We start from the raw sequence: 57,671 nt of genomic DNA on the forward strand, positions 1-57,671 counted from the left end.
CTTGTGGTGAGATGGTGAGTTTTAAAAAAACCTAAAAATACTTGACGCGATCAATAAAATAACCCAATATTGATAATTTTAAACAATTTTATGGTATAATATTTTAAATTAATTTTTCTGTATATTTTTATGCCTTATCACCACATAGGGAGGTGAAGCTATTGCGGAGGGCTGTGTTTTCCGTTCTCGTACATAACGAGTACGGTGTTGTTACGAGAATCTCCGGGCTTTTCACGAGGAGGGGTTTTAACATAACGAGTTTCACGGGCGAAGAAACGGAAAACCCTAAGATATCGAGGATTACCATAGTAGCTGAAGGCGATGAAAGGGAGCTTGAACAGATAAAAAGCCAGGTGGAAAAATTGGTGGATGTTATAAAAGTGGTGGAGCTTGATGTTAAGGCTTCTGTGCAGAGGGAACTTGCCCTTGTAAAAGTAAAAACCGATGATAGGAACAGGGCAGAAATATTTCAAATTGCAGAATCTTTTAGGGGTAAGATTGTAGACATTGAACCCGAATCGGTGATTATCGAAATAACCGGAGACCTTGAAAAAATAAAGGCGTTTTTGAACATGATGAAGCACTACACCATAATTGAAAGCGTAAGGACAGGCATTATAGCCCTTCAAAGGGGTAAAAAGGGCATCTTGGATGAAGAAGATGGAATTGAAAAGGCAAAGGAGGCTTTGTATGATTAGCGACAGGGTAAAAAAAGGATTTCAAAGGGCACCTCATCGCTCACTTTTTTATGCCATGGGATTTACAAAGGAAGAATTGGAAAGGCCCATCATAGGTGTGGTAAATTCAAAAAGCGAAATAATTCCGGGCCATGTTCACCTTGACAGGATAGCCCAAGCGGTAAAAACGGGTATATCTATGGCAGGAGGCACTCCCGTGGAGGTGCCTGCAATAGGCATCTGCGATGGGATTGCGATGAACCACATAGGTATGAAGTATCCCCTCGCAAGCAGGGAGCTTATAGCGGATTCCATAGAGGCATTGGCTATAGCCCATGCTTTTGATGGGCTTGTCCTTATCCCAAACTGCGACAAAATCGTTCCGGGTATGCTGATGGCTGCGGCGCGCCTCAATATACCATGCCTTGTGGTAAGCGGGGGCCCTATGTATGCAGGAAGGTATAAGGATAAAAAAATAGACCTTTCCACGTGTTTTGAAAGCGTGGGGAAATACAGTCAAGGGAGTATGACCGACGAAGAACTTGAGGAAATAGAAAAAAGTGCATGCCCCGGATGCGGCTCCTGTGCAGGGCTTTTTACTGCAAACTCTATGAACTGCATGGTGGAAGCTTTGGGCATGGGACTTCCGGGGAATGGGACGATCCCTGCTTACGAAGGAGCAAGAATAGCCCTTGCTAAAAAAGCGGGAATGGCTATTATGGAGCTTATAGAAAAAGACATAAAACCGAGGGACATAATGACCAAAAAAGCCTTTGAAAATGCTATTGCTGTAGATATGGCCCTTGCAGGGTCGTCTAATACGGTTCTTCATCTTTTGGCAATTGCCCATGAGGCAAAGGTTGATATTGATTTAAAGTTGTTTGACGAAATAAGCGCAAAAACTCCCAACCTTTGTAAGATAAGCCCGAGCGGGGAACACCGCATGGAAGACCTTCACAAAGCAGGTGGGATACCAGCTGTGATGAAGGAGCTTTCCAAGAAAGGGCTGATAAACTTAAATGAAATAACTGCTACCGGAAAGACAGTAGGGGAAAACATTGAAAATGCCGAAATTCTTGATAAAAGCGTCATAAAACCTGTAGAAAACCCTTATAGAGAAACCGGAGGTCTTGCGGTGCTTTTTGGAAACCTTGCTCCCGAGGGTGCGGTGGTAAAGGAAGCGGCGGTGGCACCTGAGATGCTTTACCATGAAGGGCCTGCAAAGGTGTTTGATTCGGAAGAAGATGCTGTCGACGCCATTTTAAATGGAAGGATTAAAAAAGGCGATGTAGTTGTTATAAGATACGAAGGCCCTAAGGGGGGCCCGGGTATGCGGGAGATGCTTTCCCCCACCTCGGCTATTGCTGGAATGGGGCTTGATAAGGATGTGGCTCTCATCACCGATGGAAGATTTTCCGGCGCTACTCGGGGAGCATCCATAGGTCATGTTTCCCCCGAAGCTATGGAAGGAGGCCCCATCGCCCTGATTAAAGACGGCGATATAATTAGGATTGATATAAAAGGAAGAAGGTTGGATGTTTTGTTGACCGATGAAGAAATTGAAGAAAGGAAAAAGTCTTGGGTCTGCCCGCCTCCTAAGGCAAAGGAAGGTTACTTGGCTCGCTACAGCAGGTTGGTAACCTCTGCTTCAAGGGGAGCGGTTTTAATATAAAATACAAAAAAAATAATGTAAAAAGCTTGTTAAGCTGCGAAATTCCAAAAATCGCAGCTTTTTATTTATATTTTTGACAAAGATTTTATAAAATGTTGTTTAACTTTATAAAAAAATTGTCGATAAATTTTACAAAAAATTTATTAACAGGTGTGGAAAGTATGTGGATAAATTATACACAATGGGGAAAACCCCCTTTAGTCTGCACCAATTCTTAGGGACAAGGGATGTAAATTATCAACACCTGTGGATAACTCTGTGGATAATTTGGATAATTTTTTTAAAAAAAGGTTTTTACTGGATTTTTGTCGAATAAAACCATAATATCGCAATAAGAAGGATATGCACGGGGGTTGAAAGAAATGGTATTTAAATTTGCAAAGAAGCTTTTGTATAAATTTTTAAGCGTAATACTCCTTTTTTCAATTATATTTACTTGCTTTACTGTAAAAACGATATTTGCAGCAGTACCGGTTATCAAAAGCATATCCCCAAGCTCAGGAAGTGCTGCAGGTGGGGAGACTGTTAATATTTATGGGGAAAATTTTACATCGGCAAATAATATTAAAGTGCTTTTCGGAAGTGCCGAGGCTAAGGTCATTTCTGTAAACACAGAAGGCACTTTGATAACAGTCGAAACTCCGTCTTATCCCCAGTTAGGGAAGGTAAGCGTTACCGTAAAAAACTCGGATACGGAAATTGCAATATCCGACCCTGCAAGCGGCGGAGGATTTGAATACCTCCAAAGCAAGCCCCAGATAGACTCTGTTTCCCCATTGACCGGCACCGCAGGGACGGAAATAACCATCACCGGCAAGGAGTTTATGAAGGATATAGATTCCCAAAGAAAGCTAATTGTTCAAATAGGTGGCTATGTGGCATCAAAGATAACCTATGTCAGCTCAACGGTAATAAAGGCTGTTGTTCCTGCCATGTTTATCGGTTACAAGGATATCCGGGTGGAAAATCCTGATGGCGGAACTGCTATTTATTACCCGGCGGAAGACAGCAAAAAGTTTTACTACCAGAAAAGCACCCCGACCGTAACCAGCATAACCCCAGCAAAAGGCCCCATTAATACCGCAACGGAGATAACCATAAAGGGTACAAACTTTGTTGCGGGCTATTATCCGGGCACTCAAACCCCTATAACAACCGTTACTGTAGGCGGTGTTTCTGCAACCGACGTGCAGGTGATAAACGAGACCACAATTATAGCAAAGACCCCACCCCTTTCAACCCTCGGGCCACAGCATGTGATTGTAACCGTTGACGGCGTGAGTGCTATAAAGGAAAACGGATTTACATATATATCAAAACCTGAAATAAGTGCTGTTAACCCCAATAAAGGAAGTGTCTTAGGGGGGACACAGATAAGCATTACCGGTTCAGGATTTATGAACGGAGCAACGGTAAAGTTTGGGTCAAATGCTGCAAAAAATGTGGTTGTTCAGAGTTCTACCTTAATTACTGCTACACTGCCAGAAAGTACAGCTTCAGGGCTGGTATCTGTTACAGTTACAAATCCGGATGGCGGAAGTTATACAAAGGATAATGCTTTTGAATACACAAGGACTACTCCTGTTATTGATAAAGTATCAAATACCATGGATTTTACCGGACCTGCAGAAGGCAGCGTGCTCGGCAATGAGTGGATTTATATAAAGGGTAAGGGTTTTGGGGATGACGGTTATCCCGATGAGGTAAAGGTGTATTTCGGTTCAAAGACTGCTTTGGAAGTCCGTCTGACTAAAACGTCTGAAGGAGATTATATAGCTGCTTTAACACCCCAAAGCAGTGTAGAAGGCACTATAACATTGAAGGTTGTGAATAAGGATGGAGGAACCGCTACTTCCTCTTTTACATATACGAGGAGTAAGCCTGTGATAACGGATATTTTCCCCACATCCTCTACAACCACAAAGCAGGAAGATGTAACTATTACCGGTTACGACTTCATGGATGGGGCAAAGGTTTACTTCGGAAGCTATGAGGCAAAAAATGTTGTTGTTTCAACTGATAAAAAGAGCATTAAAGCAACTATTCCCGAAAGTCCATCACCGGGGCTTGTGGATGTAAAGGTGGTAAACCCCGATCAGGGCACGGCGGTTTCCTCTCAGAAGTTTGAGTATGTGAAGAGCAATCCTGAGGTGACCTCTGTTGTCTACGATAAGGATGTGGGGCAGTACGTATATGCACCTATTAACGCGGATATTGAGTCCCTTATGAATATAAAGGTTAATGTTGGGACCACAAAAGGAGGCAACAATGTCAGGATAGAAGGCAAGGACTTTTCAAGCAATGCTACGGTTACCGTAGGAGGAAAAGCGGCTTTAAACGTAAAGGTAACCAAAGAATCGCCTGAAAGGCACATAATAACCTTTGAAACCCCTCTTGGAGATGTAGGGGTAAAAGATGTTGTTGTGCAAAATCCTGACGGTTCAAAGGTGACTGTGCCCTTCAAATACGTTATATCTCCTACAATAACCGGCATCACCCCTTCAACGGGCACCACGGAAGGGGGAGACATAGTAGAGATTTCCGGCACCAACTTTGCAGGTAAGGCTGAGGATATTAAGGTATTCTTCGGAGGGGCTGAAGCACAGATTCAAAGTGCTTCATCAACTAAGATAGTGGTGAAAACCCCAAGGAATCAGGAAGGCGCAAAAAATGTCACGGTGATAAACCTTACCGACTACGGCATTGACATAAAAAAGGACGGTTTTACTTATGTTTTGCCTCCGAGCAATCCGCAAATAGAAAGCATAAGCCCTTTAAGCGGACCGACGACCGGAGGTACCGAAATAACCGTTGTGGGCTATGACATAAGAAGCGGTGCCAAGCTTTACATCGGAGGGAATGAAGCTACGGTTACTTCAATAGAAGTAAAAGAGGAAATGTTAGAAGGCGGCGTTGTTTATAAAACCACGCTGAAGGCTGTTACACCGCCCGGTACCGCAGGGGAAAAAGAGGTCAAAGTGATAAACTCCGATGGGAAATATGCTCTTTCGCCGAAGCCCTTTACTTACAAAATACCCGAAAAGGCATTATCCATTACCAGCATAACGCCCAATAAAGGCTCGGTGCTCGGCGGCACCTCGGTAACCGTAAAAGGTGCAAATTTTGTAAAAAGAGAATTGGTAGAAGGCACAATTTACCGAAAGACTAAACTCACCATAGGCGGCAATGAAGCATACAACGTAGATGTGAAGGACGACCTCATAACCATTACCGCGCAAACCCCGGGTGGCTCCTTGGGGGCCCAGGATGTTATCGTAAAGGTGGTAAAGGTGGATGAATCCAAAAATCCTGAAGAGGAATTGGAAATAGAAAGCTCCGCGGTTTTAAAGGGAGGCTTTACCTATGAACTCCCGAAAAGTCAGCCCAAGATTACAAAAGTAGTAGCCTACAACCCGAGAACGGGGCAGGAAGAGCCTGCGGTGGGCCCGGTAGGCGGAGGAACCATTGTAAGGATATACGGCGAAGAGTTTATTGCCGAATCGGGCGGAAAGAGGTTGGAGGTATATTTCGGCAAGAACAAAGCCAATATTGTTGAGGTCGTAAGTTCAGGGCTCATTCAGGCGATAACCCCTTCGAGCACGCAGGTAGGAGCGGTTGATGTAAAGGTGGTAAATCCCGACGGCGGGGAAGCGGTAGCTTACGGAGGATTCATATATAAAGGCAACAACATAATAGTGACGGGTATTACCCCGAACAGCGCAAGTGTCCTTGGAGGAGTTAATGCAATAGTCTTCGGCGCAAATTTCATAGAGGGCACTCAGGTGACCATAGGCGGAGAAGCAGCGCTGAATGTAGTTGTTGAAAGCCCGACGAAGATTTCGTTGACAGTACCGCCAAATACGCCGGGTCTAAAGGATGTGGTTGTATACAACAGCTTCGGAAGCGCAAGCTTACAAAAAGCTTTCCTCTATTATGTGGAGCAGACAAAACCCATTATTGATAAAGTTGAACCCAATATCGGAAAATCAACGGGGGGCGACCTCATTAAAATTTACGGTCAGGACTTTATGGCAGGCCCCAACACAAAGGTTTTCATAGGTGAAAATCAAGCACAGCAGGTAAATGTGAAGAGCACTACCGAAATAGAGGTAATCACTCCTCCCGGAACGCCAGGATGGAGGAGCATAACGATTATAAACAGCGATGGGGGCACATATACACTTTTAAGCTGCTTTAAGTATATAAGCACACCCGTAATAGACTCTGTTACCCCTTCAAAAGGGCCCGTTGAAGGGGGAATGTACTTAGAAATCAAGGGCAAAAACTTTATGCCGGGACTTAGTGCAAGGTTTGTGGGCGGTTTTGTCTATGAGGGGCAAAATTATATAGACCTTCAAAACATACAGGTGATAAGCGAAAGCCTTATAAAAGCCTTTACCCCGCCTTCACCGGGAGGATATAAGGGCTTTGTGGACATTGAAATTATAAACCCTGATGCGGAAGGGACTTTTGGAAGGGCCAAAAAGGAAGGGGCATACCTTTATAAGGACACCTATACAAAGCCCGAAATTTACTATATTACACCCAATAAAGGACCCGTCGACGGCGGTACCGAGGTAACCATAACCGGCAAGGATTTTGCAAAGGATGCCGCTGTGGTTTTTGGAGATAGCTTCTCACCAAGTGTAGTATATAGAAACTCTACGACCTTGATAGCAAAAACACCGCCGGGTAAGGAAGGTACCGTTGATGTGCAGGTGATAAATTTAAGCGACGGCGGCTTTGCCAAAAAGGAAAAGGGCTTTACCTATACCGTGCCTCGAAGCTCACCCAAGATAACTTCGGTAGTCCCCAACAAGGGAAGCTCTGAAGGAGGCACTCCGGTTACAATTTACGGAAGTGACTTCAGGGAAGGTATAATAGTCCTGATAGACGGCAAGGAAATTCCAAATGACAAAGTAAACCTGATAAGTCCCACTGAGCTCAGGATAAAGACACCTGTAGCCGATACATACGGCAAAAAGGCGGTAACCGTTGTAAACCAGGACGGTGGGATGTTCACATTAAAGGATGGCTTTGAATACGTTCCTCCTGCTACACTGCCGGTTATTACAAATGTTACCCCCACTCAGAGCACCGTATTCGGCGGTGCCCTTGTCAGGGTATTTGGCAAAAACTTTGTCCCGGGGGCAAAGATATACTTTGGCGGTGTAGAAGCGCAGGAGGTTGCGGTGGACGAAACGGGAGAGCTTGCCACATGCGTAACCCCTGCATATAAGACGGGAAGTGCCGATGTTTTAATAAACGGGAAATATCCGGTTGAGGTTATTTTGGTAAATCCCGATGGAGGCCTTGCTTTATACCAAGAAAATTTCTACTTCGTTGTTCCCGAATCAAGGCCCAAAATACTGGAGATTAATCCAAGCAAAGGCCCCAAAACGGGAGGAAACCTTATTACCATAGAAGGCGTGGATTTTAGGAAGGATGCCAAGGTGTTTATAGGCACTAAGGAAGCTAAGGTAGAAAAAATTGAAGACGACCAGGGCAGGCTTTCCACCGATGAAGGCTTTGTATCTGGGGTTAAGATAACTGTAGAGGTGCCGACGGGTGATACAGGCAAAGTGGATGTAAGGGTCTTAAACCCCGATGGAGGGCTTGCTCTCCTTTCAAAGGGATATGAATACCTTAATATTTCTGGGGAAATAACTCTTGAATTCATAAACCCCAGCGAGGGTGCGGTATCAGGAGGGACTCCCTTTGTAATAAAGGGTAAGGGCTTCGTAAACCCGGTCAGTGTCTACTTCGGAGGGGAGCTTGCGAAAAACGCTTCTGCAGTTGACCCCAACACCATAAAGGGTTACACTCCACCCAATACGCCGGGTAAAAAGGATGTTGTTGTATTAAACGGCAACGGGCTTTCCGGTGCTTTAAAGGACGGTTTTGAATATAAGGTTCCTTCCAAATACCCTAAAATTACAGGGATTGATCCCAACAAGGGCCCCTCTTACGGGGGAATTGAAGTAAATATATACGGTGAAAACTTTTTGAGCAATGCCAAGGTATATATTGGCGAAAACGAGGCACAGGTCACTCTTGTAGAGCCCAACCATATAAGGATTATACTTCCACCGGGAGATTTAGGTGTAAAGGATGTAATAGTCATAAACCCCGATACGGGAATTGATATTTTGGAAGAGGGCTTTTCCTATGTGGATTTTCCCAAGATTGAAAAAATCGAACCCAATGAAGGGCCTGTTGAGGGAGGAACGGAGATTACCATTACAGGTAAAAACTTCAAATCGGGGCTTGTGGTGCTTATAGGAGAAAAAACCGCTCTAAATGTAAATGTAGCAAGCGATACCAAAATCACAGCGAAGACCCCGCCCCATACAGCAGGATATAAGGATGTGAAGGTCATAAACCCCGATGGTGCGGAGGCAACACTAAAAGACGGATTCTACTACAAACCTCCGAGGACAAAACCTGAAACACCGATGAACTTTATTGCAGTAGGTTACGATAAATCTACGGTAAAACTTTCATGGGACCCTTCGTTAAACGCAAATTATTACGAAATCTACGGTGCTGAGAGTTCAAATTCCCAATACAAATACATCGGCAAAACTGCGGATACGGTATTTTTCGTCACAGGGCTTTCACCGGATACCAAATACTACTTCAAGGTAAGGGCTGCAAACGAACTTGGGGTATCGGATTTTTCCTATGCCGATTACGCCTACACGTTAAAAGGGGAACTGGAAAATCTGCTCGAGTTACCCTATGATTTTTCGGAAGATAAGGGCAGGGCTGAAGTAACGGTCTTTGTAAAGACTGAAAAATACTTAAAGGATAAAGACTATAAAGTTGTTGTAAAATCCAATGGGGCGTTAAACTACAAATCCTGCAATGCCATTTTGCCCGTAAATGTTCTTTCAAAGGTAGGTTCGGTAACCCTTGTTTTTGACGAAGTAGCTATTAGGCTGAATTCAAATTCTATATATTCTTATAAACTTGCTAATTTAAGTGAAAAGGAAAAGGAGGACACAAGCCTTTTGGTAAAAATTACAAGGCCCGAAGGTAAGGAAAGGGATGCTGCGGTTAAGAATCTGCCAAAAGGCGCTGTCATGCTTTCGGATGTAATAAATTTAGATTTTGAATACAAAGTGACGAAGTACTACTTAAAGCCCGATTATATAAACGCCTACCTTTATATAGATTACGACTACAACACCTTTTATCAAAAAGGGCTGAAAAGTGCGGAGTTAATGCGCTACGATGATAAAAGTAGAGCGTGGTCAAAGGTTTCTCAGGTGGAGGGCTACTACTTTACAACGGGAGGCCTAATCACCAACAGAGGGTATTTCACTGTTGTGGGAAAATAAAGGTAAAGAGTTAAAAAAGTGGGAGGAAAGGGGAGAAAGAATAAAATGGTTTTTAAAGATATAAAATGTCTCTCCGCTAAAGATTATCACTCTACTAAAAATAACATCAGCACCAAAATCAAAAGAAGTATTTTGACGATTTTATTAATATTAGTATCAATAGTTGATCTATTTTCAATAACCCCCCTCCTTCCTTCCACGCTCGTATACGCTTCCGAAAACGAATATTCTGCTGTCTCCTATGCAGGGGTATTCCAAAAAATTTCCGATTTTCAGGATGTAAAAAACCACTGGGCTGAAGTCCCGATAAAAAAGATGTATGCTCTTCTTTTAATGACGGGAGGCGGGAATAGGTTTTACCCCGAAAGGACTATTACAAGAGAGGAGGCCCTTTCGGTTTTAACAAGGCTTTTTTATGATAAAAAATCAAGTAAACAAAGTTTTACTTCTAACACAACTTCAGAGGTAAAAGCTTCAAACTGGGCAAAGGATAATATTTTAAAAGCAAAAGAATTGGGGATTATAAGCGATGAAGAATTAAGCTCAACGGATTTTACAAGACCTTCATCAAGGGAGGAGGTCTTTACCTATGCTGCAAAGGCTTTAAAATTTCCCGAAGAACAAAATTATAGTGAACCCCTTTCAGTTTTCGAGGACGCACGGGAAATAGACTACCAAAAGGCAGGATATATAGCCTCACTTTATGAAAAGGGCTATGTTTTTGGAATAAAGGGAAGGATTTATCCTAAAAAGGGTATGACGAGGGCGGAATTTGCCGCCTTTCTGGACAGGTTTATCAATGGCCCCTCTTCCCCTTACGATTTAAAGGAGGGGAAGGTTACAGGGTCTGATAATAATTACATATACCTGAGGCTTGATACCGGTGAGAATATAAAAATTAATGTTCAAAAAGGCAAAGGGGATTTTCCAGTCTTAAAAGCTAAAAATCTTTACCTTTCAAAATCTTTAAAAACAAATGATCATGTAAAACTTTTCGTTAAAGATAATAGCGTTTTGTTTGCCGAGGTTCTCGGCTCCGGTGAAAGGACAATTACAGGGAGCATAGAAGGCTACATTCCTGAGGAAAGGATTATAAAATTCAAAAACGGCGATGGGAACATTAAAAATTACTATTTGGTAAATGGGGCACAAGTGTATTACGGTAGTGATAAGGTAAACGAGGATGAAATTCAACCCGGCCTTGAGGCTAAAATCACCGCTTTTGGAGAAAAGGCTTATGGTGTCTTTATAATAAAAAACCGAGGGCAAGAGCTAAAAGAAAGTATTATTAAGGGTACGGTTCTTTCCCTAAACGATAACGGCGAGGTTTTAAAGGTAAGTGCTGTTTCCTTTGAAGATGAAGAGAAAACCTATGAAGAATTTTACATCTACCCAGACACCGTGATAAAAAAATCCGGGCAATATATAGGATTGGACGGCCTCAGCCCAGGGGACGAATTTGAAGCAAGGGTGGTTTTAACGGGGCAGAACAAAAAAGCACTTAGCGTTGATGTAATTAACAAAGGAAGAATAAAGGCCATATTTAAAGGTAAAATAGCAAAATCCGATTTTACCAATGGTATTGTGCTACAGGATGTGAAAGAATTTTACTTTGGGAGGTTTTACCCTAAAAGCAATCTTTTAAAAATTAAGATTGATGATGACACAAAGGTTTACGAAAAAGGCGAAGAGATTCCAAAGGATAATATTGTAAACCTTTACGGCAGGGAAGTGTACGCGGCGGTGGAAGGTGATGAGGGTAGTTTCAAAGCCTTAAAAGTGGTGGTAAAAAGCGGCGATGAGTACTTAGAAAACGGCTTTTTTACCCCAAAATGGTCGTTAAATATCCTATCCTTTAGGAATTCTCAAGGCATATTTGACGATTATACCATAGCTTCCTATAAGGACGGAGAAGTTTTTCCAGAGGTGCTTGAAGAAGGAAGGGAAGCCTTTGCGGTTTTTAATAAAGAGGGCGAAACGGTAAGAATTCCCATTGTTTATCAACCTGTTTTTTACGGAAAGGATTTTAAAATAATAAAGGGTAAAATTTACGAAATAGGCGAGGATAAAATAGGAATAAAATACCAAAGAGAGTTTGAGAAAAACGCTTGGAGTGGTGAAGATTCATCTTTGACTTACCACAACTTAGGGGATTCCCTTTTGGCTATTGATTTTACAAATACTTCTCCTAAGGTTTTGACTAAAGAGGACTTTGTAAAGGACCGCTTTTACAAAAACTACTACTACAGATGGGCATATGTTCTGAAAAAGAAAGATTCCACAGTTGGCATTGTAATAACCGATGAGCTAAAGGATGATGTGGTAAGCATAGGCAGGATTTCCTCTATATCAAAACCCGGAGAGACGGTAAGCATCGAAAGGATGATGGATTTTAGCCCCTTTAATATGAAGTGGAACTATGATGCTTCTTCTCTGGACTTGGATGTTAGGGGAGCATTGATAGTAAAGGATGAGAGCCTGTACGACTCCTACTACCTAAATCAAGGCGATAGGGTCTATTTTATAAGGGACAACAACAAAGGTTTAATTATCTTTAAATTTTAGTTATAAAAAAATTGGAAGGGATATTTAGATGAAAAAATCGGGATTTTTTAAAATAAAAACCGCAGTATGTAAAATATTATTAGTGAGTTTAATTTTTATTTTCCCTAAAATTTCCTTTGCCCTTCCAGGCTATGAAGGGGGCATAAAAAACGAAGTAGAATATATTGAGCCCCTTTTTATTACGGGTGAGCCGGTTTTGCTGAAGGGTAAGGTGACCGTTTCCGAGGGCAGGGTAAAGGATGGCAAAAGGCAGGACAGGATAAGCTATAATCTATACAACGAGGATAAAACCATTTTACTAACAAGGAGCCTTACCTTTGATGTAACGATTAGGGAAATAAAGGAAAAGAAGCAGGTAATAGAGGATGCCGAGATAAGCCGTTTCAGCGAGAATATCACTGTAAAGCGCGGCAAAACGCAGGACAGGTTCAGTTTAATTTCCTACTCTTTCTCTTCTTCGCAGGTTACGGATATAGCACCGGCGGTGGACTATTCTTCTCTTAATTTTGGGGGGAGGAAGGTTTACTCAATAAACAGGGATGAGGGTGAAGTGGTAATAGAGTTTTCCGCAAAGGGTGTGGGGTATTCCAATGCTTTCGGGTCGGTAGAAATAAGAAAGGGGAGTTATATAATAAATTATAAAAGGAAGGAAAACCAAAAACTTAATATTCCTGCCTTTTTATGGGATGCAAAAATCGATTCGGAGATCTACTGGGAAGTTGTGCGGGATTTAACTTATATAAAAAACGACCCCAAACTCATAAGCTTTGAAGGAGGATATTTGGAGGAGCAAAAGGAAAGTGCAAAAATAAAGTACTACTACGACCTTCCAAGAATAAAAGATGGTGTTCCAGACTCCGCAGGGAGAAATACGGGGACGATAGAAAAACTCTTGGAAACAACCCCAAAAAGTAAACGCACAGAAATCGTAAAGGTATATGATTTAAACAACCACTGGGCGAGGGAAGATGCGGAAAAACTAATATCCTTGGGAATAATTGAACAGAAGGGGAATTATTTTTATCCGGACAGTTTTGATAGAAGGGGAAGTTTTGCTAAAGCTTTGGGTAAACTCATAGATTCTTCAGCGAGGATAGCAAAAATAAAAGAAACCAGTGGGAGAGGGCTTTTAAAAAATTCCAATGAAGGTTCCAATAACTCTATATTTGATGATGTTAGTGAAAAGGACAGCGGTTTTGAATATATAGAAAGCCTTTACGAATTCGGGGTTATGGAGGGAACAGCGTATAAGCTCTTTTCACCTGATAAGACGCTTACAAGGGCGGAAGCAGTGACATCCATAGTTAGGGCACTTGGGCTTATGGATGCAATCAGCGAATATCCATCAAGCACGGGATTTGCAGATGATGGAAATATACCCCTTTGGGCAAAAAAAGCGGTTTTTATAGCAAGAGACATAGGAATCGTTAAAGGCGACAGGGCAGGGTGCTTCAGGCCCTACGACCCTCTTACCAAAGCCGAATCGGCAGCCCTTTTAACAAGACTTGTAAAATATTTAAAGGATGACATTAAAAAAGATTTTGTAAAAAGGAGTTTAAGTTATTAGAGGCCTCTTTTAAGGCCTCTTTTTTATTTTGTTTGCATAAAAAACCTTTACAGGCAAAAAACTATAAAAAAGCTAAAAAGGGGAAAAAGTATGGAAGTAAAAGATTTTTTGTCTATAACTCATATTATTGTCTTTATTTTATCGGGATTATTTCTTTTATTTATTGATCGCCCTTATTTGAAAAAAAAGGGCTATACCAAAGATGAGAAAATCTGCAGGGTTGTAGGTTTTTTCTACGTTTTTGGCATACCCGCAATATACCTGTTGCTTTCTATGTTTTTTAAATAAAAAATATAACCGCAAAGGAGGGGACTTATTGAAAGGGCTTTTTAAAAACCTCTTCAAAGGAAAAAAGACAGAAATATACTTTGAAAAAGATATATCCCCTGACAAATCAAGGAAAATAAAAAAGGATATTAACGAAAATATAAAGATTTTAAACGAGGAGTATTTTATTGACTGTGATGATGTTATAGTAAGGGAATTTCAAGTAGTCGATGCTTCAGGGAAAAAGCACAAACTTGCGGTGGTATGGATAGATGGCCTTGTAGATAAGAATCTGATTCAGGAGCATGTGATAAAGGCTCTTATGATATTTGCAAGAAATAGAGCGATATTTCATACAGCAGAGAATTTTTTGGAACAGGTAAAAGAAAGCCTTATAACCGTTGCGGATTTAAAGGAATCAGACAATTTCGGCGAAGCGGTGCTCGCAGTATTAAGCGGAGATACCGTGCTTTTGATTGATAAAGCGGAAAAAACTTTGATTATAAGCTCCCGGGGATGGGAAAAAAGGGGTATTCAGGAGCCTTCTACAGAAGCGGTCATACACGGCCCTAAGGACGGTTTTACGGAGACCTTCAGAGTAAATGTAGCTCAGGTAAGGAGGAGGATTAAAGACCCGAATCTTAAAGTAAAGACAATTAGGCTGGGCAGGCATACGAGGACCGATGTGGCTATTTTATTCATTCAGGGGATTGCAAATCCCAAGATTGTAGAAGAATTTTTAAAAAGGCTTGATAAGGTGGATGTGGAAGGCATATTGGATGCAGGGTATCTCGAGCAGTACATCGAGGATTCGTGGGTCTCTCCTTTTCCGCTGTTCAGAAGGACTGAAAGGCCTGATGTGGCAACTGCTGCCCTTTTGGAAGGGTGTGTGGTTTTAATTACTGACAATACCCCTTATGCCCTTATAGCACCTGTTACCTTCTGGAGCCTTTTTCATTCAGCTGAGGATTATTATGAGAGGTGGCAAATAGCTGCACTTATAAGGTATTTGCGTTTCATAGCTATTTTCACCGCAACTTCGGCTCCTGCCTTTTACGTAGCCTTCGTTTCCTATCATCCCGGGCTTTTGCCCACAGACCTTGCTTTGTCCATTGGGGCAACAAGGGAAGGTGTACCTTTTTCCGCCACTATTGAAGCCTTAATCATGATGATTGCCTTGGAGCTTTTAAGGGAAGCGGGGGTGAGGCTGCCCGGGCCCATTGGTCAGACCATCGGTATAGTAGGAGGCCTTATAATAGGAGAAGCAGCGGTGAGGGCAGGTATAGTAAGCCCAATTATGGTTATAATAATTGCGGTGAACGCCATTTCATCCTTTGCTATACCAAGCTACAGCGTTGCGATAGGTTTTAGACTTTTAACCTTTATTTTCCTTATACTTTCATCCATAGCGGGACTTTATGGGATAACTATTGGCTATATATGGCTTACCTTATACCTCAGCACACTAAAAAGCTTCGGAGCTAATTACTTGGACCCCTTCGTGAATTTAGACCCCGAAAAAATGGAGGACCTCATGGTGAGATTCCCTTTAAGGTACATGACCAAGAGGCCGGACTTTACCCATCCCCTTGATGAGACCACATTGAATAAAGACCTGATTTCAAAGATTCCAAGCGGTGATGAAGATGTTGATGGATAACGAAAAGATATCTACGAGGCAAGCGATAGTATTTTTAATTAGCGTTGCCGTAGGTGTGGGGATATTAAGCCTCCCAAGGCAGGTGGATGAAAAAGCAGGGCAGGACGGATGGATTTCTATTATCATAGGCGGAATATTCACTTTGATAGGAAGTATCATTGTGGCAGCGGTGGTTTCACGACAAAAAAAAGATGTAGTAAAAATAACCGAAGATCTTATGGGAAAATTTGCATCAATAGTAGTTGGTATGTTTTACATAGTGTACTTCATAGTGATGGCAGCGGTTGTAAATCAAACTTTTGCAGAGGTTTCGAATCTTTATCTTCTGGAAAATACACCCAAGGAGTTTACCATTATCACAATGTTATTATTAGTTTTTTATGCATGCAGGATAGGAATAGAACCCACCGTAAGAGCTATTATGATACTCTTTCCCTTTGCCACTTTTTTATTTATTTTTATAATCTTCACCTGTCTTTCAAGAGCAAAAATTGATGAAATACTGCCTTTTTTTTCAACACCTGTGAATAAAATTTTTACTGCCTCCTTTGAGAGCCTTTTCAGTTTGGAAGGCTTTGAATTACTTTTAGTACTTGGGCCTTATCTTAGAAGGCCAGAAAAGGCAAAGAAAATAGTGATTATTTACACTGAAATTGTTACCTTCTTTTATGTATTTATAACTCTAGTCACTTTTATGGTCCTCGGCAAAAACGAAACCAAACTCTTCAAATGGCCTGTATTCATGATGATAAAGGGTATTACAGCACCTGGAGAGATTTTTGAGAGAATGGATGCAATAGCTATCTCCATATGGGTTATAGAAATATTCACAACAGTCGTAGCCTATTATTTTGCTGCAATACAAATATTAAAATCCTTATTAGGACTTAAAGAGCAAAGGTATATAGGAGGTATTCTTTTCCCTCTTTTTTACTTTATTACAAATATGCCCAAAAATTTCACTGAAAACCAGATAATAGCTGGTTTTGCAAATTACCTTATTTACCCTGCAGCCTTTATTATCCCGCTTTTGGTTTATATAATTAGTATTTTCAAAAAGACGGGTGAGGAGTCATGAAAAAGTTTATTAGGGTTTCAATAATTATTACCCTCTTATTTTTTTTATCGGGATGCTGGGATATGGTGGATATAGACAAGAGAATATTTATAGGAAATGTGGGGATAGACAAAAAAGAAGATAAGTACCTTTTTACTTTTACCTATCCCATCGTTAGAAAGCTCGTTGGCGGAGAAGGGGGAGGAGGTGGTGGCGGACAGGGAAAAAACATCTATGTAATAAAAACTGAGGCACGGTCTTTGACAGAGGCTATAAGCTTAATAGCTCACAGGACGAGCAGGAGAATAAATTTTGACCACTCAAGGAATATTATCATAGGGGAGGAATTGGCAAGGGATGGAATAAAAGAAATAATAGACAGTTTAGAAAGAAATCCGCAGACAAACAGGAGGAGCTATTTGATAATTGCTAAGGATAGGGCAGAGAAAATATTAAGCAAAGAGAATGACCAAGAGATTTTGCTCGCTTATTATATTGAATACCTTTTTAAATCAAAACAGAATCCTGGTGATTATGTTGATAGAGATTTTTCAGAGGTTATGGAGCAAATACATTCATTAAAAGGTGATGCTTTAATGCCTGTTATAACAGTAGCAGGAAAGGATCTTGATGCAAACGGCGGGGCGGTTATAAAGGACTATAGGCTAATAGGTTATTTAAATACGGAAGAAGTGAGGGGGATAAACATACTACTGGGAAAAGCTATGCAAACGATTACCGCCTTTGATATTGATGGCACTAAATTAGCTGTTTGTGAAATAAAAAGTGCAAGATCAACGCCGGTACTTTTGAAAGCCCAAGAAGTACCTGTTATAAGGTATGACATAGAAGTAGCTGCTTCACTTCGGGAGATTCATTCCGATAAAATAGGCAAAAGGGGGTTAAAAGAGCTTCAGGAAGGCTTTGCAAAAGAGATAAAAAAACAGATAGAAGCGGGTTTAAATAGAGTCCAAAAGGATTACAAAGTGGATGTCATTGGAGTGGGGGAATATTTATATAAAAGAAAACCAAAAATATGGGAAAAATATGAGAAGGATTGGGAGGAAATATTCCCTGATGTAGAGATAATAGTAAATCCAAAGGTAAAATTTATAAACCTCGGCCCTGTAATATGATTAGGGCTTTTATTTTTGGGGAATAATTCTATTTGAAGGGAAAATATAAGGGGAGAGGTATAAAATGAAAAGGATTAAAAGGGTTTGCCTTTGCCTTGCTGTAATACTTTTGGCAAGCTTTTTGGCGATTGTGTTTGCTGGTTTTGCGGTTAAAAACGATGAGGAATACGTGCACAAAGGTGTAATTAGGCTTCACGTAGTGGCAAACAGCGACCTCAACGAAGATCAGGAATTGAAGTTAAAGGTAAGGGATGCAGTTTTGGAAAACCTTACTCCTGCATTGAAAAATGTAAAAAATCAGGAGGAAGGGAGAGATTACATAATTACCCATCTTAAAGAGATTGAAGGTATTGCAGAAAAGGAAGTAATAAAATACGGAAAAGATTACGATGTAAAGGCGTATTACGGTGTTTTTCCCTTTCCTCCCAAAAAATACGGGCTTTTGTATTTCCCTGCTGGAAATTACGAGGCTTTGAGGATAGTCATAGGTAAGGGAGAAGGCCAAAACTGGTGGTGCGTGCTTTTCCCACCCCTTTGCTTTGTGGATATAGCTAAAAAGGACATTTTAGATAAAGATGAAATTTTGACTGAAGGCAAAAAAATGGAGATCACCTTTAAATTAAAATCCAAAGAAGTGCTGGAAATGGCTTTAAAGCGCCTAAAAGAAGGGGCGAAGCTTGCCTTTAAAAAATAAATTTAAGTTTTATATACTTAGCCATAAAAAAGTCTATTATTTATTATTAATGGTGATTAATCTACTCTATTAATGGTTATAGGCTATACGCTTTACTATATTCCTTTTTAGAGCTTTTTATTCTTTTTTTCGCCCATATTTCACAAAAAATTAACATTTTGTTTGGAAATTGTTTATTGAAATTTAAAAAAATATATGCTTTAATATGTTTGTTTAAATAACCAGAGGGAGTGTGAATCATGAGATGAACATTGAAAAACAGCAAGAAACCCCTCTTTTTTCGGCCCTGAAAAAGTATGTGGAGGACGGCACCATATCCTTTCACGTCCCAGGGCACAAAGGGGGAAGGGGAATACCGGAATTTAGAAGTTTTGTAGGAGAGAACATCCTGGCCATTGATGTAACCGCAGGACTCTTAGATCTCGACAACATATGCAGCCCCCGTGGAGTGATTAAAGAAGCGGAAGAACTTGCTGCCGATGCTTTTGGAGCTGATCATGCCCACTTTCTCGTGAACGGGACCACTTCCGGAATACAGGCAATGATTCTTGCTGTGGCAAATCCAGGGGACGAAATAATAATACCGAGGAACGCTCACAGGTCAGTGACCGGGGGGCTTATCCTAAGCGGTGCAAGGCCAGTTTATATACAACCAGTAATTGATGATTACATGGGTATAGCCATGGGAATAACACCTGAAAGCGTGCGCAGGGCTTTGGTCGAACACCCCAACGCAAAGGCGGTCTTTGTAATCAATCCCACCTACTACGGTGTAGCGTCCAACTTAAAGGAAATTGTGGAAATTGCCCATTCATTTGGGAAACCCGTCATAGTGGATGAGGCTCACGGTGCTCATTTTGGGTTTCACCCAGAACTTCCCCTTTCAGCGATGGAAGCTGGAGCGGACATGAGTGCAGCGAGCGTCCACAAGCTTGTAGGGTCAATGACCCAAAGCTCTATACTTCTTGTTAAAAGTAAGTTGATTGACGACAGACGCGTCAAAGCAGCCATGAACTTGACCCAGACCACAAGCCCTTCTTATCCTCTGATGGCCTCCCTTGATGTGGCAAGAAAACAGATAGCACTCCACGGGAGGGAGTTGCTCTCTAAGGTAATAAGGCTTTCTGAAGAGGCAAGGAAGAGATTGAACGAAGTAGAAGGCCTTTACGTAATGGGAAGGGACAAGGAAGGCACTGAAGGGTGCTTCAGATACGACCCCACAAAGATTGCAGTCAATATAAGGGAACTTGGGCTTTCCGGATTTGAGGTAGAAAAAATCTTAAAATACGAATACCGCATTCAGGTTGAGCTTTCAGATCTTTACAACGTGCTTGCTGTAAGCGCCATTGGCGATTCCGAAGAAAGCATGGAGGTATTTGTCAAGGCGATGACCGAGATTGCCAAAAAATACGCGAGGAAAAATGTTATAAAGATATCCGCTTCCCTGCCCGAAAGCGGCGAACTGGTGGTATCACCAAGATACGCCTTCTATGCTGAGAAAAAAGCTGTAAAGCTGGAAGACGCCGAAGGGGAAATATCCACCGAAATGCTTATGGCCTATCCGCCGGGAATCCCCATAATCTGCCCCGGCGAAAGGATAACAAGGGACATAATAGACTATGCCAAATCCCTTCAGGCCGAAGGATGCCACCTTCAAGGAACTGAAGACCCTGAAGCTATGTTTATTAAAGTCATTGCAAACAAAGAAGCGCTGGAAATGGAATACCGGCAATTAATAAATTATTAAAAATGAGAAATACTAAAAACGTGCGCAAAAAATTTAAAAGGAGGGGGCTTTATGTCCCGAAGAAGGCGCGGCGTCATGTCCGAAGCCCTCAAGTACGAGCTTGCAAAGGAACTTGGGGTATACGACATAGTCGCGAAAGAGGGTTGGGGTGCTGTTCCTTCCAGAGATTGCGGCAACCTTGTAAGGCTTGCGATCGAAAGAGCGGAACGTGCAATGATCGAAGATTACAATAAACTCCACCCCGAGGGCTAAAGCTTCCTTGAGCGCACAAAACCAGGGTTTTACACCCTGGTTTTTATATTACCCAAAGATTTGTTAAATTTTAACCTTTCTCCTTTTTGAAGAATAATCTAAATATAAGACTTTTTTTTAATAATTTTTTTGAAAGGGGCCTTATCATGAGACTTCCTGAAGTTGTCTTGGGAGAAAGGCAGTTAAAAATAACAAGGCCTTTTATGAGCGGCACCGATGTGAGGCATCTTCAGCAGGCACTAAAGGATTTAGGGTTTTACAGCGATAGAATTGACGGTATTTACGGAATTAATACAGACAGAGCTTTTAGGAGATTTAAAAAATACCTGAAAGAAGAGGATAACGAAAAAGCGATTGAAACCCTGAAAAATTACGAAAAATACGGCATAGGTTTTTGGCGCACCTTTCACGGCGATTTTTCCAATACGGGATATTTCCCTTTTAAAATTCGCGACCAATTGAACACGGTTTTTTTAAAAAACATTAAAGGTATAAATTCCATGGCGGTGTATAAAAAACTTTTATTTGTTTCGGGAGATGATTTTGTAATATGCCTTGATGCTAAAAACGATGAAGTTTTATGGTATAATAACGAAATAAACCCTCGATTTCCTATAACTGCTAACTCTGATTACATTATTATTCCTGATGAGGGCATAATTTTATTAGAGCCCTTCAGCGGTAGGATGGTTGAAAGAATAGATTTGAAAAATCCCGTTTACGGTAGTGCGGTCTATTATTTAGGTAAAATCTTTTTTGCGGAGGGAAAAGGAAGTATAATAGGGTATAAACCCGGTAAAGGCATAGTATGGGAATTTAATACCGATGGGGCCTACTCCACACCTCCCGCTTTATATGGAGAAAATTTATTTTTTGCTTCCTATGACAGAAACGTTTACTGCTTGGATTTAAAGGGAGAGGTTATATGGAAGACAAAAATTTACGATTATATAATAGAGCCCCTTTTTGTCTTTGAAACTTTTGCCTTTGCGCTGGGAGAAGAAAAATTGTATGCCTTTGATAGCTTCACCGGCCAAGTTTTGTGGATTAAAGTATTACCAGAAAGAGATTTTATAACCAATTGCCTTGCGGGGAATATCCTTTACATTGTAACGACTGCGGGAAATCTTTTCATTTTAAACAAGCAAAAAGGGGATTTTGAGGGGATAATTACCCTAAAAGAAAAACCCAATAAACTGTTTTTTGGAAACGGCGAAAAATTGTTTATCGGAAGCCAAAACGGATTATTAGTTTATGCAGTCTCGGAAAGCGGTGTTTTTTTGAAGGAAGAGTATTTAAAAGGTCATAATATTAAGGCTGTCGCCTTTTCGGGTAAAACCCTTTTTGCAGCAACAGAAAAAGGACTTTTTGCTTTAAGTTGAAGGAGGGATTTTCTTGAGCAGTAAACCCATTGGAGTTTTCGACTCGGGAGTTGGGGGACTTACCGTATCAAAAGAAATCATGGAGCTCTTGCCCCATGAGGCCATTGTGTATTTGGGGGATACCGCAAGGGTGCCCTACGGTTCAAAATCACCGGAGACCATAACCCGCTACGCTTTTGAAGGCTTAAAATTTCTTTTGTCAATGAACGTAAAGCTTGTTGTTATTGCCTGCAACACGGTAAGCGCCACATGCTTAAAAGAGCTGCAAAACAATTCAAACGTTCCCGTAATAGGGGTAATAGAGCCGGGAGCAAGGGCTGCGGTGAGGACTACAACCTCTAAAAAAGTTGGAGTTATCGGTACCGAAAGGACTGTAAAAAGCAAGGTTTACGAGAGTGCTATAAAAGAAATTGACAGTGAAATCATGATTTTGTCAAAAGCCTGCCCCTTGTTTGTCCCTCTTATTGAAGAAGGGTGGCTTGACAAGGAGGCCACATATCTTACTATAGCTGAATACCTTATGCCCTTAAAAAAGGAAGGAATAGATACCCTCGTGCTTGGCTGCACCCATTACCCCCTCCTAAAACCTTCCATTGCTCGGGTTCTCGGTGAAGAAATAAAATTGGTGGACTGTGCAAAGGAAACCGCGAGGATAGTAAGAGAAACCCTCGAATCAATGGGACTTTTGAACCAAGGGGATTTGCCTTACGAAGAAAAACATAAATACTACGTCACCGACAATCCAGAAAAATTTAAAGAAATAGGGGAAAGGTTTTTAAATAAGAAGATAGAACATATAGAAAAAGTTAGGCTATAAAAGGAGCGGTTTTTATGAAGAAAAAAATTGCCTTTTTAGCTACCGGTGGTACCATTGCCTGTGTTAAGACTTCCGAAGGTTTGAGGCCGGCCTTTACGCAGAAGGAAATGCTCGAACTTTTACCTGAGCTTTCGGAAATAGCGGAAATTGAGGGAAGAATGATAATGAACATCGATAGCTCCAATATGCAGCCTGAAGACTGGACTATCATAGCAAAAGAAGTGGAAAAAGCCTTAAAAAATTGCGACGGTGTAGTTATCTCCCACGGAACAGATACCATGGCCTATACATCCTCCGCCTTAACTTACATACTTACCTTTCTTAAAAAGCCTGTAATTCTTACTGGAGCGCAGGTTCCCATAGGAGAAGAATGGAGCGACGGCAAAAAAAACCTAAAGGATGCCTTTTTGACAGCTGTAGCCGGCGAACCCGGGGTTTTTGTAGTGTTTGACGGCAAAATTATATTTGGAGACAGGGCAGAGAAACTGAAGTCCAAAAGCTTTGATGCCTTTTACAGCGTAAATAGCCCTTTTGCAGGGGAAGTGGTTGACGGCAAAGTAACTTTTGCTAAGGAAGTATTAAAAGCTGAAAGGGATAGGATACAAAATATATGGCAAAAGATTGCCATAAAAGAAGGTTATACAAAAAGAGAGATTCAGGGAGCTCCATGCATTGTTTACGATAAAATTAATGCGAAGGTAATGCTTTTTAAATTATACCCCGGGTTTGAACCCGATATGCTTCTTTATGCAAAGGGGAAAGGCTATAAAGCAGTCCTCATTGAAAGCTTTGGAGCTGGAGGGGTTACCTTCAGGGAGCCGAGGAATTTGATACCTGCAATAAAAGAACTTATCGATTCCGGTATAAAAGTGGCGGTGACAACACAGGTAGTCTATGAAGGCGTTGATTTAAGCCTTTACGAAGTAGGAAGAAAAGCCCTTGAGGTAGGAGCTATCTCCTGCGATAAAGATACAAGGGAAGCAGCACTTATTAAACTTATGCTGTCTTTATACGATTAAAAAAATTAAAGGGTAAAGTCCAGCCTTAAGGTTTTAATTTGAGGCTGGATTTATTTTTAACACAAATTACCCCAGGGTCATATTATAAAATATGAAAAAACTATGGGCAATATTAAGGGGGAAAGTTTTATGAACACCTCCTGGTTAAAAGTTGTAGGGGATGTTTTGACCAGCGAAGCAGTTATGGAACCTGTAATTGCAGCTGTTTTGGGCTACGGTATAAGCGTCTACAACAAAAACAGGCGATTCAGGATAATAATGGAAATAACTGCCGATGTGGTGGACTATATAGAGGAGCACTACAAGGAGTGGGGAATTAAAGGCAACCAGAAAATGGAAAAATTCTTGGAGATATTTTCAAGGGAGTTCAAAAAGCACTTTGGAAGAAGGCCCACGAAGGAAGAGCTGGAAACTGCAAAAATTCGGGCGGAGGCTTTGGTGTACAGGGCGAGAATGAATTATGATATAATTAAAAAAAGTATGATAAAAAAATAGTTTTGTTGCATAAAATTGGGCAAAAATATATAATATTAATGTATTTTAGGTATTTTTTTGATTGGAGGAAAAATAGTGTGGACATCAAGCAGAAGATAAAGGCGGATATAAAAAGTCTCATAATATCGGCACTGAATGAGGCAAAAAAGGAAAATGTCTTAAATTTTGATGAAATAGCGCCCTTTGCCGTTGAAGTGCCCAAGGAAAAAGCTCACGGGGATTTTGCGGCAAATATAGCAATGGTAATGGCAAAAAAAGCCAAGCAGAGCCCCGTCAAAATTGCAGGAGTAATAAAAGAATACATTGAAAAATCCCTTTCTTTTTATAGCAGCGTCCCTATAGAAAAAATAGAAGTGGCAGGACCGGGGTTTTTGAACTTTTATTTAAAAAAGGATTGGGCCCACGAAGCCTTATACTACATCCTAAAAGAGGGCGAAAATTACGGCAAGCAGGATATAGGAAATGGCAAAAAGGTTCAGGTAGAATTCGTGAGCGCAAACCCTACAGGCCCCATGCATATGGGCAATGCCCGCGGTGCAGCCCTCGGCGACGCTTTGGCCGAACTTTTGAAAACTGTAGGATACGATGTCACAAGGGAGTTTTATATAAACGATGCCGGGAATCAAATTGAAAACTTTGCCCTTTCCTTGGAAGCGAGGTACCTGCAGCTTTTGGGTTACGATGCGCAGATCCCCGAAGGAGGCTACCACGGAGAAGATGTTATAGAACACATGAAGGAGTTCATTGAAAAAGAAGGGGATAAATACTTGAATGTAGAGCCCGAAGAAAGAAGAAGGGTCTTTGTGGAATACGCCCTCGAAAAAAACATCCGCCGTATGAAACAGGATTTAGAAAATTTCGGCGTGGTTTTTGACATCTGGTTTTCGGAGCGCTCCCTGCACGAGAGTAATAAGGTGATGGATACTATAAAAATGCTCCAAGAACGTGGATATACCTATGAAAAGGACGGAGCTTTGTGGTTTGCTGCCACCAAATTCGGCGTGCCCAAGGATGAGGTGCTAATACGCCAGAACGGTATCCCCACCTATTTCGCAGCGGACATTGCCTATCATAAGGACAAGTTTGACAGGGGCTTTGAATGGGTTATCGATATATGGGGTGCCGACCACCACGGGCACGTGCCAAGGGTTAAAGCTGGGCTTGCCGCCCTCGGATACGACCCGGAAAAGCTTACCATTATCATAATGCAACTTGTAAGGCTTTTCAGGAACGGCGAAATTGCCCGCATGTCCAAAAGGACAGGCAGGGCTGTAACCTTAGCAGATCTGATAGACGAAGTTGGAAAGGATGCAGCAAGGTTTTTCTTCAATTTGAGAAGTGCGGACACCCATTTGGATTTTGACCTTGATTTAGCTGTAAAGCAGTCGGAGGAAAATCCCGTATTTTACGTGCAGTACGCCCATGCGAGGATTTCGAGCATATTAAGAACTGCAAAGGAGCAGGGCATAGAATTTGACGTTGAAAACTTCTCGGAAGCGAGAATAAAACAGCTGGTGGGACTTTTGAAAGAAGAGCCCGAGATTGAGCTTATCAAAAAGCTTGCCGAGTTTCCTGAAGAAATACGTATAGCAGCGGAAAACCTTTCTCCCTATAGGATCGCAAATTTCACCTTGGAGCTTGCATCGCTTTTCCACTCTTTTTACAACAGCTGCAGGGTGCTCACAGACGATAAGGATTTGACTAAAGCAAGGCTTATACTTATATTTTCAACCAAAAGGGTTTTGAAGAATGCCTTCAAGATACTCGGCATTTCGGCACCCGAAAGGATGTAAAATACCCTCATTAAGGGGTTGATAGATTGAAGGAGATTGATATAATAAAAGCCCAGTTAGAGCTTCTCCTTTCTCATGTAGAAGAGGGCATACACATCGTAGATGATGCGGGCATTACGGTATACTACAACGATGCGGTCGCCAAAATTGAGGGATTGACCAGGGAAGAGGTAGTGGGGAGGCATATTTTAGAAATATTTCCCTCCTTAGACGAAGAGGAGAGCACCCTCCTGAAGGTTTTAAGAACGGGGGAGCCCATATACGATAAGGAGCAGACCTTCACCAATTATAAAGGGAAGAGAATCACCACAATAAACACCACACTGCCCATAAAGGTTGACGGCAAAATAATAGGTGCTATGGAAATATCCAAGGATATAACCTCTGTAAAAGACCTCTCCGAGAGGATAAACGACCTTCAGGCAATTCTTTACGGCAGGAAAAAACCGGGAGAAAAGAAGACGGGAGCGGTTTTCACCTTTGATGATATAATCGGCGAAAGCAGGGAAATAAAGGAGCTAAAGGCGCTGGCCCGAAAGGCTGCGAGAAGCTCCATCCCCGTTTTAGTCTGGGGAGAGACGGGGACGGGGAAGGAGCTCTTTGTACAGGCCATTCACAATGAAAGTCCGAGGAAAAATAAACCCTTTATCCCCCAAAATTGTGCCGCCCTGCCGGGCACGCTTCTTGAAGGTATACTCTTCGGCACCATAAAGGGAGGATTTACAGGGGCTGAAGACAGGCCAGGACTTTTCGAACTTGCAGACGGTGGCACTCTTTTCTTGGATGAGATAAATTCAATGCCCCTTGAACTTCAGGCAAAGCTTTTGAGGGTGCTGCAGGAAGGTACGGTGAGGAGGATAGGCGATACAAAAGTAAGGTATGTGGATACGAGAGTCATAACGGCGTGCAGCGAGGACCCGGTGGAGGCTGTGGAAAAAAAGAAGCTTCGTGAAGACCTTTTTTACCGAATAAATGTGGTTTCTTTAAAAATCCCTCCTTTAAGGGAAAGGAAGGAAGACATACCCATACTTGTGGATTATTTTATTAAAAAATATAACCCAAATACCGAAACCGATATAAAAGTATCGCAGGCGGTTATGGATATATTTTACGAATACCCCTGGCCGGGCAATGTTAGGGAATTGGAACACGCTATAGAAGGTGCCCTTGTTATAATGGAAGGGGACACCATACTTCCTGTGCATCTTCCCGTTCAAATAAAAAGTTATTTTTCACCGGCAAAGGGGAATATAATATATCAGGAGAGCATGAATCTTCAGGAAGCTTTGGAAAGGGTAGAAATGGATTTAATAAAAAAGGCTATAGAGAAAACCAGCGGTAATATTTCAAGAGCAGCAAGGATGCTTGGCATACCCCGACAGACCCTTCAGTACAAATTGAGAAAAATCAATGAAAGCAAAAAAATAAAAAGGTTAAAAGAGGAAAAGGAGATAGAGAACTCAAGTTAAAATGTTAAATACAAGGAGGAATTTTAAGTTTTTTCAAGAATATATAAGAATATATGGCTTTTAGACAGTTCCCCTGTGCGGTTAACCGGTAAAGAGGAAAGAAAGGGAGGTTTTTAACTGTGAAAATAAGATGGTTCGGTCATGCCTGCTTTATGCTGGAGTCCGTTGTCGGCACCAAGATAGTCACCGACCCATTTGATGGAAGTGTAGGATATAAGATACCTAAGGTTGAAGCCGATGTGGTTACGGTAAGCCACGACCACTACGACCACAATTATGTGGAGGCGGTTCACGGGGACCCGACTATTATAAAGGCTCCGGGAGAATACATCACCTGTGGTGTTAGCATAAAAGGAATTTCCGCCTTCCACGATGAGGTAAAAGGGGCGAAAAGGGGACAGAACATAATCTTCGTCTACGAAATAGATGGAGTGAGGGTATGCCACGTGGGAGATTTAGGGCATCTTCTTTCAAAGGCTCAGGTTGAGGAAATAGGTAGGGTAGATGTGCTTTTAATCCCTGTAGGAGGGACCTTTACCCTCGATGCTGAAGGAGCAGCTGCCGTGAGGGAACAGCTTTCACCCAAGATTACCATCCCCATGCACTTTAAGACCCCTGCAGTTAGCATGCCCATAGACCCTGTAGACAAATTCCTTGATAAAGTCGGGGGAGGAGAATTTTTAGATTCCAACACCTTAGAGGTCACTCAAGACGACCTAAAGGGCGACGTAAAAAGGGTAATAGTTTTAAAATACGAGTAAAAAGCAGCATTTTCGCTGCTTTTTTTATTAATTATTGACAACCCCCCTTTTATTTATCTAAAATAGAGTGTATGGATTTTTTTATGTACGGAAAATCTTCAAGGGGGACTTGTAATGCACACCAAGTTTATATTCATAACCGGTGGAGTCGTTTCCTCGCTTGGCAAAGGAATAACCGCAGCCTCATTGGGAAGGCTTTTGAAGGCAAGGGGACTTTCCGTTTTCATGCAGAAGTTTGACCCGTATATAAACGTGGATCCGGGCACCATGAGCCCCTATCAGCACGGCGAGGTATTCGTCACCGAAGACGGCGCGGAAACCGATCTTGACCTCGGGCATTACGAAAGGTTTATCGACGTAAACCTTACAAGGGACAGCAACGTTACTACTGGCCAGATTTACTGGTCAGTACTTTTAAAGGAAAGAAGGGGAGACTATTTAGGGGGCACCGTTCAGGTTATTCCCCATATAACCAATGAAATAAAGGACAGGATTTTGAGGATTGCTCGCACGGAAAACCCTGATGTGGTGATCACCGAGATAGGCGGAACGGTCGGCGACATTGAGAGCCTGCCTTTTTTGGAAGCCATAAGGCAGCTTCGGGCTGACATTGGGAGGGACAATGTCCTTTACATCCACGTAACCCTCGTGCCTTACCTTGCTAAAGCGGGGGAATTAAAAACAAAACCCACCCAGCACAGCGTAAAGGAACTCCGGAGCATAGGTATACAGCCTGATATTATCGTGTGCAGGGCGGAAAAGCCCCTTTCCCGGGAGCTGAAGGAGAAAATTGCCCTTTTTTGCAGCGTAGAGCCCGAAGCGGTTATCCAAAACTACGATGCGGAAACCATATACGAGGTGCCGCTCATACTCCAAAAAGAGGGGCTCGACGAGGTTGTAGCCAAAAAGCTCGGCTTTGACGGCATGAAAGCAGACCTTACAGAATGGGAGGAAATAGTAAAAAAGATAAAGAACCCTTTAAACAGGGTAAACATCGCCCTTGTAGGCAAATACGTAGAGCTTCATGATGCATACCTCAGCATAGTTGAGGCATTAAACCACGGCGGTATAGCCAACGACACCCGGGTTTTTATAAAATGGATTCATTCGGAAGACTTAGAAAAAGAGGGAGTAAACTTAAATGAAGTCTTTGAAGGCATAAACGGCATACTAATTCCCGGCGGATTCGGGGACAGGGGCATTGAAGGGAAGATAAGAGCCATACAGTATGCAAGGGAAAACAAGATACCTCTTTTCGGCATTTGCCTCGGCATGCAGTGCTCCGTAATAGAATTTGCAAGGAACGTTTGCAACCTAAAAGGAGCCCACAGCACCGAGTTTAGGCCGGACACGCCCTACCCCGTAATAGACCTCATGCCCGAACAAAAGGGCATCGAGAAAAAAGGCGGTACAATGCGCCTCGGGCATTACCCCTGCAAGATAAAAGAAGGCACTAAGACTCATGAGGCGTATAAGGAAGCTATCATAGAGGAGCGCCATAGGCACCGCTACGAATTTAACAACGACTTCAAAGAAATTTTGGAAAAGAACGGGCTTATCATCTCGGGTATTTCCCCCGACGGAAGGCTCGTTGAAATAATCGAATTAAAAGACCACCCGTGGTTTATAGGGACCCAATTTCACCCTGAATTCAAATCAAGACCCAACAGGCCCCATCCCCTTTTCAGGGAATTCATAAAAGCCTCCCTCGAATACAGGAAGAAAAGAATAGAAGGATAAAAACCGGAGTTTCGCTCCGGTTTTTTTATGCCTTTTCTTTCAACTGTCTTGCCTCAGGAAAGAGAATGTAATAGAATTAAAACAAATAACAAAATTATCAGCAAAAACATAAAATTATTAAGGAAAAGCGTAAAATTTAAAAAAAATTAATTAAAAGGGGGTTTTTTATGCTAAAAAAACTTTCCATCGAAGAACTTTGCGATACCTGCGATGCATCCCTTTTTGAATTTGAAACCACCGATGAACTTGAACCCATATCCGATATAATAGGGCAGCAAAGGGCCGTAAGGGCGATGGAATTCGGCCTTAAAATAGAAAAAAAGGGCTACAACATCTTTGTAAGCGGGCCCACCGGCACCGGAAAGACCACCTATGCAAGGCTTGCCGTTTCAAAGGTAGCAAAAGAAAAGAGCGCACCCGATGATATACTTTACGTCTACAACTTCTCAAAACCCGAAAAACCCATTGCCCTTTTTTTAAAGGCGGGAATGGGCTACGAATTTACAAAGGATATGGAAAAACTTGTAAACGAGGTTAAAAGGGAGATAAACAAGGTATTTGACGATGAAGCCTTTGAGGTGCAAAGGCAGGAAATAATAGATATATACCAAAAAAAGTCCGCCGAGATCTTTGAAAAACTTGAAGAACAGGCAAAAGCCGAAGGATTTATAATCCAAAGAAGCCCGCAGGGGTTTATAACCGTTCCACTAAAAGAAGGAAAGCCCATGAGCCAGGAGGAATTCGACGCCCTTTCCGATGAAGAAAGAAAGGCAATAGAGGAAAAAGGAAGGGGCCTTCAGCCAAAAATAGATGAAGCTTTAAGAAGGGTAAGGCTTGTGGACAGGGAAGCAAGGGAAGAACTATTAAAATTGGAAAGAAAAACCGCACTTGCTGCAATAAACCCCATTTTCGAGGAAATTACCGCAAAGTACGCCGAATTCGAAGGGGTTGTAAACTACTTAAAAGAAGTAAAGGACGACATGATTAAAAACCTAAATGCAATAAGGCAGGCATCGAGGGAAAAAGGAGAGGACGGACTGGATTTTTCCGCGATTTTATCCCAAGGTGCCCCAAAAGAGGATTTTTTTATAAGGTATAAAGTAAACCTTTTTGTGGACAACAGAAACACCGAAGGCGCACCGGTAGTAATAGAGACCAATCCCACCTACTATAACCTATTTGGAAAAATTGAAGGAAAAGCCTCTTTCGGCACCGTTGTGACCGACTTTACCATGATAAAAAGCGGGGCAATACACAGGGCAAGAGGTGGATACCTCATCATTCAGGCTGAGGACCTTTTTAAGGACCCCTTTGCATGGGACACGTTAAAGAGGACCTTAAAAAACGGGGAAGCCCGTATAGAAAATATAGGAGAGCAGTACAGGGTAATACCTACGGTAACCTTAAAACCCCAGCCCATACCCGTTGACGTAAAGGTTATACTCATAGGATCACCCCTTTACTACTATATATTAAATGAATACGATGAGGACTTCAGGAAACTTTTCAAAATCCGTGTGGACTTTGATGTGGAGATGGAAAAAACTAAGGAAAACCTAAAAAATTACGCCGCCTTTGTATGCCACATCTGTAAAAACGATGGGCTTTTGCACTTTGACAAAGAGGCCGTTGCAAAGGTTATCGACTACAGCTCAAGGCTTGCGGAAGACAAAAGAAAGCTTTCTACAAGGTTCAACGAAATAGTGGAGCTTTTATATGAAGCAAGCGCATGGGCGGAGATTGAAGGGGAAAAAACAGTAAAAAAACACCACGTCCAAAAGGCCATAGAAGAAAAAGCCTACCGCTCCAACAGGGTTGAAGAAAAACTTTTACAAATGATAGAAAAGGGAGAGATCATCTTAGATGTTTCCGGGAAAAAGGTAGGTCAGGTAAACGGGCTTTCAGTATTGGATATTGGTGATTACACCTTTGGTCAGCCTTCAAGGATTACCGCTACCACCTACCTCGGCGATGCCGGTGTGGTGAACATAGAAAGAGAAGTGAAACTTTCCGGCAAAATTCACGAAAAAGCGGTATTAATCCTTTCCGGCTACTTAGGAGAAAAATATGCAAAAGACATGCCTCTTGCCATCTCCGCAAGCATAACCTTTGAGCAAAACTACGGAGGTGTGGAAGGAGACAGCGCAACCTGCGCCGAACTAATCGCCCTTTTGTCGAGCATTTCGGGCATACCCGTAAGGCAGGATATAGCTATTACCGGGTCCCTCGACCAGCACGGGAACGTCCAGCCCGTAGGAGGGGTCACCCATAAAATAGAAGGTTTTTACCATGCCTGCAAAATAAAAGGCCTTACCGGCACTCAAGGGGTGGTAATACCTTCACAGAACATCGACAACCTCATGCTCAAAGACGAAGTCCTGCAGGCAGTAAAGGAAGGCAAATTCCACATCTACAGCGCTGAGACCATAGACGATGTTATCGAAATAATGACCGAATTAAAAGCCGAAGAATTCCACCAAAAAGTGAAGGAATCTTTAAAATCCCTTGCCGAAAGGGCAAAGGAATTCTTCGACGGTGAGTAAAAATTTTATATTCCGAGGAAGGAATTTCCTTAAAAATGAAGAATATAATTTATACCGAAAATTGTTAGGTTAATTTTTCAGCAATGTTACACTATATTACATTTCGTTTACAGTTATCTCAGCCTTATTGACGCAAAATAAACCCCAATGCTATAATACCAATAGAAGTTAAGCTTAGGAAAAATATACAATCTTCTCAATCCTTTGAGAGGGGGGATAAGTAAGAAAATAAAAGATTTTATAAAATAAAATAAAAATTATAAAAAAATAAGGAGGATTTGGGTATGAAGCGTTTCAAAAAATCACTTGTAACCCTGCTCGTGCTGGTATTCGTACTCAGCATTATGAGCACAGGGTTCGCAGCATCCTTCAGCGATGTTAAAGATGAAAACGTTGCTGATGCTGTTGCAAGGTTAACAGCACTCAACATTATCAACGGCTATCCCGATGGAACATTCAAACCAGAAAACACAATAACAAGAGCTGAATTTGCAAAAGTCGTTGTAAATGCTCTTGGACTCGGCAATGCAGCACAATATGCAAAAGGAATGACAAAATTTAAGGATGTAACTTCAACACACTGGGCATCCGGCTACATACAGGTAGCATCGGACCTCGGAATAGTCAAAGGTTATCCCGATGGCACATTCAAACCCGAAGCAAACGTAACCTATGCCGAAGCAATCACAATGATTATGAGAGCCCTCGGTTATGAGCCAAAAGCAACTGCTCTCGGTGGATATCCCGGCGGATACCTCGCAGTAGCAGCTGAAAAAGGCGTAACCGATGATGTCAACGTAGTAAGCAACCTCGGCGCAACCCGCGGTGATGTTGCAAAAATGATCAACAACGCACTCGAAGTTCCTTTAATGGAACAAACATCATTCGGTGCTAACCCAACATGGACAGAGACTAATAAAAATCTACTTGAAAATAAATTATCAGTTAAAAAAGTTCTAGGAACAGTAAATAGTTATGACGAAGATGAAAATAAAGTAACTATTGAGACAAATGATTATGATGTAGCAGAGGGCATTTCTTTCAAAGGCTTAGAAGGTGCCAAGGTAACTGCATGGAAGAAAGATGGTAAGATAATATTCTTTGCAGTTGATTCGGAAGTTGTTTATGATACAGTAAAATCAATAGGAACAGATGGCAAAATTGAATTGGCATTTGCTGGGAAAAAATACGAGAAAAACTCAACAGTTTCTGTTTCGGTAGATAAATATTATAAATTTATAATTAACGATGGTAAGATTGATAACGCAGAAGAGCTTATTGATGGAAATACTGTATCGCCTAAGTTAGTAAAAGAAGTAAATACTACTAAAGATAAAGAATATATAAGAACTTACACAAGTGATTCTTCAGTAACATCTACAACAAAATTAGACCCATCAGCCTTTACAATTGTTAAGAACAATAAAATAGCGACATTGGCAGATATTAAGCCTGGCGATGTCATTTATATTGTTAATACGACAAGTCAAAAAGTGATAGTAGCTTTTGATCTTAAAGTCGAGGGTAAATTAACAGCATACAAACAAAATGATTATATAAAAGTTAATGGAACAACATATTACGTTGATGGAGTAACATTCTCAACAGACAATGGTGATACTTATGATGTTTTTAATGATGATTTATTCAACACAAATGTGGTGGCATTAAAAGGTATTAAAAATAAAATAGTATTTGTAAAAGGAAATGTAGCTTCTTCAACAGCAGAATTCTATGGATTTGCATTAGATAAGACTTCTTCATTAGGTGAATATAAAGTAAAGGTATTAAAAGATGATGGAACAATAGCTGTTTACAATTATAAATCTTCAGTTGATTCATACTTACCAACATCTACGGGTGATTTAACTAAATTCTTCAAATTCAGTCTGAATTCAGATGGAGTAATAGATTCAGTAACTGTGTACAATGCAGTTTGTACACATACAATAACCGACGCTGGTAACGGTTATATGAAGGTAGTAGGAGATGCAGTTTACTACGTAAGCAATTCAGTTAAAGTATTTAATATGGAAGGAACAGGTGTAATTGATTCAGTTTATACTAATAACATTGCTAAACCAGAAGATGTTGAAATAGTGAACTGGGCTGATATAGTTAATGCGAAAAACATTGATTTAGATGTTATAGCATATAAAGCGAGTGGAGATTCAGAATATAAAGCAATTGTTATTACAAGGGGATATAGCGCTTTAGCAGGAGATGAATTTGTAGGATTTGTAAAAGACGCTTATAAAGTATCAACAGATAAATATGAGGCAGTTATTATTACATCGGCAGGAGAAAAGACTTATACATTTAGCACAGATATTATTGGCAAGATTGATAAATTAATAACTTATAGAGAAAAAGGAGCAAATGAAGCAGTATATACTGGTGAAACAACAGTTTCAACAACGGTTTATGATGTAGATACAACAAGATTGTTAGTAAAGTTAAGTGGCAATGTTTACAAAAAGGTTGCATCTGATGTATTAATAGTTGAAAAGAATGCAGATGGAGATCCTGAAGTGATTTCTCTATCAGATCTAAAAGTCGAAGTTGAAGCAGCTGATACAAGTGGAGTATCGATAAAATACTATATTGATGCAGATACTGAAATCATAAAAGCTATTACAATAGGATACTAATAATGAAAAAAAGAGGGGATAATTTCCCCTCTTTTTGTTATGTGCGCGCGGAATGCACGCGACCTTGATGGTGAAAGTCCATTACGGGGGTTGATAGCACCAACCGTTAGCTAAAGGCAAGGGTGTCCATCGCGAGGTGGAATCTGAAGGAAGCCGGAGGCAAAATCCCGGCCAGAGGAACACGAATTTCATATGAGGCCAATGCAATTGATCGAGCCTTCTTAACAAAGTTAAAGCTTTACTACTGAAGGTTATAGAATTAATAAAGGCGGGATTATTTAAACATTCCCCGCCTTTTTTATTTTTCATTAAAAATTTCTCTAATTTCCACATTGCAAATATGATAAAATTAAAAATATAAAAATCTTTTTAAAATCTGTAAAAGGAGTAAATTTATGCTGATAGAATTAAAAAATATAAAAAAATACTACAAATCCGGTAAGTTAAATGTCAAAGCCCTTGATGGGGTGGATTTATCGGTGGAGGGGGGAGAGTTTTTATCAATAATGGGCCCTTCGGGGTCGGGGAAATCCACGCTTTTAAACATTATAGGTTGTCTCGATAAGCCTACGGAAGGGGAGTACATATTAAACGGGAAGAATGTGGAAAGATTGAACGACGACGAGCTTTCGGATATAAGGAATAACTACATAGGGTTTGTGTTTCAGACCTTTCACCTTTTGCCCGATTACAATGCACTATTTAATGTGGAAATTCCTCTAATTTATAGAGGAGTATCGAGCAAAGAAAGAAGGGAAAGGGCTGAAATGGCTTTAGAAGCGGTGGGTCTAAAGGACAGGATGAAGCACAGGCCCACAGAGCTTTCGGGTGGTGAACAGCAGAGAGTAGCAATAGCAAGGGCACTTGTTCAGGAACCTTTATTGATTTTGGCAGATGAGCCTACGGGAGCCCTTGATTCGAAAACGGGTAATTCCATTATGGAGCTTTTCTGCAGGTTAAACGAGGAAAAAAATTTGACCATTATTTTGGTAACCCATGACGAGAAGATGGCGCGCTATGGGAAAAGGGTGGTTCATATACTTGATGGGAAAATCCAGAGCGTAACCTATAATTGAACAAAATCGCTATAAAATAAATGTAATATTAAAAAACAAACTCAAAAATAATGATTTATTATTTTAAATTTTAAGGGGGCTTAATATGTTTAAAAAGATTACCGCATTTTTAGTTATTACAGCACTCGTGGTGGCCGGGGGGTTTTACGCATTCAAGAGCCTTCTTCCTCCGCCGAAAAAGGAAGCTGAGGGGCCAATATATTCTACTGCGAAGGTCATCAGAGGGGATATAAACGTGGGGGTGGAGACTTCGGGGCCTTTATACCCCAACAGCAGCGGAGGTATCATGGTGCCATACAATCCCGAATCTCAGGGCATGGTAAGCTATATCATAGATGAGGTTTTGGTAAAGGCAGGAGATACCGTTGAGGCGGGGCAGGTCCTTGTGAAGCTCAGGGCCCCCAACATTCAAACAGAGCTTGAAAACCTTCAAAAACAGCTTGAGACTGCAAAAAAAGCCCTTGCGGATAAGCTCGGGACTACACCGGATAAGCTTTACGAGGTGGATCCTTCCAAAGGGATTACCCTAACCGCCCCCATTGACGGAAGGGTATTCGGACTTACGGCAAAGGAAGGAAGCGAGATTAAGGAAGGGGAAATAGTTGCAAAAATAGTAAACGATACAAAATATAGGGTAATTGCCAAGCTAAATCCTGCTGAATTCGAGATTGCTAAGGATTACAAAAAGGCTTTTTTGAGGTTTAACGTCTATGACGGTGTGCTCGAAGGTGAAGTTGTAGAGGTAAACGATGAGCCGGTCCCGGAATCTACAGGGACTTCTTACTCGGAAGGAGACCAGATGTATCAGTACGTATACTACATGACCATTGAGGGTAAAAACCCTGGATTAATACAGCCCAATTTGACTGCTTATATAGGACTTGCAAAGGAAGGGGTGAAAAATCCCGAAAGCCCAGAAGTTTTGTGGCTTAAGTTCCCATCGAAGGTGGAAGGTTTCGCTGAAGAAGAATCGGTGTTTTCGACCGTTACCGCTCGGGTGACAAAGGTATTTGTTAAGGAAAGAAGCAGGGTGAAAAAAGGAGACCCCCTCATACAGCTTGCGGGCTCGGATGTAAAGGACTACATTCTTGAAGAATTGAAAAAAATATCTGAACTTGAAAGCAAGATGTATAAGCTTCAAAACCAGCTTTCAATGCTTGAAATACGCGCACCGGTGAGCGGGGTTGTTGCGGATTTTAATGCAACAGTGGGTAAGACCGTAGGGATGGGTGAATGGCTCGGAAATATATTCAATCCCGAAGACATGACCATGTGGTGTCAGGTGGACGATATAGATATACTCCTCGTGAAGCAGGGGTCCCCCGTTAAGGTTACTATGGACGCACTACCGGGGAAAACCTTTGAAGGTTCGGTAATCTTTATATCGCCCATGGGAAAGGACCAAAGCGGTATTTCAAGGTTCGAGGTGCAAATAAAAGTAAAGGGCACGCCTGAGCTTAGACCGGGTATGCAGGCAAAGGCGTACATAGAAGCGGGCAGCGCTAAAAACGTCCTCCTTGTTCCAGTAGAAGCGGTATTTGAAGAAGACGGACAGCCGAAAGTAGAAGTTTTAAATCCCGATGGTACCACAAAAGTTGTAAGCGTGCAGCTCGGGCTCATGAACGACAGGTACGCCGAGATAAAAAGCGGACTAAAAGAAGGCGATGAAGTGGTGACGGGTTCAAGCTTTGATGTCCTTCCATCGCAGCACATAAAGACGGATAAACTCCTTCCCGGGCAGAATAACAATCAAAGCGGTGGCAACAATCAGCAAAATCAAGAAAGCGGCAAATGAGGTGAAAATAATGAAAAAGAACGGCCTCAGGGCCTTTTTTATTAAGCTTTTTTTCTCAGCAAAAATGGCGTGGCACGGGGTTGCGGCAAAGCCCCTCAGAACCTTTTTGACGGTGCTCGGGATTGCAATTGGTGTAGCATCTGTAATAAGCCTTATGGGAATAGGCGAAGGGGCGCGCCTTGAAGTCTTAAAGCAATTTGAAAGCCTCGGCTCAAATGTTATAGTGATAAAAGCTCAGGACCCTAAGGTGGAATTCAGCCCTGATGAAGCTTTTGAGCTTAAAGAAAGGGTAAGCGGTATTAAATATGCGACGCCTATTATTAAGACAAAGGCGATAATGCGCTGGAGAAGGGCGAGGGGCGAAGTGGACATACTCGGTGCGGGAAGCGAGTATTATAAGGTAAGGGATTATAAGGTAATTACGGGACATTTTTTTACCGAATGGCATGTAAAAGAAAGGGCAAAGGTAGCGGTTTTGGGATACAACTTGGGGAAAAGCCTTCTAAACGGAAGGTCCCCGGTAGGGGCTACCTTTACTTTAAACAACGAGACCTACAGGGTGGTAGGGGTGCTTTCTAAAAAAGGCAATAGTCAGGAGGGACTGGATGACCTCATAATAATCCCCTATACAACAGCTCTTAAAATAGCGGAGAAAAGGACCGTTGACGAGATATGGATAAAGGCGGATTCCGCAAAAAGTGCGGACCTTGCCATAGCTCAGCTCGGGAGGATTTACAGGAGAAAGCTCGGGATTGACCTGAAAGCCCCTAAGATAAATCCGGAAAATCAAAACAAAGAATGGCAGGGAGAAAAGGGGAAGCTACCAAATCCCGAAAGTGCTGAAAATCCTACAACTCCTACAGAAAAGCCGGAAAACAATAAAAATACCACCAGCGATATAATAGCTGGTAAAGAATTAATAACAATAACTAATATGAACAACCTCATCGAAGAAGCGGATAAGGCAAACAGGGTAATGACCCTTCTTCTTGCGGGGATTGCGTCTGTATCCCTTCTCGTAGGCGGGCTCGGCATAATGAATATAATGCTCGTTGCCGTATCGGAAAGGATTTCCGAGATAGGTTTAAAGCGGGCCCTCGGAGCAAAAAAATCGGACCTTTTATTGCAGTTTATCTTAGAAAGCGTGATTTTGAGCCTGCTCGGCGCCGTAGCGGGGATACTCGCGGGTATATGGGGAGTGAAGATTTTTACTACTTACGGGCTTTACGCCGTAGTAAGCATTAATGCTCTAAAGGTTTCAACCTTTGTTGCCCTCGGCTGCGGGCTAATATTTGGCGTATACCCCGCATACCTTGCGTCTTCTGTACCGCCGGTAGAGGCCCTGAGAAGATAGTAATCCAGCGGGCTCATTTTAATCCCTCCAGTATCATTTCTACAGCTCTTTTATATTGTGGGTATACCTCTTTATATTTCAGGCTTACTTTTTCTATCAAATCGGTTACAGCATCTTCATCCTTAACCAATACGGGCAATCCATTTCTTAAAATGTTGAAGGCAATTATGGTGTTAGAGTGGTTCACCGAACGGATGTCAAAGGGATGCCCTTCAAAATTTAAAAGCTTTAAGTATAATGTTTCAATAATATCCTCCGCTTTTTCTTCGTCTACGAAATCATAAAAAATAATTCCTATGTCTATGTCGCTGTCGGGGCGCATTAAATCGAGGCTTGAGCCGAAAAGGTAGACGCCCGCTATTTCATCAAAGGAAGAAAGTTTTTGGATTATATATGCTTTTAACTTATCCAAATCGATTTTTACCAAATCCCTCGGCATTTATAGCACCGTCCTTTAAAACTTCGTTATTTATAAATTACCACAATTTTTATATAATTAAAAGCATTATATTGCCAAAAAATGTTTTTGGGGTAAAGTATTTTTTGTATTAAAATAATGTTAGCAAAGGGAGAGTATATTAGTTATAAAAATTTTTAAGAAGGTGTAAGAATGAGCTATTTTGTTGTGACGGGGCTATTTTCATACTTGGTCGGGGGATTTTTCGTATTCAAAAAAAGGGAAACTTTTACTCAAATAGTGGAATTTTTAAAAGGCTATCTTACAATGTTTTTTGCAGGGCTTTACCTTCATTCAGGGCTCACTTATCTTTTTTCTTCAATGGGAGTCTTAGCAGGGCACACGCGCCCTTTTTTTAAGGGCTTTAGAGGGGATACAACCGAGGCTCTTGCCCTGGGCATCATCTTTTATTTGTCGTGGAAGATGGGGCTTATACTCTTTTTCTTTTTCCTTGTTCTAAAGCAATTTGGGGAAGATTACGACGATGCGGTTTTTATTACCTCTCTTTTGATACCCATTATATGCTTTAGATTTTTCAGAACGGATTCCTTTAACATAATTTGTATAATCATTTTTGTCCAGCTTGCGATACAGTTTTGGCCCGATTACTTGGAAAAAAGGATAAAGTCAGCTTTTATAAATAAAACAGTGCTTGGGCTTGCGGTATTTTTTATCATTGCCCTGTTTTTCTTTAATAAATACGTCTACAAAGGTTTTGGAATGCAAAAGGATTTGATAAGGCACGGTCCGGGACAATTTAAATATGTGGCAATTACCTTTGACGACGGGCCGGACCCCCTTTATACACCTGAAATTTTGGACATACTGCTGGAAAAAAGGGTGCCGGCGACCTTTTTCCTTATTGGCAAGAATGTGGAAAGTTATCCTGATATAGCTAGAAGGATAGTAAAGGAAGGGCACTCGGTGGGGAACCACACCTACAGCCACAAAAGCCTAATACCCCTTTCTGCGAAAGGGCAGGAGGATGAGATAAAAAAATGCGAAAAGGCCATTGAAGAGGTGACGGGTGTAAGGCCTTTGCTCTTTAGGCCGCCGAGGGGAGTATATACCTCTTTTGCAAGGAAGCTTTTAAAGGACGAAAGGTATACCATCGTTTTGTGGGACGTAAGCGCCATGGACTGGGCGGAGCTTCCGCCGGATAAGATTGTGGAAAGGGTGGTTTCCAATGTAAAACCCGGGTCCATAATCCTCTTTCACGATTCCGGAGATTTGGTGACCTTTAAAGGTGGTAACAGAACATCGACAGTTCAGGCACTTCCCAGGGTAATAGATGAGCTGAAAAAACAGGGTTATGAATTTGTGACGATTGATCAGATGATATTCCTTTCGGAACTTATGGAAACGGAGGAAAGGCTTGATGAGAATAAGAACGGCGGTTTTGAAGGACGTTGAATCCATAGCTGAAGTATTTTTGAAGGCCTTTGAAGGAAGCATAAAATTTTTTACACCCATAACATCGGGCATAAAAAGGGCCTTTTGTGCCCTTTTTACCCTTCTGATTTGCACCTTCAAAGAAGGCGTAATGGTTGCCGAGGAGGAAAATAAAATTGTTGGTTATATAGTAATGGCGGACAATGTGAAAAGATTGTGGAAAGAAGCTTTTTTATCCGGCTTTATTTTTAAATTTATAATAAACTACTTTAGGGGGGATTACGGAGTAAAGATAAAAGACGCCCTCAGGATAGTTTTTAACAAGTTATTCTTCTTAAGGTTTGAAGTAAATACCGCTTCATCGGCCCAGCTTTTATCTATCGGGGTGCTGCCCGAGTGTCACGGGAAAGGCATAGGAAAGGCGCTTTTAGAAAAGGGGATGGAGTATATAAGGAAAAAGGGGATAAAAAGGGTAAAGCTTGAGGTGAGGCCCAACAATACATCTGCGGTAAAACTATATGAAAGGTTTGGGTTTAAGGTAAAAGGGAGGACAAGGGACCTTCAGGGAGAATGGCTCATAATGGTGTGGGAAGGTTAAAAGGAGAACACCTCCCTTTCGATGTTCTGGACGAAAAACCTTCCATCCTCTTCTAAAAAATTTAAAGCGCTTTCTAACTGGCTTTCCGCATGGGCTTTGCTATTTGAAACGCAGCAGATGCCTATCACCGCAAAGCGAAGGTCGTCCTGCCTTTCTACTTCTGCTACCGAAAGGTTAAATTTGTTTTTCAGCCTTTCTACAACGCTTTTTACTATGGAGCGCTTATCCTTTAAGGAAAAGGTGTCCCCTAAGTAAATTTCCACCTTCAAAATCCCGACGTTCATATATTACCATCCTTTCATAGAATGAGGCGAGATTATGAGGCTTTATAAGTATTTTAATAAAGCTTTTAAAGAAAATAAAGGGGCAGTGCTCATTACGGTGCTTCTGGTGGGTTCCCTGCTTATTTTACTGAGCGTTGCCTTTTCGGAGTTTTCCCGAAGCGATTTAAAGGCTTCTCTTTATTATGAAAACAGGGTAAAGGCCCGCTACCTCGCGGAAGGTGGATTGAATAAGGCAATATATGAGTTAAAAAACAATCCTGAAAGGCTCGAGTATATAATTTCTTTAGCGAAGGGAAAAGCTAATGGGATTGTCTTTGACAGCTTAAGCATCGATGAAGGAGATTTAAAGGGGAATATAATTTTAAAAGCCTTATTGGAATCAGAGAATAGGCTAAAAATAATTTCAGAAGGGTCGGCGGGAAATTCTAAATTTACAGCTTATGCTTATTTAACCGTTATAAAAACCTATGAAGCCTTTCTAAAGTTGATTTTCGCATCTTCAGGTTTTTCCTTAAATGGCTCATCAAGGGTAGAGGGGGACATTGTTTTTCTCGGGGATGTGGATTTAAAAGGAAATTTTGAATTAAACGGCAATGTGTATTCAAAAGGGGATGTGGAACTTCAAGGAAGCGCATTGGTTACAAAAAGCATATTCTCCTTAGGAAATGTAAGCTTAGAAGGGAGCGCAGATGTATACGGTGATATTTATGCAAAGGGAGCAATAAATATAAGCGGGGCAGCTAATATTAGGGGGAAAAGCCATCCTTATTATCAGGGGAGCATAAATTTTCCACAGGATATGCCTAAGCTCGATTCTGATTTTTATAAAAGCAGAGCAACGGCAATTTACGAAGGCCCGTATAGTGTAACGACCCTTAGCTTAAATAACAACATAGTTTTTATAGATGATGAAATTGAAGAAGTGATAGATAATAAAGGCAATAGAAAAACAATCGTCCATGAAGGAGATTTTTCCGCAGATAATCTTCAGGGAAGCGGTGTTATATACGCAAAGGGGGATGTGGAGGTAAAAAATATAACAGGAAATGATAACGGCATAATAATAATATCGGAAAAAAATATTACTGTAAAAAATGCGGGGAATGTAAAAAACGCCCTTTTATTTTCACCCAACGGCACAGTGGATATAGGAAATGCTGATTTTGAAGGCAGCATTGTAGCAAGGAATTTTTACTCTAATGGAAGTCCAGTTATTAAATACAGCGACGCCTTTTTAAATTTAAGCGATTACTTACCTCAACAAAACCCTCCCAAAATAAAAATTGATTATATAAAAAAGGAAGGGATATATTAAGAATTCCCTTCCTTTTTTTCTTCTTTTATGAAGAAGGAGAGCATGAATGCCAAAAGGAACATCAGACCCCCGCCGATGAAAGTAAAGGTTATTCCAAAACTGTCACCCAAAAATCCACCCAAGGTAGAGCCCATTATAAGTCCAATGGACATAAGCCCGTTGTAAACTCCAAAGGAACTTCCCTGATTTTCATTTGTCCCCGATTCTGCAATTAAGATGTTTCCAGCAATGGTTACTGCAGCATTAAAAAATCCGAAGAGGAACCTGATAAAAAAGAGAAAACCGAAGGAAGACGCGTATCCTTGTAGTACTGTTAAAAAAGCGCAGCCTGCAAGACCTATTTTGTATATTGCGGAAACCTTGTATTTTGTCCTGCCCAAAAAAGGTGAAGCAATAGCTGTAGATATACCTGTTATGGAAAAGACAAGGCCCGTATAAAGAGAGGCGTTCTCGGGGGAAATCCTATGCATCAAAAGGGTAACTGCAGGGAGTATACCCATTAAAGCGGCCTGCACGAAAATCCCTACCGAGTAAACTATAAGGAGTTTTCTATTTTTGAAGGTTTCGACGATGCTTTGGGCAATGGATGACTTCGGCTTTACGATTTTCCCTTCTTTCACGTTGGTGACATAGGGAAGGGCGCCAGCGATTAAAAGGAGAATTCCCGTGAAGACCATGCTGCCCCTTATCCCAAAAAGTTTTGCTGAAATTCCTCCTATGAGTGGCCCCGTAATGGCGCCCACTGCGGATGCGGCATTTATGATTCCCAGATTGTAGCTTAAATTTTCGGGGGAGCTTGTGGATGCCACAAAGGTAATAGCAGCGGGTATGTATCCTGAGAATGTGCCGTTTAACGCCCTGAGCACCACGAGTTCCATCGGTGTTTTTGCCCTTGCCATTAAGAAGTAGATGACGCTCATCCCGAGGCCTGCCCGCGCCATCATGGGCTTTTTTCCATACCTGTCGGAAATTGCACCCCATATTGGGGACATTATGCCAAACATTAAGGAGTGTATTGAGTATATTAGGCTTGACCACATGGCTATGTTTTGGGTGACCCCCATGTCCAAGAGGAGGTCGGGCAGAAAGGGGGTTATGGAAGAAAAGGCTATTTGAGCTATAAAGACACCGAAAGAAAGAAGATATAGATTTTTATCGAATTTTGAAAAAATGAAATTAAAATTCATTTTAAAAAAGCCCCCAACAAATATAAATTTTATATTAGTTAAAATTATTTTCTAAGCTTGAAGCACTTGATAATTTAATAATTAAAGTATGACAAAAAAAGGTAATTTATTTAATGCTTCATAAAAAATTAATTTAAAATATCAATAAAAAATTAATAATAAATAAACAAAATAAATCCTATATTAATTATAATATATAAACTCCAAAAAGCTCATTAAAATTCCAAAATTTTATATTGTAGCTAAAAATCCATCGTGTTGACAAAAGGGATTTTTTTATGCTATACTTTGAATAGCCATTTGTGGAGGGGTGTCCGAGTGGTTTAAGGAGCTGGTCTTGAAAACCAGTGCCCCAAAAGGGCCGGGGGTTCGAATCCCTCCCCCTCTGCCATAGAAAACGGGGAGAGATGGCCGAGAAGGTCGAAGGCGGTCGCCTGCTAAGCGACTATACGGACCTAAAATCCGTATCGCGGGTTCGAATCCCGCTCTCTCCGCCATTTACATGCGCCTGTAGCTCAACTGGATAGAGCGTCTGACTACGGATCAGAAGGCTGTGGGTTCGACTCCTGCCAGGCGCACCATTATACGTTTTCTTACATGCGCCCGTAGCTCAGGAGGAAAGAGCAGCGGTTTCCTAAACCGCGTGCCGGGGGTTCGAGTCCTCCCGGGCGCACCATTTTATTTAGGTGGAAATGGATAATGGAAAAAGTCCACGAAGCTTTCATGCGCGAGGCTTTGAAGGAAGCAAGAAAAGCCTTTGAAGGAGATGAAGTGCCCGTAGGAGCTGTAATAGTAAAGGACGGCGAAATCATCGCAAGAGGAAGAAACAGACGCGAGAGCCTTCAGGATGCTACCGCCCATGCGGAGATTATAGCGATAAAAGAGGCGTGCGAAAGGCTCAAAAGCTGGAGGCTTTCGGGGTGCACCTTGTACGTCACTCTGGAGCCCTGTCCCATGTGTGCGGGAGCTGTTATACTTTCAAGGATAGACAGAGTAGTTTTTGGTGCATACGATCCAAAAAGCGGATGTGCCGGAAGCGTAATGGATCTTTTTTCTTGCGATAAATTCAACCATCATCCCGAGATAATAGGTGGAGTTTTAGAAGAAGAATGCGCAAGATTATTAAAGGAATTTTTTAAGAAAAAAAGGATCTGAGGTGGAGAGATGGCCGAGAGGTCGAAGGCGCTCGACTCGAAATCGAGTAGGCGGCCTAAAAGCCGTCTCGTGAGTTCGAATCTCACTCTCTCCGCCATAAGAAAATGAACACAATAAAAAAAGAGCAAAATAATAAATATAAAAGTAATAGCTATAATATGAAAATAAAAAAATTATTTATGCATCATGTAAATAATCATTTTAAAATAAATTCTATGTAGAAAATAGATTAAAAAAAGGAAATTTTTCGCGGAGAGATGGCTGAGAGGTCGAAGGCGCTCGACTGGAAATCGAGTAGACGGGTGTTAAGCCCGTCTCGCGGGTTCGAATCCCGCTCTCTCCGCCATTATTATTGGGTTTGAAGGATCAAGGGATAAGGATTAAGGGAGATAATTTTTGACATATTTTTAAAAGAATCATACATACAAAAAATATTGATTTTTTAGTCCACATGACCGCATTCCATGCTTATTATTGAGGAAGAAGGAGTGTGGTCTTTTTAGTGTCAAAGCTACCGGATAAGGCGGTCTCTAATGAAACAGTTAAGTTAACATAAAAAATTTCCCAATGTTATTTGGGGGAAAATCGTTGCAAAATATGGGAATTCCTTCTTGCAAAAAATAAAAAAAGTAATTTCTAATTATTTTTCAACTTTTTCCTTAATTCGATTTGTTTTCGAAAAATTTGTCTAAAAAGTTTATCCCTTGTTGTTTCTAAGATGTTAGAATAGGTGTATTTATAATAGGAAGAAGAATTGTCAAATGCATGATGATAGTTATAACTTATTCTACCATTTAAGGTTATTACTTCTCCATCTTAGAATTTCAGTTTTATCTTATAAAGATTATTAAGGTTTATTGTTAAATTACTATTATCACCATTGACAAATAATAAATCATCAGCAGAAAGTTTTTTAACCTTGATATTTATACTTTTATTATCCTGTAAAATTAAGTTTCCGTCTAAATCCCACAATATTGATACATAGCTTTTTCTCTCGAGAGGTCTTATTTCTGTAATTTGATAAGTATTTTCGTCTAATGGTAATGCATTAACTTCGTATTCGTATATTGAATTGAGAATTTCTACAACTAAGGAAGCAGAAACTAAATTCCATAAGTCTTTCGAGGTTTTAATGGTATTGGTAGATTTAAAATAATATTTTTCATCATTGTTGGAAAAATATCCTTCCAAATTAAAGATTTCGTTATATGTTCGGAGGGAGAGATTGGCGGGTAAAATTTGTCCACTTTTTAATTTTAATATATCCATTGGCAGGATAATTTTTTCATCTATTACATTTAAAGCAGCTTCTACTACGGAGGGGTCAAAATCTTTGCCACTGCAGTTTTTAAGTTCAGTAATTATTTTGTCGATGGGGAGGTTTTTTTTGTAGCTTCTGGGAGAATAAAGGACATCTATGACATCAGCTACTTTTAAGATTCTGCTCACAAGTGGGATTTCATTACCTTTTAGACCAAAAGGATACCCGCTTCCATCATACATTTCATGGTGAGCTCTAACCCATAAGGGTATCTCGGGGTATAAATCCTCAAAAAATTCTTTTGTAATGATGTAGCTGAATTCTACGTGTTTTTTAACTTCTTCATATTCTTCATTGGCTAAAGGACCTTGTTTATTGATAATACTTTCAGGGATTCTGAGTTTACCGATATCATGAAACAAAGCAGCTAAATAAATTTTTTCAAGCTCGTCTTTAGAAAAGTTTAATTTTTTGCCTATTTCTGTTGCCCAAAATGCAACGTTAAAACCATGTAGTCTCATAGAAGGGTGATGGGTTTCTATGATATCTTCAAGAAGCATCAGAAGTTTTTTAATTTTTTCAGTTTCACTTAATTGAATGTACTTAGAATAGACGTAAGAATATATTTCAAAGATGTTGAACCTGTCGAGAAAAGAAGATAATAAAGCTTGAATGTTTTTAGTTTTTTTAATAAATCCGAAATATATACAAACGGTAATATCCTTATTTTGTTCTAATTTGATAGGTAAACATAATTCTTCGACGAAGTTTTTATTCAATGGATAAATAATATCATTCTCTTCATAGAAATAAATGGGTTTATTTTTTTCGCAGGCGAGAGATATAAGGTTGTTATTATCCAAAGTAGAAGGGAATTTTGAATTTATACTGTTATTGTTACTGCATAATTCTTCTATAAAGAAAACTTTATTTTTATTAACTAAAAGAATACTAATATTTTCTATATTAAATTCATTTTTAAAGACTGAAAGATTTTTTATTAAATCAATATCCTCTTTAATTTTGTCAAAACAAGTATTCATTTTCAAAGCCCTCCTTCACCTTTGTTGATATATAAAAAAATTTTTAATATGAGATGAATATTTTGATTTTCTTTTCTCCCTGTTTATAATATTCTACAAATATATGGAAAATCTTGTATATAATAACAAAAAAAATCAATATTTTTTAAAAATAAATACTTTCATGTCAATTGCTTAATGTGAGAATACTGCTAAATAGTAGTCGTTAGCTTAAGTCAAGGGTGCCCACTACGAGGTGGAGTCTAATAAATATAAAAAGTGCAAAGGGGGTAAAAGAAATGGTAGCAGGTAACAATGCTGAAAAGAGTAATAATCTTTTAAAAAACATCAGGTTTACTAATTTGCTCCTTTTGTTTATTGTAATTATTGCAATTTCTTTAGGTTCGATTTCACTACTTGCAATTAAAGACATGAAGGTTCTAAGTGATGATATGAACAACCTTTATAATGATAGAATGCTGCCTTCGCTCCAATTAAAGGAAATGGAAACAGACTCTTATAAAATAAGAGTAGCCTTGGTTCAAATGGTACATTCAAACAGGTATGATGCTGATTTAGAAAAACAAATCAATGAAAAAAAGGATAGTGTAAATAAAATATTGGATTCGTATAGAAACTCAAAAATGAGCGATGAACAAAGACAAATGTTTAGCGAAATAGAAAGCAGTTACAGGGTGTATATGGATAATGCTGCGTTATTGATAGGTAAACTTAAAACAAACAATATAATATCAGAAGCGGAAATTCAAAAATTAGACGAACTGACAGCAAATATGCAGAATGCCATAGATAATCTGGTTAGGTTAAATGCCGAGACTGCGGCTGATGTAGTAAATAAGGCTAATTCAGCATATTCTAAATCGAGAAATATATTTATTGGATTATTTATAATAATAACAGCTATCGCTGTAATTTTAGGAGTTATTCTTTTGAGATTTTTAAGAGCATCAATGGCACAAATTAATTTTGTTGCAGAAAGGCTTAGTCAATATGACTTTACAGTAGAATTGGATGAAAGCGGGAACAACGAATTTGCTCAGATGAACAGATCTTTAAAAATTATTATAGAAAATATCAAGAAAGCAATAGGGGAAGTAAAGAACGAGGCAGAAAAATTAGCGGCAAGTTCGCAGAACCTTACGGCGGTGTCTGAGGAAATGGCGTCTTCTTCACAGGAGCTTGCGAAGACGATGCAACAGGTGGCAGAAGGAGCAACGTCGCAAGCTAATGACCTGCAGGATATAGTCAGCCTTATTGCGGTATTAACAAATAATATAGAGAATGTATATAAGGAACTTCAGGATGTAAAAAATGAAACAGATAATACGACGGATAAAGCTAATATAGGTAAGCGAGAAATGGATAAACTTATAAAGTCAATAGAAGAAATAAGACATGCATTTGAAGTTGTAATAACAAAGGTCAATAATCTTACCAACTCAGTAAGAGAGATAAACAATATAACGAATTTGATAAATGAAATATCGGAACAAACCAACTTGCTCGCACTTAATGCGGCAATAGAAGCTGCAAGAGCAGGAGAATTGGGAAGAGGATTTGCTGTGGTAGCGGAAGAGGTAAGAAAACTTGCAGAAGGGACTAAAAAATCGACAGAGGAGATAAAGCAATTAATAAGTTTAATACAGAAGGATACACAAGAGGTTATAGAAACATCAGATGAAGTAGAAAACTTTATAGAAGCGCAAACAAGCGCAGTAGAAAATACAGTTAAAGCCTTTGCTGACATATTGGATTCAGTGAGAAACATAGCTCCATTAATGGATAGAACGTATCAGGGAATGGATGAAATAGTGAAATCTAAAAATGAAGTTTTGAGCAAGGTAGAAGCTGTAAGTTCGGTAACTCAGGAACACTCAGCTGCGGCGGAGGAAGTTGCGGCATCCTCTGAGGAACTTTCAGCATCATCTGAGGAAGTTGCGGCAACAGCTCAAAGCTTAAGTTCTATGGCAGTTGATTTAGCTAATATAGTTAATAGATTTAAAGTTGCATAAGTTAGTTTAATGTAGAACTATTGGTTTTTGATGTGGGGGCTATAAAAGGTCCCTTTTTTAATTGCTTTTAAAACATTGTCAGATTGTTGAACGATTATGATACCTACCAGAATTACTATTGTTCCGATAACCAGTTGTATAGTTATTTTTTCTTTAAGAAATAACCAGGCTAACAAACTGGCCAATAAAGGTTTTATAAAAAATATCATTGATCCAGAAATTTTTCTATGTGAATAATCTAGTGGATAGCTACAATTGGGGACTTATACACCTTGCTATTTTTAATAAAAGCAGTTATAATTAAACATATAGAATTTATTTAAAAAATATTTGATAACAATCTTGGCCGTGCTAGACGGGGAGGTAGCGGTGCCCTGCACCCACAATCCGCTGCAGTGGGGTCGAATTCCTTCCCGAGGTTTTTTCCCTGTGGGGACCGGCCGGGACAAGTGGCAAAGAAGGTTGGGTCCTGCGCAATGGGAACTTCCGAACCCCGCCAGGTCCGGGAGGAAGCAACGGTAAGGAAGCACTCCCATGTGCCGCGGGGCAGCCTGACCGGAGCTAACTATCCCTGTATCGCCCGGAGGGAAAAATCGACGGAAGGTGCACGGCCTTAACTATTATTATATTGGATAAATGGGGTAGGTATTTAAGAAAAAGCCTACCCTTATTAATTTTTGTTAAAAGTAGTGATATATAAGGGTTTTATAAAGAAAATAAAAGAAATAAGGTATAAAGTTCGAAAAAACAACAAAAAATGTTAAAAAATGAGCAAAATTGCTTGAAAAATAAAAATGCTGTGCTATAATTGTAATTGAGGAAACTCGGTAGGCGAGGCTCCTACAAGGATACAGGCTGCTGCCGCGAAAGATTGGAGACAATCTTAGCTGGTAAACAGGTTTTGCCGAACGGCAAGGCTTAACCTAATGCAGCTTATTAAGCCATGTAGTGCCAAAGCTTGTACGAGGTTAAATTGGTAGGTTTTTGCCTTCACCTCGTCACAAGCAAGAGACAGGAGAAGGCTTTTTTTATTTACTTATTTTAAGGAAAATTAAGTTAAAAGGAGATGGTTTCTTAAATGGACGGTAACCCTGCCAGTAGAACTTTACAAAAACTTGGTGGGGGGATGAAGTAAGGAAAAACATCCCCCCACAAAAAATAATAAGGGGGGATGTTTTATGAAAAATATAACGAGCTTTTACCTCAGCAGGGTAATAGGAAACAGGGTTTCTTACGGAGGAAAGGTTTTTGGGAAGCTTGTCGACTTAGCGGTAGATGTTAATTTTGAAAAGCCTAAGGTAGTAGCTGCTCTAATTAGGGAAAGTGGAGAAGAGAGGTTTTACGATTTTTCTTTCTTTGAGATAAAGAAAGAAAAGGGGCAGTATCGAATAAGCTGCACAGATAAAAGGCCTGTGGATATAGATATTGACAGGACAATGAGGCTTGTGAAGCACATCCTCGACAAACAAATAGTAGATATAAATGGGAGAAAAGTTGTAAGGGTAAATGATGTAAGACTTGCAGTTCTTTCAACAGGAACTTATGCGGTAGCCGTGGATATAGGTGTTGAAGGGCTTTTAAGGAGGCTTGGGCTTGCAAAGCCAATAAAAAAATTTTTTAAAAACTTTGGGAAAAATATTACATCAAAGTTTATTTTATGGGATTACGTACAGCCCATTACTTCTGCCAAGTCGGATTTAAAAATTTCCATGAGCTACAATAAACTTTACACCCTGCATCCTTCAGACCTTGCCGATATTATCGAAGACCTCGACAAAAAGACTCAGGCTGCAGTGTTTGCATCCCTTGATGACGAGAAGGCAGCAGATGTTTTAGAAGAACTTGAGACAAAAGCTCAAATTAACGTACTTGAAAGCCTTCCAGTTGAAAAGGCTGCCGATGTTTTGGAAAAAATGCCCTTTGATGAAGCTGCAGACATACTCGACGATATAAACAAGGAAAGGGCAGACAAGATATTAAACGAAATGGATGTACGGGCTTCACGTGAAATAAAAGAGCTGATGCAGTATCCGGAACATACAGTAGGAAGTATTATGGTGAGGGACTTTATATCCTTTAAGACCACCTTTACCGTTGAGGATACTATAAAAGAGCTCAGGAGGATAAAACCTGATGCGGATGTGATATATTACCTTTATGTTACCGATGAAATAGGGAAGCTCGTAGGAGTGGTGTCCTTAAGGGATCTTGTGATAGCAGAGCCGGATACACCCCTTAAAGACATAATGAAACAAGACGTAATTTTTGTCAAGGATACTGATGACGTAAATTCCCTTATCGGTATTATTTCTAAATACAGCTTATTGGCTGTCCCCGTAATCGATGCAGAAAAAAGGCTTATAGGGGTCGTAATTATAAACGACATTGTGTATGAACTCCTTAAACGAAACAGAAGAATGGCATAAAAAGGCAATAGGGAGGGAGCAAAAATGATGCAGAGAAACTCGGGATTTTTGAAAAAAATGTTTTTGCTTTTCAGCGTAATAGGTCCTGGCCTTATTACAGGGATAGCAGATGATGATGCCACGGGAATTGCTACCTATGCAAGCGTAGGGGCATCTTACGGGTATAAAATGCTTTGGGGACTTTTTTTAATAACAATAAGTCTAATTGTTGTTCAAGAAATGGCAGCACGTATGGGAGCTGTTACAGGAAAGGGGCTTTCGGCTCTTATTAGGGAAAATTTTGGCGTAAAAATGACCCTTTTTGCCATGGTTACGCTTCTTATTACGAATCTTGCTATTACTATTGCAGATTTTGCGGGAGCTGCTGCAAGCCTTGAAATACTAAATATTCCCAAGTACATTTCCATGCCTATTGTTGCCTTATTGGTATGGACGGTTACTTTAAGAGGATCTTATAAAAAAGCAGAGAGGTTTTTTCTTGCCATTTCCCTCGTAATGATATCTTATATTATTGCAGCTTTTCTTGTAAAACCCGATTGGGGCGAGGTTATTAGAAACACCTTCATCCCTACTTTTAGCTTTGACAGGGATTTTGTTCTTATGTTTATTGCGATGGTGGGTACAACTATAACACCTTGGATGCAGTTTTACCATCAGGCTTCGGTGGTAGATAAAGGAATAGATATAGAGCATTATGAATACGAAAAGATGGATGTGGTAATTGGGGCTTTGGTAAGCAACATTCTTGCATTTTTTATCATAGTTACCACAGCTGCTACCTTAAATAAAGCGGGCATAAGCATAGAAATGGCAGAGGATGCAGCAATAGCTTTAAAACCCCTTGCAGGGAATTATGCTTCTACCCTTTTTGCCGTTGGACTTTTTGGGGCTTCTTTAATTGCAGCTCATATTGTCCCACTTTCTACTGCTTATGCCATAACCGAAGCGTTTGGGTTTGAAAACGGGCTTGATAAAAAATTTAAAGAAGCTCCGGTTTTTTACGGGATAATACTATTTTTTATTATAATAGGCTCCGGGGTCATATTCCTGCCCAGCTCCCTTTTTATTAAGCTCATCATTATTTCACAGGAAGTTACAGGTATCTTGACGCCGATTATCCTTATATATATGATAAAACTTACAAACAACAAAGATGTAATGGGGGAATATACCAACAGCGGTGCCTTTAACATAGTAGCTTGGATAACTGTAGGATTTATAATTTTCCTTACAATAGTCCTTACTGTCTCTCCCTTTTTAAGCTGATGTTATACCTTTTTTAAGGAATGGAGGGGCTTTCTTGAGCTATATTGCACTTTATAGAAAGTACAGGCCTCAGAATTTTGATGAAATAGTAGGTCAAAAGCCGATAGTAAAGATACTGAAAAACCAATTGAAAGCGGGTCAAATAGGCCACGCCTACCTTTTCTGCGGGATGAGGGGTACGGGAAAAACCAGCACTGCAAGGGTTTTTGCAAAAGCCTTAAACTGCGAAAAAGGGCCTACTGATAACCCCTGCAGCCAATGTAAAAACTGCATAGCCTTTCAAAACGGCTCTTTTACGGATGTAGTTGAAATGGATGCTGCCTCTCACCGGGGTATTGATGATATAAGGGATTTGAGGGAGAAGGTGAATTTCCCGCCTTCTCAGGGGAGATACCGCGTATACATTATCGATGAGGTGCACATGCTGACTCAAGAGGCCTTTAACGCCCTTTTAAAGACCTTAGAAGAGCCACCAAAACACGCTGTATTTATCCTGTGCACCACCGAACCCAACAGACTCCCTGCTACTATCCTTTCTCGGTGTATGAGGTTTGACTTTAAAAGGGTATCTTCGACAGATATCATTGAGCATTTAAAAAGGATAACCGAAAAGCAGGGTATTAAAGTCGACGATAAGGCCTTAAGGATAATTGCGAGGCATTCTCAAGGATCTATAAGGGATGCCTTGAGCCTTCTTGATAAGGCAGCGGGCATTAGCAGGGATTTTGTGACCTACGAAGATGTGCTTGATGTTTTTGGTGCGGTGGAAGACGAAATGTTTTTTAAAATTGCCTTAGCGGCAAAAGAAAAACAGGCAGGGGAACTTTTAAAAATCCTTGAAGAAATAATAGAAAAGGGAAAGGATATCAACAGGTTTACCGAAGACTTGATTTTCTTTTACAGGAACTTATTGCTCATGGTATTGAAAAGCCCGGAGGAATTGATTGACCTTCCGCAAGAAGATTTGGAAAGGTTAAAAGAAATGGCTTTAAAATACAAAAAAGAGGAGATTTTGCAGATTCTCGATGTTCTCAAAATAGCAGCAAATGAAGTAAAGTGGACCTCTATTCCCCGAATAGTTTTAGAATCAGCCCTTGTTAAACTCACACTTGTTGCTCCCACAGTGGTTGTGCAAAAAGAAAGCGAACTAATAAATAAAATAAGTGCTTTAGAGGAAAGAATAAAGGGATTAGAGCAGGAAATTAATACTTTAAAAACAAAATATGAAAATTTAAGCCATAAAACGTCCGATGAAATAGAAGATGAACTTAAAAAGGATGAAAAAAAGGATGAAATACCTGAAAACAAAAGTGTAAACGAAGAAAAGGGAGAAAAGATAGAAAGGGATAAAAAGTCAAGGAGAAAAACTTCAAAAGAGGAAGGTGAAAAAAAGACTATTGAAAAATCCGATGAGGAAAAGGATGAAGCTTTGGAACTTTTAAAGGCAAAATGGCAGGACGTAGTAGATTTTCTTTCTAAAAATGGTAAAATGATACTCTCAAGCATGCTTTCTTCATTCAAGGTATTGCCCTATAAAGTCCAAGGCAGAAATTTGATGCTTTTAGCGGAGGGCGCTTCGCAGGGTCAAGTAGATTTTATAATGAACCAAAAAAGGTTAATCGAGGAAACGGTAAAAAACCTTTGCGGCATAGAATACAATATTGCGGAAATAAAAATAGCAACTGAAGATAGTAAAACTGAGGGGAAAGAGGAATTTAATGACGATTTGGTAAGAAATGTGATAAAATTGTTCGGGGAAGATATTGTTGAAATAAAAGAGGAATAAAGGAGGCGGGTTTCTTGAAAAACTTTGGCCCGATGGGCAATATGGGCAAATTGATGAAACAGGTTCAAAAAATGCAGGAGGAAATGATAAAACTCCAGGAGGAGCTGAAGCAAAGAACTGTAGAAGCTACCGCAGGAGGAGGGGCTGTAAAAGCCGTTGTTAATGGTAAAAAAGAATTGGTTGAAATAAAGATAGAACGGGACGTGGTAGACCCCGATGATGTGGAAATGCTTCAGGACCTGATATTAGCTGCTGTGAATGAAGCCTTAAACAAAGCTGAAGAAATGGTGACAAATGAAATGGGCAAATTAACCGGAGGTTTAAACATACCTGGGCTAATTTAACTCTAACCCTTTTGAAGGAAGGATAAAGTATGTCATACTATGCAAAGCCAATAGCAAAACTCATAGATGAACTTTCAAAGCTCCCCGGAATCGGTCCAAAAACCGCTCAAAGGCTTACCTATCATATACTGAAGCTGCCGAGGGAAAGGGTAAAAAAACTTGCTGATGCCCTTTTAGATGTGAAGGATTCTATAATATACTGCTCTATATGCGGAAATTTTACCGAAAAGGACCCGTGTGCTATTTGCGAAAACCCTTATAGGGAAAAAAGCGTAATAATGGTTGTGGAAGAGCCTAAGGATGTGGTGGCTATTGAAAAAACGAGAGAGTATAAGGGACTTTACCACGTGCTTCACGGTGCACTTTCACCCTTAGAAGGAATTGGCCCTGATGACATAAGGATAAAAGAGCTTTTAGGGAGGATTGGCCAGGGCGTAAAAGAGGTAATCCTTGCTACAAATTCGGATGTGGAAGGTGAGGCAACGGCCCTTTATATAGCAAAGCTCTTAAAACCGATGGGAGTAAAGGTGACGAGGATAGCCCACGGAATCCCAATGGGCGGAGACCTTGACTATGCTGACGAAATTACCCTTTCTAAAGCCTTAGAAGGCAGAAGGGAGATTGTATAGACATAGAGTGAGAGGGTTAGGGAAAATAAAAATATTCCTTTACCCTCATTATTTTTTATTATAGTGTCCCCAGAATCATCCATGCCCTTCGGTAAGGATTTGCCCTACGGGCGCTTTGACCCAAAAGGGTTTTAATGTTCCCCAAGTGGATGAGGATAAATGTATAAAATGCATGAAATGTGTTTCTTATTGTCCTACTGGTGCAATTACTTTAAAGAAAAAAGTTAATGTGAAGTAGTTTTATTATATATCCCCTCTGCATAATATAGTAATATGAATATTTCCCCTTGAAATTGGAAATAATTTCATCAGAGGGGATGAATTGTGAAAGGGGAAAATAAAAATAACGTTTTGTCGTGGCTTTCTGCTTTGTTTTTTGAAGAGGTAGAAGAAGAAAATGTAAAGGATGATTTGGTTGAAGAGTTAAAAAGAGCGAAAAATGAATGGATCGCGGCAGAAAAATATTTTGAAAGTGTAAGCGACCCCGATTTGGTGGAATATGCAATATACAATATCGAAGCGGCCAAAAGAAAATATATTTATTTATTAAAAAAGGCAAGGGAAGAAGGAATAACCTCCGGTTATGTAAAATAAATTTAGTACAAAAAACCGGAGGTGAAAACATGCATGTTGATATATGGGCTATAGCAGCTTACGCTTTCGGGCTTTTGATGCTTTATGCTATTGCGAAAATTCTTGTTGCTCCTCTAAGGCTTATATTAAAACTGATTTACAACGGGATTATCGGAGGGATTTTATTACTGGGATTGAACGCTATTGGTTCTTTTTTTGGACTTCATATTGCGATAAATCCTTTGAATGCGTTGATAGCCGGTTTTTTAGGTGTTCCCGGTATCCTTCTTCTCATATTTGTGAAGTATTTTCTTTGAGGTAAAATATAATATAAGCATATTTTTTATTTTTAACCCCGAAAAGGGGTTTTTATTTTTTAGCTTGACCTATAAAATTTTGTCTGTTATA

General features: G+C 40.4%; 43 protein-coding genes, 6 tRNA genes, 1 other RNA gene and 1 riboswitch. Of the genes, 45 read left to right on the plus strand and 5 right to left on the minus strand.

Features of this window, described 5'->3' with window-relative positions; translation table 11 throughout:
- Positions 1-161 precede the first annotated feature (161 nt).
- The 25 genes from ilvN to ACPLVF_RS03150 all read left to right on the plus strand — a co-directional run bounded on the left by ilvN (position 162) and on the right by ACPLVF_RS03150 (position 39,532).
- Positions 162-698, plus strand: a complete 537-nt coding sequence (gene ilvN, locus ACPLVF_RS03030) for an acetolactate synthase small subunit (RefSeq protein WP_424906354.1) — start codon at positions 162-164, stop codon at positions 696-698.
- Positions 691-2,349, plus strand: coding sequence for a dihydroxy-acid dehydratase (gene ilvD, locus ACPLVF_RS03035; RefSeq protein WP_424906355.1), 1,659 nt, complete (start codon positions 691-693; stop codon positions 2,347-2,349). Before ilvN ends, ilvD begins: the two co-directional genes overlap by 8 nt.
- A gap of 362 nt (positions 2,350-2,711) precedes the next feature.
- Positions 2,712-9,692, plus strand: a complete 6,981-nt coding sequence (locus tag ACPLVF_RS03040) for an IPT/TIG domain-containing protein (protein ID WP_424906356.1) — start codon at positions 2,712-2,714, stop codon at positions 9,690-9,692.
- 45 nt (positions 9,693-9,737) lie between these two features.
- Positions 9,738-12,257, plus strand: coding sequence for an S-layer homology domain-containing protein (locus tag ACPLVF_RS03045; protein WP_424906357.1), 2,520 nt, complete (start codon positions 9,738-9,740; stop codon positions 12,255-12,257).
- 28 nt (positions 12,258-12,285) lie between these two features.
- On the plus strand, positions 12,286-13,824 hold the full coding sequence (locus ACPLVF_RS03050) for an S-layer homology domain-containing protein (RefSeq protein WP_424906358.1): 1,539 nt from the start codon (positions 12,286-12,288) through the stop codon (positions 13,822-13,824).
- A gap of 90 nt (positions 13,825-13,914) precedes the next feature.
- Positions 13,915-14,112: a CLC_0170 family protein gene (locus tag ACPLVF_RS03055; RefSeq protein WP_424906359.1), complete on the plus strand. Its 198-nt coding sequence runs from the start codon at positions 13,915-13,917 to the stop codon at positions 14,110-14,112.
- A gap of 28 nt (positions 14,113-14,140) precedes the next feature.
- Entirely contained in the window at positions 14,141-15,751 is a 1,611-nt protein-coding gene (locus tag ACPLVF_RS03060; RefSeq protein ID WP_424906360.1) for a spore germination protein, read from the plus strand.
- Entirely contained in the window at positions 15,738-16,829 is a 1,092-nt protein-coding gene (locus ACPLVF_RS03065; RefSeq protein WP_424906361.1) for a GerAB/ArcD/ProY family transporter, read from the plus strand. Before ACPLVF_RS03060 ends, ACPLVF_RS03065 begins: the two co-directional genes overlap by 14 nt.
- Entirely contained in the window at positions 16,826-17,944 is a 1,119-nt protein-coding gene (locus tag ACPLVF_RS03070; protein ID WP_424906362.1) for a Ger(x)C family spore germination protein, read from the plus strand. Before ACPLVF_RS03065 ends, ACPLVF_RS03070 begins: the two co-directional genes overlap by 4 nt.
- Before the next feature lie 64 nt (positions 17,945-18,008).
- A complete protein-coding gene (gene spoIIR, locus ACPLVF_RS03075) occupies positions 18,009-18,638 on the plus strand; it encodes a stage II sporulation protein R (RefSeq protein WP_424906363.1) in 630 nt (209 codons plus the stop codon).
- 244 nt (positions 18,639-18,882) lie between these two features.
- On the plus strand, positions 18,883-20,385 hold the full coding sequence (locus ACPLVF_RS03080) for an aminotransferase class I/II-fold pyridoxal phosphate-dependent enzyme (protein ID WP_424906364.1): 1,503 nt from the start codon (positions 18,883-18,885) through the stop codon (positions 20,383-20,385).
- A 51-nt stretch (positions 20,386-20,436) separates the two neighbouring features.
- Positions 20,437-20,637 (plus strand): small, acid-soluble spore protein, alpha/beta type, encoded by a 201-nt coding sequence (locus tag ACPLVF_RS03085; RefSeq protein WP_424906365.1) that lies wholly within the window; start codon positions 20,437-20,439, stop codon positions 20,635-20,637.
- Between the two features lie 146 nt (positions 20,638-20,783).
- Positions 20,784-22,019, plus strand: coding sequence for a PQQ-binding-like beta-propeller repeat protein (locus ACPLVF_RS03090; protein ID WP_424906366.1), 1,236 nt, complete (start codon positions 20,784-20,786; stop codon positions 22,017-22,019).
- Positions 22,020-22,032: 13 nt separating this feature from the next.
- Entirely contained in the window at positions 22,033-22,836 is an 804-nt protein-coding gene (gene murI, locus ACPLVF_RS03095) for a glutamate racemase (RefSeq protein ID WP_424906367.1), read from the plus strand.
- A 14-nt stretch (positions 22,837-22,850) separates the two neighbouring features.
- A complete protein-coding gene (locus tag ACPLVF_RS03100) occupies positions 22,851-23,855 on the plus strand; it encodes an asparaginase (RefSeq protein ID WP_424906368.1) in 1,005 nt (334 codons plus the stop codon).
- A 129-nt stretch (positions 23,856-23,984) separates the two neighbouring features.
- Positions 23,985-24,350 (plus strand): hypothetical protein, encoded by a 366-nt coding sequence (locus ACPLVF_RS03105; RefSeq protein ID WP_424906369.1) that lies wholly within the window; start codon positions 23,985-23,987, stop codon positions 24,348-24,350.
- Between the two features lie 38 nt (positions 24,351-24,388).
- On the plus strand, positions 24,389-26,143 hold the full coding sequence (gene argS / locus ACPLVF_RS03110; RefSeq protein ID WP_424906443.1) for an arginine--tRNA ligase: 1,755 nt from the start codon (positions 24,389-24,391) through the stop codon (positions 26,141-26,143).
- A gap of 26 nt (positions 26,144-26,169) precedes the next feature.
- Entirely contained in the window at positions 26,170-27,612 is a 1,443-nt protein-coding gene (locus ACPLVF_RS03115) for a sigma-54 interaction domain-containing protein (RefSeq protein WP_424906370.1), read from the plus strand.
- A gap of 119 nt (positions 27,613-27,731) precedes the next feature.
- Positions 27,732-28,373, plus strand: a complete 642-nt coding sequence (locus ACPLVF_RS03120) for an MBL fold metallo-hydrolase (RefSeq protein WP_424906371.1) — start codon at positions 27,732-27,734, stop codon at positions 28,371-28,373.
- Between the two features lie 114 nt (positions 28,374-28,487).
- Positions 28,488-30,113, plus strand: a complete 1,626-nt coding sequence (locus tag ACPLVF_RS03125; protein ID WP_424906372.1) for a CTP synthase — start codon at positions 28,488-28,490, stop codon at positions 30,111-30,113.
- A 167-nt stretch (positions 30,114-30,280) separates the two neighbouring features.
- Positions 30,281-32,656, plus strand: coding sequence for an AAA family ATPase (locus tag ACPLVF_RS03130; RefSeq protein WP_424906373.1), 2,376 nt, complete (start codon positions 30,281-30,283; stop codon positions 32,654-32,656).
- Positions 32,657-32,940: 284 nt separating this feature from the next.
- A complete protein-coding gene (locus ACPLVF_RS03135; protein WP_424906374.1) occupies positions 32,941-35,307 on the plus strand; it encodes an S-layer homology domain-containing protein in 2,367 nt (788 codons plus the stop codon).
- Between the two features lie 395 nt (positions 35,308-35,702).
- Positions 35,703-36,383, plus strand: a complete 681-nt coding sequence (locus ACPLVF_RS03140) for an ABC transporter ATP-binding protein (protein ID WP_424906375.1) — start codon at positions 35,703-35,705, stop codon at positions 36,381-36,383.
- Positions 36,384-36,468: 85 nt separating this feature from the next.
- Positions 36,469-38,178: an efflux RND transporter periplasmic adaptor subunit gene (locus ACPLVF_RS03145; RefSeq protein WP_424906376.1), complete on the plus strand. Its 1,710-nt coding sequence runs from the start codon at positions 36,469-36,471 to the stop codon at positions 38,176-38,178.
- 10 nt (positions 38,179-38,188) lie between these two features.
- Entirely contained in the window at positions 38,189-39,532 is a 1,344-nt protein-coding gene (locus ACPLVF_RS03150; protein WP_424906377.1) for an ABC transporter permease, read from the plus strand.
- A 13-nt stretch (positions 39,533-39,545) separates the two neighbouring features.
- Here the strand turns inward: ACPLVF_RS03150 and ACPLVF_RS03155 are convergent, their stop codons facing one another.
- Positions 39,546-39,971, minus strand: a complete 426-nt coding sequence (locus ACPLVF_RS03155; protein WP_424906378.1) for a nucleotidyltransferase domain-containing protein — start codon at positions 39,969-39,971, stop codon at positions 39,546-39,548.
- A 171-nt stretch (positions 39,972-40,142) separates the two neighbouring features.
- Between ACPLVF_RS03155 and ACPLVF_RS03160 the strand changes: the two genes are divergently transcribed.
- Positions 40,143-41,402 (plus strand): glycerol-3-phosphate acyltransferase, encoded by a 1,260-nt coding sequence (locus ACPLVF_RS03160; RefSeq protein WP_424906379.1) that lies wholly within the window; start codon positions 40,143-40,145, stop codon positions 41,400-41,402.
- Entirely contained in the window at positions 41,368-41,979 is a 612-nt protein-coding gene (locus tag ACPLVF_RS03165) for an N-acetyltransferase family protein (RefSeq protein ID WP_424906380.1), read from the plus strand. Before ACPLVF_RS03160 ends, ACPLVF_RS03165 begins: the two co-directional genes overlap by 35 nt.
- Here the strand turns inward: ACPLVF_RS03165 and ACPLVF_RS03170 are convergent.
- Complete coding sequence (locus tag ACPLVF_RS03170) at positions 41,976-42,263, minus strand: DUF503 domain-containing protein (protein ID WP_424906381.1); 288 nt, start codon at positions 42,261-42,263, stop codon at positions 41,976-41,978. The two genes, ACPLVF_RS03165 and ACPLVF_RS03170, sit on opposite strands and share 4 nt — an antisense overlap.
- Positions 42,264-42,297: 34 nt before the next feature.
- Here ACPLVF_RS03170 and ACPLVF_RS03175 point away from each other — a divergent pair, with 34 nt between their 5' ends.
- A complete protein-coding gene (locus ACPLVF_RS03175; protein WP_424906382.1) occupies positions 42,298-43,578 on the plus strand; it encodes a polymer-forming cytoskeletal protein in 1,281 nt (426 codons plus the stop codon).
- On the opposite strand, the gene ACPLVF_RS03180 is transcribed toward ACPLVF_RS03175, so the two are convergent.
- Positions 43,575-44,765, minus strand: a complete 1,191-nt coding sequence (locus tag ACPLVF_RS03180; RefSeq protein ID WP_424906383.1) for an MFS transporter — start codon at positions 44,763-44,765, stop codon at positions 43,575-43,577. The genes ACPLVF_RS03175 and ACPLVF_RS03180 overlap by 4 nt on opposite strands.
- Before the next feature lie 304 nt (positions 44,766-45,069).
- On the opposite strand from ACPLVF_RS03180, the gene ACPLVF_RS03185 reads away from it, so the two are divergent.
- The 7 genes from ACPLVF_RS03185 (at position 45,070) to ACPLVF_RS03215 (ending at position 46,266) form a co-directional block, all read left to right on the plus strand.
- Positions 45,070-45,156: transfer RNA gene (locus tag ACPLVF_RS03185), tRNA-Ser, on the plus strand.
- A 10-nt stretch (positions 45,157-45,166) separates the two neighbouring features.
- Positions 45,167-45,262, plus strand: a tRNA-Ser gene (locus tag ACPLVF_RS03190).
- A gap of 7 nt (positions 45,263-45,269) precedes the next feature.
- A tRNA-Arg gene (locus ACPLVF_RS03195) sits at positions 45,270-45,346 on the plus strand.
- A gap of 18 nt (positions 45,347-45,364) precedes the next feature.
- Positions 45,365-45,441 (plus strand) — tRNA-Arg (locus tag ACPLVF_RS03200).
- A gap of 23 nt (positions 45,442-45,464) precedes the next feature.
- The gene (gene tadA, locus ACPLVF_RS03205) at positions 45,465-45,920 is read left to right on the plus strand and encodes a tRNA adenosine(34) deaminase TadA (protein ID WP_424906384.1); all 456 of its coding nucleotides are present in this window, start codon (positions 45,465-45,467) and stop codon (positions 45,918-45,920) included.
- Positions 45,921-45,923: 3 nt separating this feature from the next.
- Positions 45,924-46,017: transfer RNA gene (locus ACPLVF_RS03210), tRNA-Ser, on the plus strand.
- Positions 46,018-46,171: 154 nt separating this feature from the next.
- Positions 46,172-46,266 (plus strand) — tRNA-Ser (locus tag ACPLVF_RS03215).
- Between the two features lie 470 nt (positions 46,267-46,736).
- Here the strand turns inward: ACPLVF_RS03215 and ACPLVF_RS03220 are convergent.
- Positions 46,737-48,227: an HD-GYP domain-containing protein gene (locus ACPLVF_RS03220; RefSeq protein WP_424906385.1), complete on the minus strand. Its 1,491-nt coding sequence runs from the start codon at positions 48,225-48,227 to the stop codon at positions 46,737-46,739.
- Positions 48,228-48,505: 278 nt separating this feature from the next.
- Between ACPLVF_RS03220 and ACPLVF_RS03225 the strand changes: the two genes are divergently transcribed.
- Positions 48,506-50,239, plus strand: a complete 1,734-nt coding sequence (locus tag ACPLVF_RS03225) for a methyl-accepting chemotaxis protein (RefSeq protein ID WP_424906386.1) — start codon at positions 48,506-48,508, stop codon at positions 50,237-50,239.
- Between the two features lie 17 nt (positions 50,240-50,256).
- On the opposite strand, the gene ACPLVF_RS03230 is transcribed toward ACPLVF_RS03225, so the two are convergent.
- Positions 50,257-50,448 carry an EamA family transporter gene (locus ACPLVF_RS03230; protein WP_424906387.1) on the minus strand — a complete coding sequence of 64 codons (192 nt, stop codon included), beginning with the start codon at positions 50,446-50,448 and terminating at the stop codon, positions 50,257-50,259.
- A gap of 137 nt (positions 50,449-50,585) precedes the next feature.
- Between ACPLVF_RS03230 and ffs the strand changes: the two genes are divergently transcribed.
- From ffs to ACPLVF_RS03275, 9 genes are all read left to right on the plus strand, one after another.
- An RNA gene (ffs, locus tag ACPLVF_RS03235) (signal recognition particle sRNA large type) lies at positions 50,586-50,850 on the plus strand.
- A 205-nt stretch (positions 50,851-51,055) separates the two neighbouring features.
- A riboswitch (M-box (ykoK) riboswitch) is annotated at positions 51,056-51,213 on the plus strand.
- A gap of 204 nt (positions 51,214-51,417) precedes the next feature.
- Positions 51,418-52,665, plus strand: a complete 1,248-nt coding sequence (locus ACPLVF_RS03240; protein ID WP_424906388.1) for a magnesium transporter — start codon at positions 51,418-51,420, stop codon at positions 52,663-52,665.
- 27 nt (positions 52,666-52,692) lie between these two features.
- Positions 52,693-53,931, plus strand: a complete 1,239-nt coding sequence (locus ACPLVF_RS03245; RefSeq protein WP_424906444.1) for an Nramp family divalent metal transporter — start codon at positions 52,693-52,695, stop codon at positions 53,929-53,931.
- Between the two features lie 34 nt (positions 53,932-53,965).
- Entirely contained in the window at positions 53,966-55,717 is a 1,752-nt protein-coding gene (dnaX, locus tag ACPLVF_RS03250; RefSeq protein WP_424906389.1) for a DNA polymerase III subunit gamma/tau, read from the plus strand.
- Positions 55,718-55,749: 32 nt separating this feature from the next.
- Entirely contained in the window at positions 55,750-56,061 is a 312-nt protein-coding gene (locus ACPLVF_RS03255; RefSeq protein ID WP_424906445.1) for a YbaB/EbfC family nucleoid-associated protein, read from the plus strand.
- A gap of 29 nt (positions 56,062-56,090) precedes the next feature.
- Entirely contained in the window at positions 56,091-56,690 is a 600-nt protein-coding gene (recR, locus tag ACPLVF_RS03260; RefSeq protein WP_424906390.1) for a recombination mediator RecR, read from the plus strand.
- Between the two features lie 97 nt (positions 56,691-56,787).
- Positions 56,788-56,928, plus strand: coding sequence for an ATP-binding protein (locus tag ACPLVF_RS03265; protein WP_424906446.1), 141 nt, complete (start codon positions 56,788-56,790; stop codon positions 56,926-56,928).
- Between the two features lie 86 nt (positions 56,929-57,014).
- Positions 57,015-57,284 carry a YaaL family protein gene (locus ACPLVF_RS03270; protein WP_424906391.1) on the plus strand — a complete coding sequence of 90 codons (270 nt, stop codon included), beginning with the start codon at positions 57,015-57,017 and terminating at the stop codon, positions 57,282-57,284.
- Between the two features lie 29 nt (positions 57,285-57,313).
- Complete coding sequence (locus ACPLVF_RS03275; protein WP_424906392.1) at positions 57,314-57,580, plus strand: pro-sigmaK processing inhibitor BofA family protein; 267 nt, start codon at positions 57,314-57,316, stop codon at positions 57,578-57,580.
- The last annotated feature ends 91 nt before the right edge of the window (positions 57,581-57,671 follow it).

Source organism: Thermovenabulum sp. (assembly GCF_049701175.1).
In the GTDB taxonomy this organism is placed as follows: Bacteria; Bacillota; Thermosediminibacteria; order Thermosediminibacterales; family Thermosediminibacteraceae; genus Thermovenabulum.

Excerpts from the sequence above, each read along its gene's own strand:
- ilvD (WP_424906355.1), top strand. The coding sequence starts at position 691 with ATGATTAGCGACAGGGTAAAAAAAGGATTTCAAAGGGCACCTCATCGC.
- ACPLVF_RS03040 (WP_424906356.1), top strand. The coding sequence starts at position 2,712 with ATGGTATTTAAATTTGCAAAGAAGCTTTTGTATAAATTTTTAAGCGTA.
- ACPLVF_RS03045 (WP_424906357.1), top strand. The coding sequence starts at position 9,738 with ATGGTTTTTAAAGATATAAAATGTCTCTCCGCTAAAGATTATCACTCT.
- ACPLVF_RS03050 (WP_424906358.1), top strand. The coding sequence starts at position 12,286 with ATGAAAAAATCGGGATTTTTTAAAATAAAAACCGCAGTATGTAAAATA.
- ACPLVF_RS03055 (WP_424906359.1), top strand. The coding sequence starts at position 13,915 with ATGGAAGTAAAAGATTTTTTGTCTATAACTCATATTATTGTCTTTATT.
- ACPLVF_RS03065 (WP_424906361.1), top strand. The coding sequence starts at position 15,738 with ATGTTGATGGATAACGAAAAGATATCTACGAGGCAAGCGATAGTATTT.
- ACPLVF_RS03070 (WP_424906362.1), top strand. The coding sequence starts at position 16,826 with ATGAAAAAGTTTATTAGGGTTTCAATAATTATTACCCTCTTATTTTTT.
- spoIIR (WP_424906363.1), top strand. The coding sequence starts at position 18,009 with ATGAAAAGGATTAAAAGGGTTTGCCTTTGCCTTGCTGTAATACTTTTG.
- ACPLVF_RS03080 (WP_424906364.1), top strand. The coding sequence starts at position 18,883 with ATGAACATTGAAAAACAGCAAGAAACCCCTCTTTTTTCGGCCCTGAAA.
- ACPLVF_RS03085 (WP_424906365.1), top strand. The coding sequence starts at position 20,437 with ATGTCCCGAAGAAGGCGCGGCGTCATGTCCGAAGCCCTCAAGTACGAG.
- ACPLVF_RS03090 (WP_424906366.1), top strand. The coding sequence starts at position 20,784 with ATGAGACTTCCTGAAGTTGTCTTGGGAGAAAGGCAGTTAAAAATAACA.
- ACPLVF_RS03100 (WP_424906368.1), top strand. The coding sequence starts at position 22,851 with ATGAAGAAAAAAATTGCCTTTTTAGCTACCGGTGGTACCATTGCCTGT.
- ACPLVF_RS03105 (WP_424906369.1), top strand. The coding sequence starts at position 23,985 with ATGAACACCTCCTGGTTAAAAGTTGTAGGGGATGTTTTGACCAGCGAA.
- argS (WP_424906443.1), top strand. The coding sequence starts at position 24,389 with ATGTATTTTAGGTATTTTTTTGATTGGAGGAAAAATAGTGTGGACATC.
- ACPLVF_RS03125 (WP_424906372.1), top strand. The coding sequence starts at position 28,488 with ATGCACACCAAGTTTATATTCATAACCGGTGGAGTCGTTTCCTCGCTT.
- ACPLVF_RS03130 (WP_424906373.1), top strand. The coding sequence starts at position 30,281 with ATGCTAAAAAAACTTTCCATCGAAGAACTTTGCGATACCTGCGATGCA.
- ACPLVF_RS03135 (WP_424906374.1), top strand. The coding sequence starts at position 32,941 with ATGAAGCGTTTCAAAAAATCACTTGTAACCCTGCTCGTGCTGGTATTC.
- ACPLVF_RS03140 (WP_424906375.1), top strand. The coding sequence starts at position 35,703 with ATGCTGATAGAATTAAAAAATATAAAAAAATACTACAAATCCGGTAAG.
- ACPLVF_RS03145 (WP_424906376.1), top strand. The coding sequence starts at position 36,469 with ATGTTTAAAAAGATTACCGCATTTTTAGTTATTACAGCACTCGTGGTG.
- ACPLVF_RS03150 (WP_424906377.1), top strand. The coding sequence starts at position 38,189 with ATGAAAAAGAACGGCCTCAGGGCCTTTTTTATTAAGCTTTTTTTCTCA.
- ACPLVF_RS03155 (WP_424906378.1), bottom strand. The coding sequence starts at position 39,971 with ATGCCGAGGGATTTGGTAAAAATCGATTTGGATAAGTTAAAAGCATAT.
- ACPLVF_RS03160 (WP_424906379.1), top strand. The coding sequence starts at position 40,143 with ATGAGCTATTTTGTTGTGACGGGGCTATTTTCATACTTGGTCGGGGGA.
- ACPLVF_RS03165 (WP_424906380.1), top strand. The coding sequence starts at position 41,368 with ATGAGAATAAGAACGGCGGTTTTGAAGGACGTTGAATCCATAGCTGAA.
- ACPLVF_RS03170 (WP_424906381.1), bottom strand. The coding sequence starts at position 42,263 with ATGAACGTCGGGATTTTGAAGGTGGAAATTTACTTAGGGGACACCTTT.
- ACPLVF_RS03175 (WP_424906382.1), top strand. The coding sequence starts at position 42,298 with ATGAGGCTTTATAAGTATTTTAATAAAGCTTTTAAAGAAAATAAAGGG.
- ACPLVF_RS03180 (WP_424906383.1), bottom strand. The coding sequence starts at position 44,765 with ATGAATTTTAATTTCATTTTTTCAAAATTCGATAAAAATCTATATCTT.
- tadA (WP_424906384.1), top strand. The coding sequence starts at position 45,465 with ATGGAAAAAGTCCACGAAGCTTTCATGCGCGAGGCTTTGAAGGAAGCA.
- ACPLVF_RS03220 (WP_424906385.1), bottom strand. The coding sequence starts at position 48,227 with ATGAATACTTGTTTTGACAAAATTAAAGAGGATATTGATTTAATAAAA.
- ACPLVF_RS03225 (WP_424906386.1), top strand. The coding sequence starts at position 48,506 with ATGGTAGCAGGTAACAATGCTGAAAAGAGTAATAATCTTTTAAAAAAC.
- ACPLVF_RS03230 (WP_424906387.1), bottom strand. The coding sequence starts at position 50,448 with ATGATATTTTTTATAAAACCTTTATTGGCCAGTTTGTTAGCCTGGTTA.
- ACPLVF_RS03240 (WP_424906388.1), top strand. The coding sequence starts at position 51,418 with ATGAAAAATATAACGAGCTTTTACCTCAGCAGGGTAATAGGAAACAGG.
- ACPLVF_RS03245 (WP_424906444.1), top strand. The coding sequence starts at position 52,693 with ATGCAGAGAAACTCGGGATTTTTGAAAAAAATGTTTTTGCTTTTCAGC.
- ACPLVF_RS03255 (WP_424906445.1), top strand. The coding sequence starts at position 55,750 with ATGGGCAATATGGGCAAATTGATGAAACAGGTTCAAAAAATGCAGGAG.
- recR (WP_424906390.1), top strand. The coding sequence starts at position 56,091 with ATGTCATACTATGCAAAGCCAATAGCAAAACTCATAGATGAACTTTCA.
- ACPLVF_RS03275 (WP_424906392.1), top strand. The coding sequence starts at position 57,314 with ATGCATGTTGATATATGGGCTATAGCAGCTTACGCTTTCGGGCTTTTG.